Origin of the sequence: Colwellia sp. 6M3 (assembly GCF_014077595.1) — a bacterium.
In the GTDB taxonomy this organism is placed as follows: domain Bacteria; phylum Pseudomonadota; class Gammaproteobacteria; order Enterobacterales; family Alteromonadaceae; genus Cognaticolwellia.
The window spans coordinates 1-55,680 of the sequence record NZ_JACGWF010000019.1 but is presented as its reverse complement, the minus strand read 5'-3'; the positions used below and the strand labels follow the sequence as shown (position 1 = coordinate 55,680).

48 protein-coding genes and 2 pseudogenes are annotated in these 55,680 nt (G+C 38.1%); 22 read left to right on the top strand and 28 right to left on the bottom strand.

The annotated features are described in order from the left end of the window. Positions 1–328 precede the first annotated feature (328 nt). The 13 genes from lipA to leuS all read right to left on the bottom strand — a co-directional run bounded on the left by lipA (position 329) and on the right by leuS (position 13,937). Positions 329–1,297: a lipoyl synthase gene (lipA, locus tag H4J50_RS06320; RefSeq protein WP_108455167.1), complete on the bottom strand. Its 969-nt coding sequence runs from the start codon at positions 1,295–1,297 to the stop codon at positions 329–331. Continuing rightward, on the bottom strand, positions 1,287–1,949 hold the full coding sequence (lipB, locus tag H4J50_RS06315; RefSeq protein WP_108455168.1) for a lipoyl(octanoyl) transferase LipB: 663 nt from the start codon (positions 1,947–1,949) through the stop codon (positions 1,287–1,289). Before lipB ends, lipA begins: the two co-directional genes overlap by 11 nt. A gap of 72 nt (positions 1,950–2,021) precedes the next feature. After that, on the bottom strand, positions 2,022–2,285 hold the full coding sequence (gene ybeD, locus H4J50_RS06310) for a DUF493 family protein YbeD (RefSeq protein WP_108455169.1): 264 nt from the start codon (positions 2,283–2,285) through the stop codon (positions 2,022–2,024). 321 nt (positions 2,286–2,606) lie between these two features. Beyond that, positions 2,607–3,794 (bottom strand): serine hydrolase, encoded by a 1,188-nt coding sequence (locus tag H4J50_RS06305; protein ID WP_182255175.1) that lies wholly within the window; start codon positions 3,792–3,794, stop codon positions 2,607–2,609. A 175-nt stretch (positions 3,795–3,969) separates the two neighbouring features. Beyond that, positions 3,970–4,878 carry a septal ring lytic transglycosylase RlpA family protein gene (locus H4J50_RS06300; RefSeq protein ID WP_182255174.1) on the bottom strand — a complete coding sequence of 303 codons (909 nt, stop codon included), beginning with the start codon at positions 4,876–4,878 and terminating at the stop codon, positions 3,970–3,972. A 50-nt stretch (positions 4,879–4,928) separates the two neighbouring features. Continuing rightward, positions 4,929–6,044 carry a rod shape-determining protein RodA gene (rodA, locus tag H4J50_RS06295; protein WP_182255173.1) on the bottom strand — a complete coding sequence of 372 codons (1,116 nt, stop codon included), beginning with the start codon at positions 6,042–6,044 and terminating at the stop codon, positions 4,929–4,931. Continuing rightward, entirely contained in the window at positions 6,044–8,023 is a 1,980-nt protein-coding gene (gene mrdA, locus H4J50_RS06290) for a penicillin-binding protein 2 (RefSeq protein ID WP_108455172.1), read from the bottom strand. The genes rodA and mrdA overlap by 1 nt, the downstream gene beginning before the upstream one ends. 3 nt (positions 8,024–8,026) lie before the next feature. Beyond that, positions 8,027–8,497 (bottom strand): 23S rRNA (pseudouridine(1915)-N(3))-methyltransferase RlmH, encoded by a 471-nt coding sequence (gene rlmH, locus H4J50_RS06285; protein WP_182255172.1) that lies wholly within the window; start codon positions 8,495–8,497, stop codon positions 8,027–8,029. Positions 8,498–8,508: 11 nt separating this feature from the next. Next, positions 8,509–8,826 carry a ribosome silencing factor gene (gene rsfS, locus H4J50_RS06280; protein WP_108457739.1) on the bottom strand — a complete coding sequence of 106 codons (318 nt, stop codon included), beginning with the start codon at positions 8,824–8,826 and terminating at the stop codon, positions 8,509–8,511. Positions 8,827–9,005: 179 nt separating this feature from the next. Beyond that, on the bottom strand, positions 9,006–9,665 hold the full coding sequence (nadD, locus tag H4J50_RS06275; RefSeq protein WP_182255171.1) for a nicotinate-nucleotide adenylyltransferase: 660 nt from the start codon (positions 9,663–9,665) through the stop codon (positions 9,006–9,008). Then, positions 9,652–10,695: a DNA polymerase III subunit delta gene (gene holA / locus H4J50_RS06270; RefSeq protein ID WP_182255170.1), complete on the bottom strand. Its 1,044-nt coding sequence runs from the start codon at positions 10,693–10,695 to the stop codon at positions 9,652–9,654. The genes nadD and holA overlap by 14 nt, the downstream gene beginning before the upstream one ends. Before the next feature lie 9 nt (positions 10,696–10,704). After that, positions 10,705–11,211 carry an LPS assembly lipoprotein LptE gene (gene lptE / locus H4J50_RS06265; protein ID WP_108455176.1) on the bottom strand — a complete coding sequence of 169 codons (507 nt, stop codon included), beginning with the start codon at positions 11,209–11,211 and terminating at the stop codon, positions 10,705–10,707. A 134-nt stretch (positions 11,212–11,345) separates the two neighbouring features. Next, positions 11,346–13,937: a leucine--tRNA ligase gene (gene leuS / locus H4J50_RS06260; protein WP_182255169.1), complete on the bottom strand. Its 2,592-nt coding sequence runs from the start codon at positions 13,935–13,937 to the stop codon at positions 11,346–11,348. A 467-nt stretch (positions 13,938–14,404) separates the two neighbouring features. Between leuS and H4J50_RS06255 the strand changes: the two genes are divergently transcribed. The 6 genes from H4J50_RS06255 to H4J50_RS06230 all read left to right on the top strand — a co-directional run bounded on the left by H4J50_RS06255 (position 14,405) and on the right by H4J50_RS06230 (position 23,272). Further along, positions 14,405–14,890, top strand: coding sequence for a zinc ribbon-containing protein (locus tag H4J50_RS06255; RefSeq protein WP_182255168.1), 486 nt, complete (start codon positions 14,405–14,407; stop codon positions 14,888–14,890). A 175-nt stretch (positions 14,891–15,065) separates the two neighbouring features. Further along, complete coding sequence (locus H4J50_RS06250) at positions 15,066–17,456, top strand: Lon protease family protein (RefSeq protein WP_182255166.1); 2,391 nt, start codon at positions 15,066–15,068, stop codon at positions 17,454–17,456. A gap of 555 nt (positions 17,457–18,011) precedes the next feature. Next, positions 18,012–18,830: a hypothetical protein gene (locus H4J50_RS06245; protein ID WP_182255164.1), complete on the top strand. Its 819-nt coding sequence runs from the start codon at positions 18,012–18,014 to the stop codon at positions 18,828–18,830. Between the two features lie 367 nt (positions 18,831–19,197). Further along, the gene (locus H4J50_RS06240) at positions 19,198–21,000 is read left to right on the top strand and encodes a DEAD/DEAH box helicase (protein ID WP_182255162.1); all 1,803 of its coding nucleotides are present in this window, start codon (positions 19,198–19,200) and stop codon (positions 20,998–21,000) included. A gap of 537 nt (positions 21,001–21,537) precedes the next feature. Then, positions 21,538–22,581 (top strand): 4-hydroxyphenylpyruvate dioxygenase, encoded by a 1,044-nt coding sequence (gene hppD, locus H4J50_RS06235; RefSeq protein WP_182255160.1) that lies wholly within the window; start codon positions 21,538–21,540, stop codon positions 22,579–22,581. A gap of 544 nt (positions 22,582–23,125) precedes the next feature. Then, positions 23,126–23,272 carry a hypothetical protein gene (locus H4J50_RS06230; protein ID WP_182255158.1) on the top strand — a complete coding sequence of 49 codons (147 nt, stop codon included), beginning with the start codon at positions 23,126–23,128 and terminating at the stop codon, positions 23,270–23,272. A gap of 87 nt (positions 23,273–23,359) precedes the next feature. Here H4J50_RS06230 and H4J50_RS06225 read toward each other — a convergent pair whose 3' ends face one another. The 8 genes from H4J50_RS06225 to H4J50_RS06195 form a co-directional block, all read right to left on the bottom strand. Continuing rightward, positions 23,360–24,178 (bottom strand): formyltransferase family protein, encoded by an 819-nt coding sequence (locus tag H4J50_RS06225; protein WP_182255156.1) that lies wholly within the window; start codon positions 24,176–24,178, stop codon positions 23,360–23,362. Between the two features lie 149 nt (positions 24,179–24,327). Beyond that, on the bottom strand, positions 24,328–24,603 hold the full coding sequence (locus H4J50_RS19605) for a nuclear transport factor 2 family protein (protein WP_259366177.1): 276 nt from the start codon (positions 24,601–24,603) through the stop codon (positions 24,328–24,330). A gap of 66 nt (positions 24,604–24,669) precedes the next feature. Continuing rightward, entirely contained in the window at positions 24,670–24,831 is a 162-nt protein-coding gene (locus H4J50_RS19600; protein WP_259366176.1) for a hypothetical protein, read from the bottom strand. Between the two features lie 41 nt (positions 24,832–24,872). Continuing rightward, the gene (locus tag H4J50_RS06215) at positions 24,873–25,358 is read right to left on the bottom strand and encodes a DUF4440 domain-containing protein (protein WP_182255154.1); all 486 of its coding nucleotides are present in this window, start codon (positions 25,356–25,358) and stop codon (positions 24,873–24,875) included. Between the two features lie 36 nt (positions 25,359–25,394). Further along, the gene (locus H4J50_RS06210) at positions 25,395–25,928 is read right to left on the bottom strand and encodes a cytochrome c (RefSeq protein ID WP_182255153.1); all 534 of its coding nucleotides are present in this window, start codon (positions 25,926–25,928) and stop codon (positions 25,395–25,397) included. A gap of 84 nt (positions 25,929–26,012) precedes the next feature. Continuing rightward, positions 26,013–26,168: a hypothetical protein gene (locus tag H4J50_RS19595; protein WP_259366175.1), complete on the bottom strand. Its 156-nt coding sequence runs from the start codon at positions 26,166–26,168 to the stop codon at positions 26,013–26,015. Positions 26,169–26,490: 322 nt separating this feature from the next. Continuing rightward, positions 26,491–27,354, bottom strand: coding sequence for a copper resistance protein B (locus H4J50_RS06200; RefSeq protein WP_182255151.1), 864 nt, complete (start codon positions 27,352–27,354; stop codon positions 26,491–26,493). Beyond that, positions 27,351–29,156, bottom strand: coding sequence for a copper resistance system multicopper oxidase (locus H4J50_RS06195; RefSeq protein ID WP_182255149.1), 1,806 nt, complete (start codon positions 29,154–29,156; stop codon positions 27,351–27,353). Before H4J50_RS06195 ends, H4J50_RS06200 begins: the two co-directional genes overlap by 4 nt. A 311-nt stretch (positions 29,157–29,467) precedes the next feature. Between H4J50_RS06195 and H4J50_RS19590 the strand changes: the two are divergent. Further along, positions 29,468–29,677, top strand: a pseudogene (locus H4J50_RS19590) (two-component sensor histidine kinase); the annotation flags it as partial. Between the two features lie 26 nt (positions 29,678–29,703). Continuing rightward, positions 29,704–29,905 (top strand): annotated as a pseudogene (locus H4J50_RS06190) (IS3 family transposase); the annotation flags it as partial. A 169-nt stretch (positions 29,906–30,074) separates the two neighbouring features. On the opposite strand, the gene suhB reads toward H4J50_RS06190, so the two are convergent. Further along, a complete protein-coding gene (gene suhB / locus H4J50_RS06185) occupies positions 30,075–30,878 on the bottom strand; it encodes an inositol-1-monophosphatase (protein ID WP_108455183.1) in 804 nt (267 codons plus the stop codon). A gap of 399 nt (positions 30,879–31,277) precedes the next feature. Here suhB and trmJ point away from each other — a divergent pair, with 399 nt between their 5' ends. From trmJ to H4J50_RS06135, 10 genes are all read left to right on the top strand, one after another. Continuing rightward, positions 31,278–32,027 carry a tRNA (cytosine(32)/uridine(32)-2'-O)-methyltransferase TrmJ gene (gene trmJ / locus H4J50_RS06180; protein ID WP_182255147.1) on the top strand — a complete coding sequence of 250 codons (750 nt, stop codon included), beginning with the start codon at positions 31,278–31,280 and terminating at the stop codon, positions 32,025–32,027. A gap of 71 nt (positions 32,028–32,098) precedes the next feature. Then, positions 32,099–32,908 carry a serine O-acetyltransferase gene (gene cysE, locus H4J50_RS06175; protein WP_108455185.1) on the top strand — a complete coding sequence of 270 codons (810 nt, stop codon included), beginning with the start codon at positions 32,099–32,101 and terminating at the stop codon, positions 32,906–32,908. Between the two features lie 197 nt (positions 32,909–33,105). Beyond that, positions 33,106–33,615 carry a Fe-S cluster assembly transcriptional regulator IscR gene (iscR, locus tag H4J50_RS06170; RefSeq protein ID WP_182255145.1) on the top strand — a complete coding sequence of 170 codons (510 nt, stop codon included), beginning with the start codon at positions 33,106–33,108 and terminating at the stop codon, positions 33,613–33,615. A gap of 29 nt (positions 33,616–33,644) precedes the next feature. Further along, positions 33,645–34,859 (top strand): IscS subfamily cysteine desulfurase, encoded by a 1,215-nt coding sequence (locus H4J50_RS06165; protein ID WP_108455186.1) that lies wholly within the window; start codon positions 33,645–33,647, stop codon positions 34,857–34,859. An 18-nt stretch (positions 34,860–34,877) separates the two neighbouring features. Next, complete coding sequence (gene iscU, locus H4J50_RS06160) at positions 34,878–35,261, top strand: Fe-S cluster assembly scaffold IscU (protein WP_081148934.1); 384 nt, start codon at positions 34,878–34,880, stop codon at positions 35,259–35,261. Between the two features lie 14 nt (positions 35,262–35,275). After that, positions 35,276–35,599 (top strand): iron-sulfur cluster assembly protein IscA, encoded by a 324-nt coding sequence (iscA, locus tag H4J50_RS06155; RefSeq protein ID WP_108455187.1) that lies wholly within the window; start codon positions 35,276–35,278, stop codon positions 35,597–35,599. A gap of 27 nt (positions 35,600–35,626) precedes the next feature. Then, positions 35,627–36,154, top strand: a complete 528-nt coding sequence (hscB, locus tag H4J50_RS06150) for a co-chaperone HscB (RefSeq protein WP_108455188.1) — start codon at positions 35,627–35,629, stop codon at positions 36,152–36,154. 96 nt (positions 36,155–36,250) lie between these two features. Further along, on the top strand, positions 36,251–38,113 hold the full coding sequence (hscA, locus tag H4J50_RS06145) for a Fe-S protein assembly chaperone HscA (RefSeq protein ID WP_182255143.1): 1,863 nt from the start codon (positions 36,251–36,253) through the stop codon (positions 38,111–38,113). Positions 38,114–38,117: 4 nt separating this feature from the next. Continuing rightward, positions 38,118–38,456 carry an ISC system 2Fe-2S type ferredoxin gene (gene fdx / locus H4J50_RS06140; protein WP_108455190.1) on the top strand — a complete coding sequence of 113 codons (339 nt, stop codon included), beginning with the start codon at positions 38,118–38,120 and terminating at the stop codon, positions 38,454–38,456. A 461-nt stretch (positions 38,457–38,917) separates the two neighbouring features. Beyond that, entirely contained in the window at positions 38,918–41,344 is a 2,427-nt protein-coding gene (locus tag H4J50_RS06135; protein ID WP_182255141.1) for an EAL domain-containing protein, read from the top strand. A gap of 89 nt (positions 41,345–41,433) precedes the next feature. Here the strand turns inward: H4J50_RS06135 and H4J50_RS06130 are convergent, their stop codons facing one another. Genes H4J50_RS06130 through H4J50_RS06115 form a run of 4 tightly spaced genes read right to left on the bottom strand, consistent with a single transcriptional unit; the run spans position 41,434 to position 48,227 of the window. After that, on the bottom strand, positions 41,434–42,465 hold the full coding sequence (locus H4J50_RS06130) for a zinc-binding dehydrogenase (RefSeq protein WP_182255140.1): 1,032 nt from the start codon (positions 42,463–42,465) through the stop codon (positions 41,434–41,436). Positions 42,466–42,475: 10 nt separating this feature from the next. After that, a complete protein-coding gene (locus tag H4J50_RS06125; RefSeq protein ID WP_182255139.1) occupies positions 42,476–43,888 on the bottom strand; it encodes a TolC family protein in 1,413 nt (470 codons plus the stop codon). After that, complete coding sequence (locus H4J50_RS06120) at positions 43,881–47,033, bottom strand: efflux RND transporter permease subunit (protein WP_182255138.1); 3,153 nt, start codon at positions 47,031–47,033, stop codon at positions 43,881–43,883. The genes H4J50_RS06125 and H4J50_RS06120 overlap by 8 nt, the downstream gene beginning before the upstream one ends. Before the next feature lie 9 nt (positions 47,034–47,042). Then, positions 47,043–48,227 carry an efflux RND transporter periplasmic adaptor subunit gene (locus H4J50_RS06115; RefSeq protein ID WP_108455197.1) on the bottom strand — a complete coding sequence of 395 codons (1,185 nt, stop codon included), beginning with the start codon at positions 48,225–48,227 and terminating at the stop codon, positions 47,043–47,045. A 138-nt stretch (positions 48,228–48,365) separates the two neighbouring features. On the opposite strand from H4J50_RS06115, the gene H4J50_RS06110 reads away from it, so the two are divergent. Both H4J50_RS06110 and H4J50_RS06105 read left to right on the top strand, forming a co-directional pair. Further along, positions 48,366–49,310: a LysR family transcriptional regulator gene (locus H4J50_RS06110; RefSeq protein ID WP_108455198.1), complete on the top strand. Its 945-nt coding sequence runs from the start codon at positions 48,366–48,368 to the stop codon at positions 49,308–49,310. A gap of 265 nt (positions 49,311–49,575) precedes the next feature. Further along, positions 49,576–52,107, top strand: coding sequence for an acylase (locus H4J50_RS06105; protein WP_404842746.1), 2,532 nt, complete (start codon positions 49,576–49,578; stop codon positions 52,105–52,107). Between the two features lie 79 nt (positions 52,108–52,186). On the opposite strand, the gene H4J50_RS06100 is transcribed toward H4J50_RS06105, so the two are convergent. Next, on the bottom strand, positions 52,187–52,801 hold the full coding sequence (locus H4J50_RS06100) for a phospholipid-binding protein MlaC (protein ID WP_108455200.1): 615 nt from the start codon (positions 52,799–52,801) through the stop codon (positions 52,187–52,189). A gap of 147 nt (positions 52,802–52,948) precedes the next feature. Next, positions 52,949–53,533, bottom strand: a complete 585-nt coding sequence (locus H4J50_RS06095; protein ID WP_182255137.1) for a TetR/AcrR family transcriptional regulator — start codon at positions 53,531–53,533, stop codon at positions 52,949–52,951. A 697-nt stretch (positions 53,534–54,230) separates the two neighbouring features. On the opposite strand from H4J50_RS06095, the gene H4J50_RS06090 reads away from it, so the two are divergent. Both H4J50_RS06090 and H4J50_RS06085 read left to right on the top strand, forming a co-directional pair. After that, positions 54,231–55,250, top strand: a complete 1,020-nt coding sequence (locus H4J50_RS06090; protein ID WP_182255136.1) for a hypothetical protein — start codon at positions 54,231–54,233, stop codon at positions 55,248–55,250. Next, positions 55,240–55,680 (top strand): hypothetical protein (locus H4J50_RS06085; protein WP_220466109.1); only part of this gene is annotated, 441 nt, incomplete at its 3' end. The genes H4J50_RS06090 and H4J50_RS06085, both read left to right, overlap by 11 nt.

Genomic DNA, 55,680 nt, shown 5'->3' with positions numbered 1-55,680 from the left:
GGGCTAGTACCATTCGATTATCTCATGCATTGCCTTGAACAATTGAGCAAGCCAAAAATTGACATCAATTCTTTACTCCCATGGAATATAAAGCTTAGCTAAGTGCTTTCCCCAGACGTTCACAAAACAACTTTAAATAACACTTTAAGTAGCACTTTAAGTAGCACTTTAAATAGTCGCAGTTTACGGATATTTTTTACTTAGCATTGTTGGACTGAAATATAAGTACTAACTTTACTGTGAAAATATAGCAGAAACAAAAAAGCTAGAAGTTAATACTTCTAGCTTTTTTATTTTAAACAGTTTAACTGAGTTAATCGCTATACGATTATTTTACTTCTTCACCAGCGGCTTGTTTATCAGCATGATAACTTGAACGTACCAATGGACCACAAGCTGCGTGATCAAAGCCCATTTTATCTGCTTCACGTTTAAACATGTCAAAGTCATCAGGGTGAACATAACGCTCTACCGGTAAATGATGTTTACTCGGCTGTAAGTATTGGCCGATGGTTAACATAGTTACGCCATGCGCACGTAAATCTCGCATTACTTGCAAAATCTCTTCGTTAGTTTCACCTAAACCAACCATTAAGCCAGACTTAGTTGGAACAGTAGGGTTTGCTTCCCCAAATTTTTTCAACAAGTCTAAAGACCATTGGTAGTTAGCACCTGGGCGAGCTTTGGTGTATAAACGTGGAGCTGTTTCTAAGTTGTGATTGAATACGCCAGGGGGATGCGTATTTAAAATTTCTAAAGCGCGATCCATACGGCCGCGGAAATCTGGCACTAATATTTCTACTTTAGTATGTGGAGAATGCTCGGCTATTTCTGTTATACAATCAACAAATTGTTGTGCACCACCATCACGTAAGTCATCGCGATCAACTGAAGTAATAACCACGTATTTCAATTTCATATCTTTTAGCGTTAAGGCTAATTTACGTGGCTCTGCTTTGTCTGCAGCAAGAGGACGACCATGACCAACATCACAAAATGGACAGCGACGAGTACATATGTCACCTAAGATCATAAAGGTTGCTGTGCCGTGGTTAAAACATTCTGATAAATTTGGGCATGAAGCTTCTTCACAGACAGAATGCAAATCATGTTTACGCAATGCTGCTTTTATACTATCAATACGTTCTGTACTTTTTGGCAGTTTAATACGTAACCAATTTGGCTTTCTTAGCATAGTTTCACGCTCAGAAGTCACCACTTTAATTGGTATATGGGCCATTTTCTCGGCATCGCGTAATTTAGTGCCTGGGGTAATGCGTGATGATTTAGTGGTCATGTATTGTTTCCAATCCCGTTTGATAAGATAAATGCTGAGTGTCTAATAGTTCACTAAGGTGTTTAACCAGTGATTCACCCGCTTGCTCTACAGTGGCAGGGCCCTGTAAATCGATTGTTTGTATCATTTCTAAGCCTTGATATCCACAAGGGTTAATACGTAGAAATGGTGATAAGTCCATATTGACGTTGATTGCTAAACCATGAAAAGAGCAGCCTTTTCGAACTCTAAGACCTAAGGAAGCAATTTTTTTGTCGTTAACATAAACTCCTGGTGCATCTGGCTTTGCATTAGCATTAATGCCAAAGTCAGCCATTGAAGCGACAATTCCATTTTCAATGAGAGTGACTAATTGCCTAACGCCCATTTTTCTGCGGCGCAAGTTTATCATAAAGTATATAACTTGTTGACCAGGGCCATGGTAAGTAACTTGTCCACCACGATCCACTTTCACCACTGGAATATCACCAGGCATGAGCAGGTGTTCGTCTTTTCCTGCCTGTCCTTGGGTAAATACTGGAGGGTGTTCAACTAACCAAAGTTCATCGGCGGTATTTTCATCTCGATTATCGGTGAAGTTTTGCATGGCATGCCAAACATCGACATAGTCGAGGTTATTCAGTTGCCGAATAATCAAAGTGTTTTTCAAAATACATCTCTATCAATTTCATTGCGCGCATTATATCCAAATAGTAATTGGAATACACCGGACAATTAGTAGGGATTAAAGTACGTAGCGAACTTGCTCAATCGCGTTTAAGGTTTTATATATTTTTTCGATATGCTCTTTACTTGTTACCGTAACGGCTACCGCAATTGAATGGTAATTACCTTTTGAGCTTGGTTTGATTTTTGGTGAATAATCGCCCGGCGTATGTTTTTGTAACTCGCCTATCACTAGGTCTGGGAGTTCGTCACATGCGACACCCATAACTTTAAAGTTCAATACAGTGGGGAAATCTAATAATTCATCAAAATTAGTATTCATTTTTTTTCTCTTAAATCGGTAAAACAACGTTATGTTAAGTGCTTTAAAATGGCGAAAAACTTAGACAAAAGTTAATTGTATCAAGCTATTATTCGCTATTAAAATGGTCTGTATTTGTTAATTGGCGATATTTTAACACTATTTGTTACGAATGTGATCAATTGCCGCTAATTAATAGGCTATAGGTGAGGGGGATGTTATCTAATATCAATGCTTAGTGGTGATTATATTTTATAAAGTGAAGATAATAAAAGATATAAACTCAGCCGAAGCTGAGTTTATATTGATAAAATAATCGTGTACTAATGTTTTTTAATAAAATTAATCGACAAACTGAAGTTTGACATAATCCATTAATTTATTGAACATGCTGCCTTCATTGACCTCTTGTAACGTAACTAGAGGGTATTGAGCAATATCTTCACCGTCAAGTTGCAAGAATAATTTTCCTACTACTTCACCTTTTTGCAGTGGGGCAGTTAATTGCTTGTCTAATTCAAAGTTAGCTTGTAAGTTTTTTCGCTGACCCCGAGGAATTGTGATTGGAGTGTTAACCATAATGCCTAAATCAACTTCTTTACGATCACCCATCCAAACACGATTACTAACAAATTTTTCACCGGCTTTATAAGGTGTGTAAGTTTCGTAAAAACGGAAGCCATAGTTTAATAATTTTTTACTTTCTACTTTACGAGCGCGCTCACTATCTGTACCCATTACAACGCTAACCAAACGCATGTCACCTTTAGTAGCAGAGGTGACTAAGCTATAACCTGCTTGTGACGTATGACCGGTTTTTAAACCGTCAACATTCATACTTTTATCCCACAATAAGCTGTTGCGGTTATATTGTTTAATGTTGTTATAGGTAAAAGACTTTTGGCTATAAAGTTTATATTCTTCTGGAACATCACGAATAAGAGCAATAGCTAACGTTGCCATATCGCGTGCGGTAGTTTTATGCTCTTTGCTGTCTAGCCCGTGGCTATTTTCAAAAAAGCTACTATACATGCCTAACTGTTCTGCATGAGCATTCATTAATTGTGCAAATGCGCCTTCGCTACCAGCAATATGTTCAGCCATTGCAACACAAGCGTCATTACCTGATGCAACGATAATACCTTGGTTTAATAAGCTAACAGGTACTTCTGTGCCTACTTCAATAAACATTTTTGAAGATTCAGGGAAGTTTTTTGCCCAAGCTTTTTCGCTAATTCTTACTGGGTCTTCATTGCTAATGTTACCACTCGCTAACTCTTTACCAATAATGTAACTGGTCATCATCTTAGTTAAGCTGGCCGGCGCTAGCAAAATATCAGCATTGCTTTCTGCAATAACTTTACCTGTAGCGTAGTCGATTAAAATATGACCTTTAGCATTGACCTCTGGAGCTGATGGGATAATAGTTTGAGCTTGAGAAAGAGAGCAAACACTTAATAATACAGAGCCTAAAAAAGTTAATAATTTTATCTGTTTTTTAGGCGCTTGAGTAAACTTGATATGGGGCATAATTGTCCTACAGCACTATCGATTAATGGAAATTATAAATATTTAATGGAGTATAACATTTTTCGTTTTGATTTCTAATGAGCTCTAGCATCAAATTGTTACCGTTGATGATTTTGGCTTGTTATCTATACAGTTTAATGATCAAATTTATTGAAAACCATAAAGTTTAAAAGCGCTATTTTCGAATAAAAGCTTTAGGGTGACCATTGTCTTTAATCGCTAATAATAAACGCGTTAATTCATCGTTAGTTATTATCGGACCAACAAGGACTCGAAAAATTCCATTTTTTTCTTCTATTTGTGTATTCTTTTTATGTTGTTGTAATAATGCCTTTGCAATTTTAGATGCTTGAAGCTGACTTTTACTGGCAAAAACCTGTATAAATTTATTTTTAAAAGCAGGAGAAGATGACGCCTTACCCTGAACCTGCTTTATGCCTGCATGAGGAATAGTAACCACTTTTTCTTTTGGTAATGCCGTAATAACAGTATTGTCGGCAGTTAGGTGAGGGGTGTTAAGTTGCAGTTTCTCTATACCTTCAGCGCTAAAATCATTAATTGCTGTAATAGTGACATCAGCTGTGCCTGTTTTTAGCATATCGAGTTTATAAGCGGCACTATAAGACAAATCTATGATCCGACTTTGATGAAATGGGCCTCGGTCATTCACTCTCACAATAACTGACTTTGCGTTACTATTATTGGTTACTTTTAAATAGGTGGGCAGTGGTAAGTTTTTATGTGCCGCACTCATTGCGTACATGTCATAAATTTCACCGTTTGACGTTAAATGGCCATGAAATTTTTTGCCATACCACGAGGCTGTTCCTGTTTGGCTAAAGTTTTCTGCCGTTTTTAGTACTTGGTAATGTTTGCCAAATACTTGGTAATGTTTGTTGCCTCCTCGGCTATGTGTTTCTGCACGAGGCGTAGCGTTAATAAGTTCACTGGCATTAGGCGTGCGCGTTGGCGTACTATCATGCTTTTGTTGATAACGGCTATTGTTATTTTGAGTACTACAAGCAGACATTACTGTTAGAAGTAAAATTATGCAGATAAGCTGGGTTGTGTTTAATTTTTCCATAAAATATCTATCATTCTTTTAATATGCTCGTTGTCTAATAAGTGTTTCTGCTAGATATTAAATCGTCTATGCGTACTGACAGCCATTAGAATGCCAAATCCTGCCATTAATGTCACCATTGAAGTACCGCCATAGCTAACCAGTGGCAAAGGTACACCTACCACAGGTAGTAATCCCGAGACCATGCCAATATTTACAAAAATATAAACAAAGAATGTTAAGGTTAGGCTACCGGCTAAAAGCTTGGTAAACGCATGTTGAGCATTGACCGCAATCCATAAACCGCGCATAACAATCGCTAGGTATACCGTTAATAATAAGCCAACACCAATCAAGCCAAATTCTTCACTAAATACCGCGAAAATAAAATCTGTATGACGCTCAGGGAGAAACTCTAGTTGAGATTGCGTACCTTGAAGCCAGCCTTTACCGTGAATGCCTCCTGAGCCAATAGCTATTTTAGATTGAATAATGTGATAGCCAGAACCAAGTGGATCTTGCTCAGGATTTAAAAAAGTTAACACTCGCTGTTTTTGGTATGGTTTCATTAAAAACATCCATAAAACAGGCGCGAACGCTGAAGCTAAGCCAACACAAAGTCCGATCAGCTTCCAACTTGCTCCAGCAAGAAATATCACAAAAACGCCTGAGCTTGCAATCAGTAAAGAAGTGCCTAAATCAGGTTGTCTTGCAATGAGCAATGTTGGTAACAGTACTAAAGTAAAAGCAATAATAATCTTCGACATTTTAATGGGTAAATCATGTTGACTGACATACCATGCGATCATAATTGGCACGACAAGCTTCATGATTTCAGAGGGTTGAAACTTAGTTACACCAAGGTCTAGCCAACGTTGAGCTCCTTTACCGACATGACCAAAAAGTAAAACAGCCGTTAGTAACATTAAGCCGATAATAAATACTGGAACAGCCCATTTACGATAAGACAGTGGGGGGATTTGCGCGACAATAAACATCACAAAAAGTGCTAGACCTACACGTTTTGCGTGTCGGATCAAAACTGCAGTCTCTTGACCACCAGCACTATAAACAACAAATAGCCCAAGCGTCATTAATACTAAAATACCGCTTAGTAGAGGTAAGTCAATGTGTAAGCGTTGCCAAAAAGTTCGTTGGCGTTGTTGATCATGTCCGGTACTGCGCACTAGGGATTACCTGCTGTATTACTGATGTTTTGTTGATATACATTGGTATGATGGGGATGCTTTCGTTGGTCTTTACTGACAATTTCTCGATCACCAAAGTACTGATCCATAATTTGTCTAGCTACAGGACCGGCATTTGTTCCACCACCACCTTTGGCGACATTTTCTATTGCAACAGCCACCACAATTTCAGGATTTTCGTAAGGCGCAAAAGCTATAAACATGGCATTATCACGTTTGCTTTCTTTAACTTTACTGGCGTCGTATTCTTCGTCTTGTGCGATATTAGCGGTTTGTGCAGAACCTGTTTTTCCGGCGGCATCATATTTACTGCCTTTAAATGCACTATAGCCGGTAGCGCCGAATTTTTGCACCGTATTATGTAAACCATCTAAAACCACATCCCAACTTTTTTGATCTTTTAAGACAATGGGAGCTTTTTCATCAACGACATACTCGGTAATTACAGGTATATGTGAGCTTATACCTTGCTCGTCTACAGGCACTTCACTGGTAGACTTTAATAAGTGTGGTACTTTAATTTGTCCTTTGTTAACCAAGATAGATATCGCTTGAGATAACTGCAAGGGTGTAACTGACCAGTAACTTTGTCCGATACCTACTGAAAGCGTTTCTCCGGTATACCAACCTTTATTGTATCGTTCTCTTTTCCATTCAATGCTAGGCATTATGGCACGGCTTTCTTCGTGAAGATCAATCCCAGTGTAATCACCAAAACCAAATTTTCTCATCATTTGACTAATTTTGGTAATACCGAGCTTGTAGGCCAAATCATAGTAATAAATATTACAAGATTGCTCTAATGATTTAGTTAAATTAACTTTTCCATGACCCCATTTTTTCCAATCACGACGTTTAGTCTCAATGCCAGGGAGTTGATAAAAGCCAGGGTCATAAATTTCAGTTTCTGGAGTAATAACACCATCGTCTAAACCCGTAAGGGCGAGTAGTGGCTTAATTGTTGAAGCGGGCGGATAACCTTGTACCGCACGATTTAAAAGCGGTTTGTTACTCTCTGGTGCTAAAAGCTTTTTATATTTTTTACTACTAATACCATGGACAAATAAATTGCCATCAAAACTAGGGTTTGAGTACATGGCCAATACGCCACCATCTCTTGGATCAATGGCTACAATCGCACCACGCTTTCCTGAAAGCGCTCGTTTTGCGATCATTTGTAATTCAATATCTAAAGTTAAAGTAAGATCTTTTCCTGGAATGGGAGGGGTAAAATTTAACGTTCGAATGATACGACCTAAGTTGTTTATTTCAACTTCTTGATGCCCAATGGTTCCGTGCAAAATATCTTGATAATATTTTTCTAAACCAAGCTTACCTATATTACGAGTGGCAGCGTAATTTTCAGCTAAACCTTGCTTTTCAAGGGCAACAGAATCTCGACCATTAATACGCGCGACATAACCGAGCGAATGGGTTGTTAAATCAGCAAAGGGATAATATCGCTTTAAACGCGCATCAATAAAAAAACCAGGAAACTTATGCTGATTTACCGAAAACAAAGAAACCTGCTGTTCGCTCAAACGAGAATATAGCTCGATCGGTTTAAAGCGACGTTTACTTTTTACGGCTTTGAGTAGTTCGTCTTGTTTTTCTTGGCTTATATCTAATAATTGGCTAACGGCAGCAAGGCTTTGCTTAATGTCGGTTACTTGCTCTGGGATAACTTCTAAACTGTATACTGGCGTATTATCAGCTAGTAGAACACCATTTCTATCGTAGATTAAGCCTCTATTTGGCGCAACGGGTAAAAGTTTTATACGGTTAGAGTTAGAGCGTGTTTGATATTTTTGATAAGAGTTAACGCCAAGATCATAAATATTACTGAACAACAGCAAAGACATTATGATGACCGCAATGAAAGTAATAAACGTACGGCGTGCAAATAAATTGGCTTCAGCGCTATGGTTTCTAATGGCAACGCGTTTTTTTCGAGCCATTACTTATTCTCTGTGATAAGGGTGATTATTATTGATTGACCAAGCACGATAGAGGCTTTCAGCTACGATTACTCTAACCATTGGGTGTGGTAATGTCAGTGGCGATAACGACCATTTCTGCTCTGATGCTTCAATACAAGCGGGCGCTAAACCTTCTGGGCCACCAACAAGCAGAGCAACATCTCTGCTATCAACATGCCAGCGGTCAAGTTGCTTGGCAAGTTGAGGCGTAGTCCAAGGCTTACCTTCAACTTCTAATGTAACAATGCGATTACCCTTAGGAATAGCCGCTAATGTTTGCTCACCCTCTTTTTCGAGAATGCGAGCAATATCGGCATTTTTACCGCGTTTTCCAGGTGAAATTTCAACTAGATGAAAACTCATATCACGAGGGAATCTGCGACAATATTCGTTAAACCCTTGGCTAACCCAAGCGGGCATCTTATTACCAACAGCATATAAGGTAATGCGCATTGTTGTTTAGATTATTCCCATAGTTGTTCTAGTTGATAACGATCGCGGATCTCATCGGTCATTATGTGAACAACTACATCACCTAAATCAACTAAAGACCATTCACCGATATCATTACCTTCAACACCTAAGGCTTCAATACCAGCTGCGCGGCATTCAATAGTAAGTGATTGAGCAATTGAAATAACGTGACGTTTTGAGTTACCAGAGCAAACTAACATATAGTCAGTGAAACCCGATTTTTTAGATACCTCTAAAGTAACGATATCTCGGCCTTTCATGTCTTCTATTTTTTCGGTAACAAAAGTAATTAGTTCTGAACTTTGCAAAGTGGGATCTCTATAATTAGCAATAATCGGCGATAATAGCATTATTTTGTTTGTCAGTTAACCATCTAATGTTGTCGTTAGCCTCTTTTTTACTCAACAATTGATATATTTCACTAAGTCAGGAACAAAAGTCGTTATAAATAGCGTTTTTTTTGACAGTAAATAGAATTAGTTCGAACTTAGTTATAAAGCTTATGCTGCTTTATAAAGTTGAAAACCGGTTTTTCTAGGTACTGGCTACAATCTAAACCAGATTTTATTCTCGCTCTAATTTCTGTTGATGAAATATTAACTGGCTTGCTTTCATGTATAACTATTTGACCAGATTTTTGTGGCTGCAAATCGGTTAAATTAAATATCAGACGAGCGTTTAACTCTGGTGTAAGCGTGTTTTCCAGTTCCAGATGTGAATAACCTGGGCGAATATTAACGACTAAGTTGCATAAAGTTAAAATTTCTTGCCAGCAGTGCCAAGTGGTAAATGTTAATAGTGAGTCCATACCCATTATAAAATATAAACTTGTATTCGGGTGCTCAGCTTTAATTTCATTTAACGTATCGACAGTAAAAGAGGGGGTATGTCGATTAAGTTCGCGACTATCAAGCATGAAATTATCATTGTTAGCACAAATTAATGACACCATTTCAGCACGCTGTTTGGCATTGGCATGGGTGCCAAGTTTATGTGGGGGAATATGAGCAGGAATTAAAAATAATTTTTCTGCTCCAATCCACTTAGCTGTTTCTTGGCCAGGCAGAGTATGACCTAAATGAATGGGATCGAAAGTACCGCCAAGCACAGCAATAATTTTTGGCGGATTTTGCTTAGTTATACTCATAATCTAAACTAAAGTTTTGACTTAGTTCATGATGAAATAAGCTGATGAAAACATCACTGAGTAAAATAAACGCGTTAAAGTCACTGCTCGTTTTACTGAGTAAATCAACCTGCGCTAACCTTGCTAATGCTTGCTCTGCTTGCGTTAAGGTAATGTGCTTTAACGCATGCTGATATAAAGGTTTTTTCTTTTCCCATATGCGATATTGTTTAAAAATATCGTTAATACCACTGCCTTGATCCATTTGTTCTAACATGGCATAAAGTTGGCTTATTTCCTTATGCACAACCCAAATTAATTGACCAAACGCACTACCGTCGTGTTGCATTTGGTCTAAAATTTTCAAACATTTCTTTAAGTCGCCAATCAATAACGTATCGATAAGTTGAAAAGGGCTAAACTTAGCTTGTTTGATAAAAAGGTTTTCAGCTTCTTCAAAGGTAACTGTTTGTTGTGAAAACAAAATTGAAAGCTTTTGCAACTCTTGCTCAAGTGCAGGGAGGTTGCCTTCAAATAACTCTGCCATTAAATCAATGACATCAGGTGCTAAGTTAAGTTGTAAGTGCCTTGCTTGATTATTCAACCATTGTTTTAATTGCTTACCTTCAACATCATATAAAGGTACAAAACAACCTGCTGCTTCTAAAGACTTAAACCACTTTCGCTTTTGCGTTGCCGCATCCAATTTTGGACCATGGAATATAAGTTGAATATCTTGATGTAAAAGGGTGAGTAATTTTGCTACACCCTTAGCGCCATTATCGCCAATTTTACCTGAAGTAAATTCTATTTCGATAATACGTAATGGCGAAAACAAACTCATCGATAGGTACTCTTGAAAGAGTTCGTCCCAATCAAATTTATCGTCGATACTAAAGCGAATTATTTCCGCAAACCCTTGTTTTTTGCCATGCAGCTTAATTTTCTCTAAAGCATCATTTTTTTGCCATAGCTCATCACCAAATACTAACCATATTGGCTGAAAGCCTTGGTTAAGCGTTTTGTCGAGGTTACTATGGTATATACGCATGAAGTTTACCTATAGCTGAATGCTAGCCATATCACGTAAGATTTTCTTGGCAGCTTCTTGGCGCATTTCTCGTAACATTAACGATAATTCCCTACTTTTTGCCAGCGCTATGTCAGGATCATCTTGATAATCACGATTAAGCTCAAAACGGAAGTTTTGAATATCTTGCCCTGGAATTAAAATTTGATACCTAACTGTATAAATTAGTTCGTATTCAGCAACTTGCCCATTAGGGAAAACAGATAAGGTTCGTCTGTCTAAGTTGTCTTTTAACATACGCATTTGCGGGATGTCGGCGTCACTTTTTTGCACTAATTTCACATCATTAATACTTAAGTGCTGCTTAACCAAGCGTGTAAGTTCGCCATATTGGTCTACCGAGCTAAAAGCAATGGTTTGTAATTCAGGTGCTAATAAGTAATTACCGCGTAGTTGAAAACCACAACCCGTTATCATTATTAACACTAGGCAAAATGATAACAGTTTGCTAATTCGACCTATGATCAATTGCTTCATAAAGTGTTCACTTTTTAATGGATGAAAATTTTATCAGTACAGAGTAAATAAGATTAGCTATGCACTGATAAGTGGCTACAACGTAAATCATGAGTTTATTAATACTCATGATTTACTATGCGAAAAAGTATTAATTAATTAGCTACAATATTTAATAATTTACCCGGTACATAAATAACTTTACGTACGGTTTTACCATCTATAAATTTGCTAACGTTTTCATCGTTAAAACCGGTTTCTTCTACCGCTTCTTTGGTCGCATCAGCTGAAACAGTAATTTTAGCGCGTAACTTACCGTTAACTTGCACAATAATAAGCTTTTCATCTTCAATTAAAGCACTGTCGTCAACAACTGGCCAAGCGGTATTTTCAACTGGATTACCATCACCAACCATATTCCATAAATGGTGGCTTAAGTGCGGAACGATAGGCGTTAGCATTAATACCACAGCGCGAATTGCTTCGTGCATAACTACGCGGTCTTCATTGCTTTCAATGCTCGCTTTACTTAAGTGATTCATTAATTCCATTATCGCAGCAATAGCGGTATTGAAAGTGTTACGACGACCAATATCATCACTCACTTTAGCAATGGTTTTATGTAATTCACGACGCAGTAACTTTTGTGCTGCATTAAGCGTTAAACCCGCAGTACTTGGGGCGGCATTTGACACATCAGCTGCTTGTGTAAAGTCGTAAGTTAATTTCCAAACGCGCTTTAAGAAACGATGAGCGCCTTCAACACCTGAGTCAGACCATTCTAAAGTTTGCTCTGGCGGTGAAGTAAACATAATAAATAATCGTACGGTGTCAGCACCATAAAGATTAATCACTTCTTGAGGGTCAATACCGTTGTTTTTCGATTTTGACATTTTGCTCATGCCAGCAGAAATAACCGGTTTACCATCTAACTTGCTAATAGCAGAAGTAACTAGACCTTTTTCGTCACGTTCAACGTCAACATCGGTTGGTGCAATCCAATCTTGTCCACCATTATCAGCTTCACGGTAATATGTGTCAGCGAGCACCATGCCTTGGCAAAGTAGTTTCTTAAATGGTTCATCAGAGGTAACTAAACCAGCATCACGTAATAACTTATGGAAAAAGCGTGCATAAAGTAAATGTAAAATCGCGTGTTCAATACCACCGATGTATTGATCAACTGGTAACCAGTAATTGGCTTTAGCAGGATCTAACATTTGTGTATCGTCGTTTGGTGAACAGTATCGTGCGTAATACCATGATGATTCCATAAAGGTATCAAAGGTATCTGTTTCGCGGAATGCTTCTTCACCATTGTATGTGGTTTTAGCCCATTCAGGGTTATCTTTGATAGGCGAAGTTACGCCATTCATGATGACATCTTCAGGTAGTTCAACCGGTAATTGATCTGCAGGTACTGGAACTGACTCACCATTAGCAAGGTGCATCATTGGAATAGGTGTACCCCAGTAGCGTTGACGAGAAACACCCCAGTCACGTAAGCGGTAATTTACCGTTACTTTACCTTTGTTTTCACTAATTAATTTATCAGAAATAGCTTTAAAGCCATCTTCAAAACTTAAGCCATCAAATTCACCTGAATTAACTAAAACATTTTTTTCAGTAATAGCCGCTTTAGTTACGTCATCGTCTTCAGTACCGGCGATAACTTGTTTGATTTCTAAACCGTACTTAGTCGCGAATTCCCAATCACGTTGGTCATGACCTGGTACTGACATCACCGCACCTGAGCCATAATCCATTAAAACAAAGTTTGCTGCCCAAACAGGTACTATTTCACCACTGATTGGGTGAATAGCTTTTAAGCCAGTATCAACACCTTTTTTCTCCATTGTCGCCATATCAGCTTCAGTAGATTTATTGGTTTTACAGCTTTGAATAAACTCAGCAAGTTCAGTATTATTTTCTGCAGCTGCAAGGGCTAAAGGATGTTGTGCTGCTAATGCTACATAAGTTACACCCATTAAGGTATCAGGGCGGGTAGTATATATATCGAAGCTTTCTGATGAGTCAGCAACTTGGAAGGTCATTTCTACACCTTCAGAGCGACCAATCCAGTTACGTTGCATGGTTTTAACTTGTTCAGGCCAATCGGTTAATTGGTCTAAATCGTTAATTAATTCTTCTGCATAGTCAGTAATTTTGATAAACCACTGTGGAATTTCTTTACGCTCAACAAGCGCGCCTGAACGCCAACCGCGACCATCAATTACTTGTTCATTAGCAAGTACTGTTTGATCAACTGGATCCCAATTTACCGTAGCATTTTTCTTATACACTAAGCCTTTTTCATAAAGCTGAGTGAAAAACCATTGCTCCCAACGATAGTAATCTTTTTTACAAGTGGCTAATTCACGACTCCAGTCGTAACCAAATCCTAAAGACTTTAATTGGTTACGCATGTAATCAATGTTTTCGTAGGTCCATTTAGCTGGCGCAGAATTGTTTTTAATTGCAGCGTTTTCAGCAGGTAAACCAAAAGCATCCCAACCCATAGGTTGCATCACGTTTTTGCCTTGCATGCGTTGGTAACGAGAAATAACATCACCTAAACTGTAATTTCGCACGTGGCCCATGTGGAGTCGACCACTAGGATATGGAAACATTGCCAAGCAATAAAATTTTTCTTTTCCTGGTAACTCTTCAGCTTTGAAGGTGTTGTTATCAGTCCAAAATTTCTGAACATCGGCTTCTATTGATTGGGGATTGTAAATGGATTCCATTAATATTTCTCAAACACGCTTAAAATAAGTGCTTCACCCGACTTTGTTGGCAAATTTATAAAGATAAAATTTGTTATTTTAAGGTTAGGTTTTAGCGATAAAAATTATCCCGATAGGATACCTTATCTCTAGCCATTGCGACAAGTTAAAGCAGGTTAATGCTGCAGATTTTTCAACATTACCTTGGTCTAATACCCCGTTGATTAATTATTTGCGCATTTTTAATGGCTAAAATGAAAAGCTACAGCGTTATAAAATTGATAAGTGGCATAAGTGCTTATTAGATTTTATATCTAGTATTTATCCATTTTTCCTCATGAAAAAGTAGCACGATTAATGAATCGAAGGGATATAACCAAGAAAAACCACGTTTATCATTACTTTGTACTTTAATTAAGGTGGTTAATGGTGGCTTTTATCACTTTAATAATTATACTAAAAAGTGAGCATTTAATGACGGAGGCGTTATGAAACAAGAACAATCTCGTATGCAAGAGGTATATCAAAACTTACAAGAATGGCTAGGAGATACTAGCGATAATGAAGTTCGCTCAATTGTTGAGTTAATTGAACAAGCTAAAAAGATTTTAATCGCTGCCGAACAAATTCCAGAACAGCAAGTTAAGCAGTTCATCACTAACTTAAAATATGATTTAAGTGATTTTTACCAGCAGTACCAAGCCGATATTAAACATTCCATTTATTTAGATATATTGAATGAGAGTATTTGGGAAAATTTGGCACAAATTACCGACAAATCACAAGTAGAATGGTCAGAGCTTATGGATGATTTTCAACATCAAGATGGTTACCATGTTGGCGATCATGTAGGTTTTGGACAATTACAGTGTCGAGCATGTCAGCACTGTGTAACATATAGCCATGCAAATATTATTGCGGAGTGTATTGCTTGTGGTGGCAAAGACTTTAATCGCATAAGTTTAACACCCTAAAAGCAAATTTTTCAGATAGTTGTTGATATTGTTTTGCTGTTAATAGGGTTGTCGCTGTACACTGTATTTAATGAAACCGTATCTATAGCTATTTGCTAATTAGTTATCTGAATATTAAGTCAGTTCGCTAAATTTTACCCTACACGCTATTAAACTCGCACCCAAGAGATTTTCTATGACAAATGTGTCAATCAACACACGCCTTAAACCTTGCCAATTAACCGCAGATTTAACGGTTAAACAATTTGCCAATTCCACACCTACCGCTGAAATAGAGCAAGTATTTATTGGTCATGAAAGAGCTAAAGAAGCATTGGTTTTTGGCTTGTCGATGGATGCGCCCGGTTTTAATGTTTATGCCATGGGTGAGCATGGTACTGGGCGTCAAACGTTAATCAAACAAATGTTAGCGGCAACAGCAAGCAAAGAGCCCACACCAGATGAATGGTGTTACATTAACAATTTCGATGATCCTAATTCGCCACATAACCTTCATGTAAGTCCTGGTGATGGTAAGCAGTTACTTACTCGCATGAATACATTTATTGACGAGTTAATGGATTTATTTCCAGAAATATTTGATAACCCTGGCTATCAAAGACAAAAGGCTGCACTCGATCGCGATTTCAATAAAAAATATGATCAAGCTATTACTGAAGTGGAAGAGACAGCATTAAAAAGTGATGTGTTGTTGTTTGAAGAAAATGGTGAAATTGGTTTTTCACCTCTGGTTGCAGGTAAGCCGCTTAATGATAAAGAATTTGCTGAACTTAAAGAGCCAAAGCGTGCCGATTTTTATATCATATTAGCTAAATTAGAAGATTTATTATCCGAAAAGTTAATTGAACTACCACAATGGAAACGTATTTCATCTGACAAATTACGCAAGTTAAAGCATGAAACTGCCGCACAAAGCATTCAACCTTTTTTAGAAGAGCTAGAAGCTGAGTTTGTGAGTAATATTGGCGTTCAAAAATATTTAGCTAAAGTGAAAATCCATGTTGTTGATGCCGTTTTAGAACTACTCGTTGATGAAAGTAACGAAACGCCTAATGACAAAGATATGCGTAAGTTAATGGTTGAGCGCTTTTTACCTAATTTATTAGTCACTCGAAAAGCCGACGAAGGTGCACCGGTTGTTTATGAGCAAAACCCTACCTTCCAAAACCTATTTGGTCATGTTGATTTTGGTAGCTTTCAAGGTGCTAGTTATACAAGTTATCGCCTCATAAGACCGGGTGCTCTTCATAAAGCTAATGGTGGATATATATTACTTGAAGCAGATAAATTACTAACGCAACCGCTTGTATGGGCTCGCTTAAAGTTGGCGCTGAAAACCCAACAAATAACCATCGAAAATCCGCACTTAGAATATGCGCAACCCGGTGTATTTAGTCTGCAACCTGAAAAAATCCCATTAAATGTCAAAGTTATTTTACTGGGCGATCCTGAAATTTATTACACTTTGCAAGATTACGATCAAGAATTTACCGAGTTATTCAGAGTATTAGCCGACTTTGATCGCCATTTAGAGAAAAATCAGCATAACTTGAACGACTACGCCAATTTAATTCGTCAACGTGCTCATCGTAATAATTATCCTGAAGTAACAGACGAAGCGATTTTAGAATTGGTTAAATATGCCTTAAGGCGCGCAGAGCATCAGCATAAAATATCAGCCAATATCGTACAAGTTAACGACCTATTAGATGAAGCCTTTTATTTATGGAAGTTATCTGACGGTAAAAATGGTTTATGCGGTAAACATGTCACCATGGCATTAGCGGCAAAGCAGCGCAGAACAGGGCGCATGAGCGAAGCTTGGTTAGACGAAATTAAAGAACGCCAACTGCTTATTGATACTGAAGGTGAGCAAATAGGTAAAATAAATGGCCTAACGGTACTCGAAATTGGCGATAGCGTTTTTGGCACACCTGCGCGAATAACCTCAACTGTATATGCCGGTAGTCAAGGCGTTACTGATATTGAGCGAGAAGTCGACTTAGGTAGATCTATTCACTCCAAAGGCGTGTTGATTTTAACCGGTTACTTGGGCCATAAGTATGGGCAGGAATTCCCCGTGACTATCTCCGCTAATATTGCTATTGAACAATCCTATGGTCATATCGATGGTGATAGTGCTTCAATGGCTGAGCTATGTGCGTTAATTTCTGCCATCGCTAAATTACCGATAAACCAAGGTATAGCGATTACGGGGTCAATGAACCAGCATGGCGAAGTGCAATCTATTGGTGGTGTTAATGAAAAAATTGAAGGTTTTTATCGTCTCTGTCAAGACAAAGGCTTAACAGGTAAGCAAGGTGTTATTATTCCTAAAACTAATACCATTAATTTGATGTTGGCACCTGATGTTATTCAAGCGGTGGCTGATGGCAAGTTTGCTATTTATGCTGTAGAAAACATTGATCAAGCGATAGAAATTTTAATGGCACAGCCCGCAGGAAAAATGACCAGAACAGGGCGATATCCAAGAAAATCAATACACGGTATGGTGCTTAATAAATTGTCTGCATTTTCAGATCTACTTAACGGTGTTGAAGAATAGCTAACGTTAGTTATTTATTTCCCTATAAATACCATCAGATAAATAAACACGGCAAGCGTCGTGTTTATTGCTTTTTAACGATGTAGCTTATTAGAAACCATATATTACAAGCCAAGCAATTAAGTTATTGATAAATGTTTAATAGCTATGATTGCTATAACTATGATTGCTATAACTATGGTTATTATAACGCTGCTTAATATAGTTAGTGTATTTACCCTTGATTACTCAAGTCGTTTAAGACAATTGAAACGACTAATAAAGCTATAGCCGTAACAAGTCACACGCTAGTAAGTATTAGGCATAGCTTAATGCCTATAAGCTTAAATTATAGTGCTTTTCCTAAAGTATCTAATCAACAGGTAAGTACTTAATTGTTACTTACAAATTCACTAATAAATTGTTATTTTCACCAAAATATATCAATAAAGATATTGCCCTTTATTATACCCCCTTCTAAGTTGTTAATATTAATGGTATTTATTGTTTGGCGTGATTTTTGATTGTATTGTAAAACAATGATTAAAAAACGATAGTTTACAAGGAAATAACCCAATGAAATTAACCCAAGCATTATTATTTATATCAGGCGTAACCATCTTAAGTGGCTGTATTGTAGTGGCAAACCCTTCATATGCTAATTATCATAGCCAACAAGAACTGATAATAGATGCCAAAAAACTTAGCGCATTGGATATTGAAGCTGGAGCAGGCTCTTTGGTCATTGAAGGCTCTGAAGATGTGACAGAAATTACTGTAGTTGCTGATATATATACCGAAGGTCGAGATACAAACGATGTTGAATTAACTTTAACGCAATCACGTAACAGTGCGTATTTAGTGTCGAAAATTGACAGTAATGGCTTTTGGCAGGGGGATTCGCCACATATTGATATTAAAGTCATCATGCCAAGCCAGCTTATGTTAAAAATTGATGATGGCTCAGGTGCTATCTCTGTTAGCCATATTTATGCAGAAGTTGAAATAAAAGATGGATCAGGTGAGATGACTATTAACGATATTAAGAGTCACCTTAAGATCAATGACGGTTCCGGCGGCATTTACATAAGCCAAGTCACAGGTAATGTAAGTATTATTGATGGCTCTGGTGAGATAGAAGTCACTAGTGTTGGCGGTAACCTTGATATTGATGATGGTTCTGGCAGCATTTTTGTAAAGGATGTCTCGGGCAATGCCGTTTTTGAAGATGGTTCTGGCGAATTAATGGTTAGAAACATTGAGGGTTTAGTCACCATTGATGATGGCTCTGGCAGTATTGACGTGGAACAAGCAGGTGGTTTAAAAATTATCAATAGTGGCTCAGGCGGTATGCGAGTTAAAAAGGTAAAAGGCGGTTTTGAAATAGATAACTAACCTTTAATAACTTCAATCGTTTCTTCGGGTTAAAGTAGCTTTAAGTGCTTATTTTAAGCATTTGAAGCTATTTTCATGTTTAAATACGGTAAAGTTTGCATTATTACTTGTATAATTTCACTGTGTCTGTATAATGCGCGCCTCTGTGATCGTGAATCGAAATGGTTTCTAAAAGAGCCTTAGATAGTAAACGTAGATAATCACAGAATTTTAAAATGAGTGGGGTATATCCGCCCATAGACTTGCCCAGTTAACCTTTCAACGTTAACGTAATGAATGTGCCTTAAGTCTTCCTGGTGGTTTCCTCGTATATGTATGTAGGAATTTTGGCGTATAGCCAGTTTCTACCATGAGAAGACAAAATTATATGACTGATCTTAACAATGCCTCTGTAGGCTTTGACGCCCTTGGTTTGCCTGAAAACTTAGTATCTGCTGTAAAAGCACTAGGTTTTGAATCATCTACGCCAATCCAAGCGCAAACAATTCCACCTTTACTTCAAGGTAAAGACGTTCTTGGTGAAGCACAAACAGGTACAGGTAAAACTGCTGCCTTTGGTTTGCCTGCACTAGCAAAAATTGATGTGACGCTTCGTAAGCCACAATTAATGGTGCTAGCGCCAACACGTGAATTAGCAATTCAAGTAGCAGAAGCGATTGAAACTTTTGCCAAAGACATGAAAGGCTTAAAAGTTGCTACTTTATACGGTGGTCAATCTTACCAACCACAATTTCAACAACTAGAACGTGGTGCACAAGTTGTTGTTGGTACGCCTGGTCGTTTAATGGATCACTTACGTCGTAAGAGCCTTAAATTAGATAACTTATCATTTTGTGTGCTTGATGAAGCTGATGAAATGTTAAACATGGGCTTTTTAGAAGACATTGAGTGGATCCTTGAGCATCTGCCTAAAGAAACACAAATGGCGTTGTTCTCTGCAACTATGCCACCACAAATTCGCAAAGTAGCGAATCGCTTTTTGAAAAATCCTGAGCACATTAAAGTTGCTGCAGTGAAAAAAGAAAAAGCCAATATTACACAATACGCTTGGAAAGTTAGCGGCATTAATAAAATGACGGCATTAGAGCGTATTGCTGAAACTGTTGAATATGATGCAATGCTAATCTTCGTTCGTACTCGTAATGACACTATTGACGTTGCTGAGAAATTAGAACGTGCAGGTTATGCTTCTGTTGCCCTAAACGGTGATATGAACCAAGCACAGCGTGAACGTACTGTTGACCAACTTAAATCAGGTGTTTCATCAATTCTTGTAGCGACTGATGTTGTTGCTCGTGGTCTTGATATTCCGCGTCTTTCATTAGTTATTAACTATGATTTACCGGGTGACAACGAAGCTTACGTTCACCGTATAGGCCGTACAGGCCGTGCTGGTCGAAGTGGTACAGCGATTTCATTTGTTCGTCCACGTGAAATGTATTCTTTACGTCATTATGAGCGTTTAACTTCTGGCACTATTGCAATGTACGACTTACCAAATATTCAAGAAATTGGTAAAGCCCGTATTGAGCGTACTTGTACTGAGTTAGCATCTATTGTTGCTGATAAAGAATTAACAGCGATGCGTGAAATTATTGAAACAATGGCTAGTGAGTCAGAACTTTCAATGACAGATTTAGCCGCAGCGTTACTTTATCAAAAACAGTTAAAGCAACCTTTACAACCGAAAGAAGATCCTAAACCTCGTCGTGATGCACGTGAAAGAAATGATCGTGATAGCAATGGTCGCAATGATTCACGCGGTGGTCGTAATGATAGTCGTGGCGGTCGTAATGATGCTCGCGGTGGTCGTGCTGATAGTCGTAGTGAAGGTCGTGCAGAGCGCGCTCCTCGTAAAGCTAAAGTTGCCCGTTCAGATGTTGATTGGCAGACTTACCGCTTAGAAGTGGGTAAAGAGCATGGTGCACGTCCTGGCGATATCGTTGGCGCAATCGCTAATGAAATTTCATTAGACAGCAGCTACATTGGTGCTATCAACTTACATGAAAAACATAGCTTTGTGCAGTTACCTAAAGGTATGCCTGAAAAGTCTTTTACACAGTTAAAGCGTGTTCAAGTTCGTCGTCAAGCACTTGCTATTACGGTGTCAGATACGCAGCCAGCAGCTGAGCGTCCATCTCGTCCACGTAAAGAGCAACGCACTAACTAATCATTTTTGATTAGTAAAACTAAGCGTCAACTTTTTTAAAAAGGTTGGCGTTTTTTTTCATCTGCTGAATGTTGACCTATTATATTTATTCTTTTTAATTGATACCAAGTTGATTAATTAACTGCTCATTTTTAATGGTTAAAATTAATAATGACGGTGTTATAAAATTTATATGTAGAATAACTACTTACTAAATTTTTTGCCTTGTAATTATCCACTTTACCTCATGGAAAAGTAGATCACTAAATTAATCAAATTGGTATGATATAAAAACAAGGTTGACCAATAAAGTGACCATATACTGAGCTTGCTTTAGGTGGTTAACTGAGCAATTTTTTGCATCAATATATAGCTGTAAAAATAACGTTACATCTGCGTGCACTACTCGCTATAGCTTAGATCCTTGCAGCTAATAATTCATCTGATTTTAACGTAACAATAGATTTACGCTTCAAATAATACCCGTTTTTTCATTCACTTCCTCTGCGGTGATTTCACAGTAATAATCGCTCTATTGCTACAGTGAGAGAAACAATTATGAAAGAAGTAACAAACCCGCTAAATTTACGTGGTATCGAATTTATTGAATATGCATCGCCAGATTCTGACTTTATGGCTGACGCTTTCTACGGCTTTGGTTTTTCAAAAACAAAAAAATTCAAAGGCCGTGATATTGATTATTTTAATCAAAATGATATCCATTTTTTCTTAAACAATGAGCAAGCAGGATTCTCTAAAGAATTTGCTAAAAGCCATGGACCTGCTATTTGTTCAATGGGCTGGCGTGTAGAAGATGCGGATTTTGCTTTCGAGCAAGCCGTTGAACGTGGCGCTAAATCAGCTCAAAATGTTGATAAAAAATTACCTTACCCTGCTATTTTTGGTATTGGCGATAGCTTAATTTACTTTATTGAAAAGTTTGGCGCTAAAGGTTCTATTTATCAAGATGATTGTGAAGATATTGCAGAGCCGGTATTGGTAAAAGATAAAGGCTTTAAAGCTGTTGATCATTTAACTAACAACGTTTATCAAGGCACAATGGAATTTTGGGCTAACTTTTATAAGAATATATTTGGCTTCACTGACGTACGTTACTTTGATATTAAAGGTGAGAAATCAGCATTAGTATCATACGCCTTACAATCTCCGTGTGGCACTTTCTGTATTCCTATTAATGAAGGTAAAGGTACAAGCAATAACCAAATTGATGAGTATTTAGATGAATATAATGGCCCAGGTGTACAGCATTTAGCCTTTATCTCAGATGATTTATTAGGCTCTTTAGATCAATTAGACAAAAACATCATTGATACCTTAAATATCGTACCTGAATATTATGACGACGTATTTGATCGTATTCCGTGGGTTAAAGAAGACCATCAGCGTATTCGTGATCATCAAGTGTTAGTAGATAGCCAAAAAGAAAACTCATACTTGTTACAGATATTCACCAAAAATATTTTTGGACCTATCTTTATTGAGATGATCCAACGTGTTGATGACCAAGGCTTTGGCGAAGGCAACTTTACCGCTTTATTTAAGTCAATTGAACTTAACCAAATTGAACGTGGTGTGCTTTAAACACTAGTTTTTTTGAATGCCTTATAATTTGAAAGCCAGCTTATGCTGGCTTTTTTATGTTCAGGCCGAACGGTATGTCACGATCACATGGATGTGAAAGAGTGACGATGTTCAGGCCGAACGGTATGTCACGATCACATGGATGTGAAAGAGTGACGATGTTCAGGCCGTTCCCAACCATCCATGGCTTCACGTCATTAACGTCGAAGCGAGTTTGCCACAATTGCTTTAAGGTATTTTGACTGATAAATCTTCCTGTAACTAACACAATCATAAATATTGCTAGATTTTCTGGAGTTGAATAAAGCTCAGGATGGGAAAAGATGTATTCTGGCCAATCAATATTGATATTTTTCTGATATGCCCGCCACTCCTTTGGTAGCTAGTAACGTGGTTTTTGACGATGTCTTTCCCGCTTGTGTGACCGATATTTTTAACCCTAAAGGATTAAGCCAGTAAAGTATTTTTATTTTACTTGGTCATCTTTGCGTATTAAATATGCGAAATATAATCAGCATTAACGTTGAATCTGGGATGGTAAATCATGCAATGTAGCTTAGGTGCAGTATTAAAGATAAGTTGTGACTTAAAAGTAGGCGCAGGCATAGGCATCGGTTTTTATATTATTCCCACCGTTATTCGAGATAGTACAAGTGTAATTCCTGGCAATGACGCAATCTCGAATAAGTAAAGGATAACTAGTTAACGATGAGGTTAATGAATGTATTACATAATATTATGTGTTCAAATTAATGATATAACTAACAACAAAACTTCATTATACAGGCATCGCGAAGATAGACCGTTTATGTATACAGACTATCCCGTCTAATGCATTGATGGCTAATAAACTATCGTCTTCAAAAGCTACATCTCCAGGTAACGATGTATGCTGATAGTTTATGAACTCTAGATGAGATGTAATCCATAATGCGTGATCTAACTTTATAATTAAGCCTATATGGCCAAAGCACCGTTGCTGTATTTCGATTTCATTTATTGGTGCATTCCAATCCAAAACTCTCTCTGACATTTCAACTTTCGACCAATAGGAATGATTTATTTGCGGTCTAGCAGACTTGTAGTACTTACTAATGTTGTTAATAAAAATTTTCAATAACCTGGCAGATTCAAGGTGCATTTTTATCATTAACGTAGTTATGCTTTCATTGGCAGATTGAAGCACTTTAGCTTGTAAAATCATATCTCCAGAATCAAAATTATTAGAGATTTTGTGGATAGTTACTCCTGAAAATTCGGGCATTTTTATTAAATACGGTAAAGGAGTAGGGCCCCGTCCATCGGGTAATAATGTTGGATGTATATTGATGGCATATTTCACATTGGTAGTAGGCACTAAGTAAGCATATTCAGCAATTATGAATATTTCTGCCCCTAAAGAGATCAAATCATTGAGCTCACTTAACTCAGGTTTGTGTTCACAAATAGTGATATCATTTTTCTCACATAACTTATCGATAATAGATGAATCATGTGCAGAACTATTTTTATATACTCGCAATATCTGATGCTCTTCATCCAACAAATACTTTAAACACGAAGAAAATAAATTGTTTCCGAAGTAAACTACTTTCATAAGCTCTTTCTTTATTCCAAAATAGAATTTCTCGATGTATAGCGATGATTATCATCGCTATACATCTTAGCTCTATGAAAATTTTACCAAGAAACAACTAAAACCTAAGCGTTAGCTGCATAAATTATATTAAGATAAAATGCTTAAGGTTAATGTTTGTGAGCCGTTTTTGGCCGTTTGTCGCGAGTTGATGAATGGCTGTGAATAACTTTCCAAGCGCCATCGACCTTACGAAATAAAAAAGTTTGATAGCCTGTTTTATCAAATACTTTACCTGATTTTTTAACTTTCCCCTGCACCGCACTATCTGCAATAGCCCAAGCAAACTCTTTCTCACTTCCTTCAAACGTTACTTCGATATTGGAAAAGTCTAATTTTAGGTATTCCATCGCCTCTTTTTCTGGTTCAACGTGGTGATTAACCAAGCTGTCTAATCCAGGGTTTTGACCGCCAGATTCTATATATCTTGCGCCCTTAAAATCTAAAAAATTTTATCTAAAAGGCGTGCCATCACCATTTTCCCAGCCAGATTTAATACCGTCGATAATTGTAATAATTGCTTGTATGTCTTTATCACTATGCGCTTTATCATTATGAGCAATGGTAAAAAAACTGACAATAAGTAGTAATAGTGCCGTCATATATTTGTTCATATTTGTTTATCCTTTATTTATTATTGTTGTTTTATTTTTTACTAATGCGACCAGTGGATGTGTACAATTTTCCATTTACCCTCTATTTTTTGCAGGATCATGCTTTCCATACCTTCGCTGTTTATTTTTTTGCCTTTAACGTTCCCTGTTAATTTTGTTCTAGACGTAGAATAGGCAATACTACCTAACACTTTAACCTCATGCTCAAGTATTTCTATATCTATATTGGCTAAATATTTCATGTCGGCAAGCATATGATGATTGGCATACTCATCAGCAGAACGTTCAACCCGTCCACCTTCATAAATGATGACATTATCAGCTAAAAAAGACCGAGCTTCTTTTTTATTTCCTGCTTGTATTGCTTGATGAAACTGAGTAACGGCTTTGCCTGCATCCGTTGTTAATACTGACAGTACTTCATGACCTTTTGAACTCTCTGTATCACTAGCATGTGCAATTGAGTTATTGCTCAGAGTTAGTGCCATAAACGAAATCAGGCTAATAATAATTGGTATATTTTTCATTTCTTTCTCTTTTGTTTTATTGATTGCAACTAACCGTCAATCTATCGCTGTAAGTATTTGATATTGTTCTGGTGTTAACGTGTGTAGCTGTTTAATAAAAGCCACCATTGCCCAAATACGCTGATCATCATGGGTTTTACCCCACGCAGGCATGCCAGAGGCTTTAATGCCGTGCTTAATTATCCAAAAATTTCTCCGAGCTGCATCATTACCATCACCATGCTCATGGCCGATATGTTCCTCACTCGATACAGTCAAGTTAGGTGGCGCAGGGTATAAGCCTAAACTCATATCACTCTCACTCTGGCCGGGTTTCAGATGACAACTGGAACACATATATTCATAATCAGTGCCACCGGTTAGTAATAATTCAGGTGCACTTAAATCAGGTACTATGATATTTTCAGCCGCTTTGCGAATAGAGTTTTCTCTGGTTTCTGTTAATAGCCAATAGACAAAATCACTGTGCGGCTCATCGGCGGCGACATCAACAATACCGGAATACATCACAGTAGCGGCTGAGCCTATAGCTAAAGCAAAAAGTAACAATAATAATTTAATAATTTTCATACAACTCCCTTCAAGAACTGAGGTTTTAAAAGTCACTTAGCGCCCAGCTACCGGCAGAAACGCTAAGTTTTTAACTAAGATAACTTAATGATTGTGCTCATGTTCATCTTTCTTAGCGGCTTCATGCTCTACTTGCTTCATTTTGCTGTGGTCCATATCTTTCATGGCATTTTTATCAGCCTTTGACTGCAGCATACATTTTTTCATCATGGCAATTGCAACAGGATTTTTCGTATCCATTTTACTGTGATCCATTTTGCTACAATCTGCCTTTTATGCTTTTTTTACGTGCAGTGATGGATCGTGTGCTATAGCCGACATTGATAAGGTCATTGTCGGTATTAATACTAAAGCTAATTTTGTTAACGTGTTCATGGTTGACTCCTAGATTTATAAATTTTATTGGGTTTTTGTGTAGATGTCTCAAAGCAACATTACTTTTTTAACACTACATTTTCATCCAATTAATGTCCAAATTCATCAGCTAAGGTCAGCTATAGTGTTTATATGCCACCTTAGTGAATGCACTCCTATGATTGACAGATTCTGTTCTAACGATTAGTTAAAACCAAAACCTGATGCCGGCAACAAACTCTGTTTCGTTACTGCTTTGGCCGTTTAATTTTGCATAATCGGCAGTTTGACCATAGGTATTTGTCCACTCAACACCAAGGTAGGGAGCAAACTGACGAGTGAACTCATAACGGACACGAAAACCAATCGCACTGCTAGATAAGCCACTGCCAATTTCATTTTGCTCATCATCTTTACCGTAAAAGGCTACTTCCGCGCGCGGTTGCACAATCAGTTTTTGGGTAATGAGTAATTCGTACTCAGCTTGCAATGTAAATGCAGTATTGCCTCCTTCGCCTATATAGGCGGTCATATCCAGTTCAAACCAATAAGGTGCTAAACCCTGCAGACCAACGGCTAGCCATTGGCGGTTTTTGCCTTCTTTATAGTAATCGGAGCTAATGCCAAGCTGGAAATCCCAGTATGTGGCGATAGCGTGACCCCATAAAATATCGGTTTGGTTCTCTTCAAGACTCCCGCCACTGACATCACCTTCGGTTTTAATGACAAGTCGATCAAAGGTGGTGCCGTACCAAGCTTGTAGGTCAAAAACACCGGCGTCGGTTTGTTCATTGTATTCGACTCTATCACCTAAAATAGCGTAAAAACTATATTCATCAGCTAACTTTAATTGCCGTTCTTTACCTATGGCATAAGGGCCTTCGGATAAAGTAAAACCTGACGAATAAGCATGGGGATCTCGTGTACCTACCGGTGTATCTCCGTCCTGAGATTGCGCTTTTTGATTATTCATGCCAGCCATATCACTTTGCGCAAATGTTGACAAACTGATTAAAGGCAAGCTGATTACAATGGTACTAATTAACAATTTAATAGGGCTTAAATGACTCATGATACAATTACCTCTCTAAACATACCGGCATCCATATGAAACAGTAAATGGCAATGCCAAGCCCAACGACCTACATCGTGTGGTGTGGTTAAAAAGCTGATCCGCTGCGCAGGTTGAACAGGAATGGTATGACGGCGCAGTTGCACATCACCTTGCTCATTTTCTAAGTCGCTCCACATACCATGTAAGTGCATTGGGTGCGTCATCATAGTGTCATTTTGTAAAATAACACGTAAGCGCTGATTATGTTTCATGTGCACTGGGGTACTTTTACCAAACTCTAAACCATCGAAAGACCAGCTATAACGCTCCATATTGCCGGTCAAATGCAATTCTATTTCTGCGTCTGGCTCTTGTTGAGTAGTCACGCCATCTAGTGAGTGTAAATCAGCAAGAGTTAATACACGGCGACCATTATTACGCAGACCAATCCCAGGGTCGTCTAAATTACTTCTCGGCGTATCAACTCGCATGTCGACCGATGCACCGTACTCTGTATTAGCGTGGCGTACTTGCGTACTGGCAATGCTAAGTGGATTTTTAGACATGCCATGTTTACTGTGTTCCATTGCCATAGCTCCGTGCTTCATCGTGCCTTTATCCATAGCACCACCTTGCATACCTGACATTGAACCATGTTCGCCGCCATTAGCCATATTGCCCATCATATCGCCCATCGTTAACCATTCAACAGGGTCTAGTGCTGGCACAGGCGCATCTATACTATTTGCTATAGACAGTGTGCCTTTGGCATAACCTGAGCGTTCCATGCTTTGAGCAAATATGGTGTAAGCATCATTTTTTGGCTCAACAATCACATCGTAAGTTTCACCAGGGCCAAAACGAAACTCATCAACGGTGATCGGTTCAACATTTTGACCATCTGCTTGCACAACAGTTAGTTTGAGTTCCGGTATGCGCACGTCAAAAAAACTATTACTCGAGCCGTTGATAAATCTAAGCCTTATTTTCTCGCCTGCATTGAATAGGCCTCGCCAATTTGCCATCGGTGTGCTGCCATTCATCAAATATGTCAGTGTCGCGGTAGATAAATCGGAAAGATCGGTCGGGTTCATGCGGTTTTTATTCCACACTTCTCGGCGTTTTAACGCCTGCGACATGCCATTTTTTGATACGTCATTAATGAACTCAGGCACAGTCGGCTGATTAAAATTATAGGTATCACCTCGTACTTTTAATTTACGAAACACTTCCATAGGATCTTCGTCGGTCCAATCCGATAGTTGAATAACATAATCTTTATCAGCACTAATAATATCTTTTTCTCTCGGCTCTATAATTAAGGCACCATACATACCGGTCATTTCTTGAAAGCCACTATGAGAGTGATACCAATAGGTACCACTTTGTTGGAGTTTAAACTTATAGACAAAGGTTTCGCCAGGCATGATACCTTTAAAACTGATGCCGGGTACGCCATCCATTTGATAGGGTAAAATAAGGCCATGCCAATGAATTGAACTGGGTACCGCTAAATTATTAGTTACTCTAATTGTGACATCATCACCTTCTTTAAGGCGTAGAGTTGGGGCTGGGATCGAGCCATTAACCGTCGTTGCCATACGAACAACGCCAGTAAAATTTACCGGCGATTCACCGATCACGAGATCAATCACTTTGCCACTGAGTTCGGGAGCATTACCAGTAATCGTGCTGGCAGTTAACGATGGTACTGCATGAATAATACTAGGAAATGCCGCGAGAACACCACCTGCAGCAAGCCCTAGAACAAAACGTCGACGTGATACTAACACTGTTTGCTTTTTACCTTTAACGACCATTTTCTTACTCCGTTTATGCATATATACAGCAGTATAGCCGCGTTTACTGACATTGGTATTACAAAAAGATTACAATGTTGTAATCTTTACTTCTCGTTTATATTTCTGTTTATGCTTATGTTTTTGTTGTAATGAATATCGTAGAGTATTGTGTTCGGTGCATAGTTGAGGGAACTTTATACGCTTATTAGTCGCAGAAGACGAAATGAAAACGGGTAATTATTAAAACAGGGCCTGAGCGAAGCCGGCTTTCAGGTTCATTAGCACGTAATGGGCTAGATGGTAACCACTTAGCCATGACCTAATAATTTGATATGGTGCGATCTTTTAATTTAATGCTCGATAGATTGCAAAATGGATTCTTACGTTTATCAATTATTTCCTCCGATATCGCCCATGCACTTATAACACCTTTAACCAATATTATTACTCAAAGTCAGGTTGGATTATCTAGACCAAGAAAACTAGAAGAATATCAGAGGGTACTATTTTCCAACTTAGAGAAACTAGATAGACTAACCTAAATGGTAATTGATATGTTGTGGTTAGTGCGGTTGCAGAAAATTTCTTCGGCAGTTTAAAGCAATAACGTGTTCACATGAGAAACTATGAAACACGTTATGATGCTCAGCAATATATTGAATTACATAACTATGTGGTTCAATAGCCATAGGCTTCATTCTTATTTAGATTATCAAAGTCCAAATAGTTTTGAGTCAGCAGGTAAAGAATTAAAAATGGTTGCTTAACTAGGGTGACTGAATTTGGTTGTCCAGGTCATCTAGGTGCTTTGCTATGTAGGACTATGATGTATATAAATTACTTAGCGATGTCGTATTAGCTGAGAAAGTAGTTTTTTCAGATATAAAAAAAGCGCCAGAAGGCGCTTTTAAAATGAATGCTTAAGCTAAGTATTCATTATTTGCTTAGTGCTTCACCTAAGTGAGGGCGAATATCTTTTAATATTTCTTTTGCTAAACGCGGGCTACTAGCAACAATGTTGCCTGAGTTACTGTGATTATGGCCACCAACAAAGTCAGTTACTAAACCACCAGCTTCAATTACCATTAACTCACCGGCTGCGGTATCCCATGGCTTTAAGCCAATCTCGAAATAACCGTCAACTCGACCTGCAGCAACATAAGCTAAATCAAGTGCAGCAGAGCCAGCACGACGCATATCTGATGTTTTACCGAAAAGTGTTTTAAACATTTCTAAATAAGCATTGGTATGTTGCTTATGCTTAAAAGGGAAACCTGTCGCTAAAATAGAACCGTTAAGATCTTTAGATTGTTTTACGCGAATACGGAAACCGTTTAATTGAGCACCTTTACCGCGACTTGCCGTAAATAGTTCACCACGGATAGGATCGTAGATCACTGATTGATCTAATTTACCTTTAACTTTTAAAGCGATTGATACGGCAAAGTGTGGAATACCTTTAACGAAATTTGACGTTCCGTCTAGTGGATCAATAATCCACTGGTAATCATTGTCTTTACCTTCAATTACGCCACACTCTTCACCAATAATCGTGTGATTTGGGTAAGATTTTTGAATTGTTTCAACAATAGCTAGTTCAGCACTTATATCAACATTAGTAACAATATCGTTAGTACCCTTAGATTCAATTTCAATCTTATCTACTTGTTCAAAAGCGCGCAGAATTACTTTGCCCGCAGCACGCGCAGAGCGCACGGCAATATTTAGCATCGGATGCATTATCGACTACCCTATATGTTGTAAAATGTCATAAACAGCTATGTAAAAGAACGAGGTTAATTTTAGCAAGCCATACAGTGATGAACCCCTAAAATTAAGCGCGCGAATTATAGCAAACTAATAATCAATTTGCGATACCCTTCTTTATTAATAACTAATAGAACTTACTTATCTTAAATAAAGTTATAGCGTATCAATTCAAACTTAGCTGTCTTTAATTTATCTATATAAGCGAAAGAGCTAAGCCATATTGATAAACACTAATTAACAAATATAAAAGGCGTGATTTTTTCGCAGTACAAGTATAAGGTTCTGTGTTAACATTATCGGCAATTTTAGCCATCTAGATAGGCAACATTATATTTAAATTGTTGTCTTCGAATTAAGTAAGTGTAAATAATGTCAGATTCTTTATTAAACAAAGTACGCATAGTCCTCGTTAATACCTCAGATTGTCGTAATATCGGTTCCGCAGCTCGCGCTATGAAAACAATGGGCTTAACAGATCTCGTTTTAGTTGATCCTATTGAAATGCCCAACGGTCAAGCACAAGCTTTAGCCGCTGGAGCAACTGATGTGTTAAAAGGCGCCAGAGTTGTATCGACGTTAGAAGAAGCCATTGATGATTGTGGTTTAGTGGTGGGTACTAGTGCTCGCTCGCGCACATTACCTTGGCCTATGCTAGAGCCTCGCGGATGCGGTGAAAAACTGATCACCGAAGCACAAGAATATCCAGTTGCTTTGGTATTTGGTCGTGAAAGTAGTGGTTTAACCAATGAAGAACTGCAGTTATGTCATTTTCATGTTCAAATTCCAGCGAACCCAGAATACAGTTCATTGAATTTAGCTATGGCGGTACAAACATTAAGTTATGAAGTACGCACAAGCTTTTTGATTCATGAACAAGAAGCGTTCACGCAGGCTGACAACGAAGAATATCCGCTCGTTGATGAAACTGAGCGCTTTTATCAACACTTTGAAAATGCATTAAAAGACACTGGCTTTATTGTACCAAGCCATCCTGGTTTGGTGATGACAAAGTTACGTCGTTTGTTTAATCGTGCTAGACCAGATGTCAAAGAATTGAAAATGATGCGTGGTATTTTAGCTTCAGTTGAACGAGCTGCTAAAAATGACAACAAAGGTTAATGTTAGCCATAAATAGTGACTCAACTATTTATCTAATTATGGCTTTCAAATAAAGAATTAAGGAACGTAGAATGTTTGACCGCATGAAAGAAGACATCAATAGTGTATTTGATCGAGATCCTGCAGCGCGCAATGTCTTTGAAGTTTTAACAAACTACCCGGGTTTGCATGCGGTTTGGTTTCACCGTTTGAGCCATAGTTTGTGGAAAAACAACTGGAAATGGTTAGGGCGATCATTGTCAACATTTTCACGTTGGTTAACTGGCATCGAAATTCATCCCGGAGCAACTATTGGTCGTCGCTTTTTTATTGATCATGGCATGGGCGTAGTTATTGGAGGCACTGCAGAAATTGGTGACGACGTTACTTTATATCAAGGTGTTACTTTAGGTGGTACAAGTTGGAAAGAAGGCAAACGCCATCCAACTTTAATGGACAATGTTGTTATTGGTGCAGGTGCTAAAATATTAGGCCCCATTACTATCGGCAAGCACGGCAAAGTTGGATCAAACTCTGTTGTAGTAAAAGATGTGCCTGAAAATGCAACTGCGGTTGGCATACCTGCTCGAATTGTTAATTCAAACAAGAATAAAGGCGACGCGGAAAAGCGTGAAAAAGTAGCTAAAAAATATGGCTTTGATGCTTATGCTGTTGCTACAGATAACCCTGATCCTGTTGCTAAGGCAATTGGTCGTTTACTTGACCATATGCACTTAATGGACAATAAAATTTCTTCTTTATGTCGAGAGGTTAACCAGTTAGGTGGTGAAGTTTGTCAAGAAGATCTACCTGAATTAAAGGTTGGTGAGTTTGACGAAGATGAAAAAGCTGCTGCTAAACGCAGAGAAGGCATTAAAGAGTCTTTTGACCCAACCATATAGCTTTTAGATATAAAGCGTTTTTATAAGTCACAAAGACAAAATAGTTAAGCATTATGCTGTTAATACCCACCAATATTGTCCTTTTTATTGACTAATTATTAAAGCCGCGTAAAATACCTGAGTAAATCACTCGGGTATTTAGTTGACTATTTTATAGGGATATGTAAAATTGCGCAGCAAATTGATAGGAGTATTAAATGAAATTGACGTCTAAAGGCCGATATGCGGTAACAGCGATGCTTGATGTGGCTATACATGCCGTAACAGGACCTGTGCCATTGGCTGATATTTCAGAACGCCAAGGCATTTCATTATCATACTTAGAACAACTTTTTTCACGCCTAAGAAAGTACGGACTTGTAAATAGTGTTCGTGGCCCAGGTGGTGGTTATCGTTTAGGTCAATGTTCAGCACAAATTACCGTTGCCGATGTTATCAACGCTGTTGATGAAAGTATCAATGCCACCAAATGTGGCGGTACAGGTAATTGTCAAGATGGACAACAATGCTTAACGCATTACTTATGGACTGATTTAAGCGATAGAATTGAAGATTTTTTAAAAAGCATTTCACTTGCCGAGCTCGTCGAGCAACGAAATGTTAAAATTGTGTCACAACGACAAGATGAAGCCGCAGCGAAAGCGCGCAAATCACCCTCGTTAGAGACCTTAATTACCACTCGCAATATTATGAATGACTGGCATTAATGGCTAGTACAATTGGAGATTATTAATCAATGAAGCTTCCTATTTATTTTGATTATTCAGCGACCACACCAGTAGACAAGCGTGTAGCTGAAAAAATGATGCAATATATGACAACTGATGGTTTTTACGGAAACCCAGCATCACGCTCACACAAATTCGGCTGGCAAGCAGAAGAAGCGGTTGATATCGCTCGTAATCAAATTGCTGACTTGATCAACGCTGATCCACGTGAAATTGTTATTACTTCTGGTGCAACAGAGTCGAATAACCTTGGTATTAAAGGTGCCGCTAAGTTTTATAGCAAAAAAGGTAAGCACATTATTACCTGTAAAACTGAGCATAAAGCTGTACTAGACACTTGTCGTGAACTTGAACGTCAAGGTTTTGAGGTAACGTACCTTGACCCAGAAAGTAATGGTTTAATTGATTTAAACAAATTAAACGATGCAATGCGTGATGACACAGTATTAGTGAGCATTATGCATGTGAATAACGAAATTGGTGTTATTCAAGACATTGCTGAAATTGGCGAAATGTGTCGTGCTCGTAAAATTATATTCCATGTTGATGCAGCGCAAAGTGCTGGTAAAATCAACATAGACTTACAACATTTAAAAGTTGACCTTATGTCTTTCTCGGCTCATAAAATTTATGGTCCTAAAGGTATTGGTGCACTTTATGTTCGTCGTAAGCCTCGTATTCGCCTTGAAGCGCAAATGCACGGTGGCGGTCATGAGCGTGGTATGCGCTCTGGTACCCTAGCGACACACCAAATTGTTGGTATGGGTGAAGCATTTAGAATTGCCAAAGAAGAATTAGCACAAGACGAAGCACATGTAATTACAATGCGTGATCGTTTATGGGCTGGTTTGAACGATATGGAACAAGTTTTTATTAACGGCGATGCAGACAAACGCTACCCGGGTAACTTAAACGTTAGCTTTAACTTTGTTGAAGGCGAATCGTTAATTATGGCGCTTAAAGACTTAGCTGTATCTTCAGGTTCAGCTTGTACATCAGCAAGTTTAGAGCCGTCATACGTACTGCGAGCTTTAGGGCTTAATGATGAAATGGCACATAGCTCAATTCGTTTTAGCTTTGGTCGTTTCACTACAGAAGAAGAAATTGACTACGCCATTGACCTGATTAAAAAGGCAATTGGCCATTTACGTGACATGTCACCGCTTTGGGAAATGTTCAAAGACGGTATCGATTTAGACTCAATAGAGTGGGCTGCTCACTAGAGCACTAGGAGAAATAACATGGCTTATAGCGAAAAAGTAATTGATCATTATGAAAATCCACGCAACGTTGGTTCATTAGATAAAAACGATCCACAAGTTGCTACAGGTATGGTTGGCGCACCCGCGTGTGGTGATGTTATGAAACTACAACTTAAAATTTCTGCAGACGGTATTATCGAAGATGCGAAATTTAAAACTTACGGTTGTGGTTCTGCAATTGCATCAAGCTCATTAGTAACAGAATGGGTTAAAGGTAAATCAATTGATGAAGCTGGCGAAATTAAAAACACCGCTATTGCTGAAGAACTTGCATTACCGCCAGTAAAAATTCACTGTTCAATCCTAGCGGAAGACGCAATTAAAGCGGCAATCGAAGATTACCGTAGTAAGCAAAAAGCTTAAGCTGGAGATAAACTATGAGTGTAACGATGACACCTGCTGCATCTGACAGGGTAAAGTCGTTTATCGAAAACCGAGGCAAGGGCCTTGGTTTACGATTAGGTATTAAAACAACAGGTTGTTCTGGTTTAGCTTATGTACTTGAATTTGTAGATGATCTAAATGAAGACGACACGCTGTTTTCCATCAATGACTGTAATATCATTATTGATGGTAAAAGCTTGGTTTACCTTGATGGTATCGAACTTGATTTTGTTAAAGAAGGTTTGAACGAAGGCTTTAAATTCACCAACCCAAACGCTAAAGGCGAATGTGGCTGTGGTGAAAGTTTTAATGTTTAGTGAACGACTAACTTCACTGGAGTGGTTTTGAATTATTTTGAATTATTTGGTTTAGATATTCAGTTCAATATTGATTTGGCTAAACTTTCAACACTTTATCAAACATTACAAAAAAAAGTGCATCCTGACCGTTTTGCTCATGCATCTAGCCAAGAGCAAATGTTAGCCGTTAAGAAATCAACGCTGATTAACGATGCCTATCAAACACTGAAAAAACCGCTAAAACGTGCGCAATACTTATTAGAATTGCGCGGTGTTAGCATGCCTAGCGAGCAAGCTTCATTTGGTGATGTGAGCTTTTTAATGCATCAAATGGAATTGCGTGAAATGCTAGATGACGTTAAACAAGCTGATGATATAGATGCAGCCGTGTTTAACGCTTCACAAGTGTTTGAAACAGAATATCAGCAGCTGTTTACTCAGTTGCAAACGCAATTGGCAGATAACACAACAGAGTCAAACAGTTCAGCATGCGATAATTTAAGAAAACTTAAATTTTATCAAAAACTGCATGTTGAACTCGAAAAACTCGAAGAGTTGTTGTTAGACGACTAAGTTATAAAATTAAGACGTTAATAGCGACATTACTGTATAAAACGATGTCGCTATTAATAAAAAATCCGTAAAACTATTACCTAACGAGCTTTTACAATGGCATTATTACAAATCGCTGAACCTGGGCAAAGTACCGTTCCTCATGAACATCGACTCGCCGCTGGCATTGACCTCGGTACCACAAATTCATTAATTGCTAGCGTAAAAAGTGGCTTGGCTGAAACTATTGTTGATGCTCATGGCCTCGACATTTTACCTTCTGTAGTAAGCTACCAAAGCAATAACATTCTTGTCGGCAACGACGCGAAGGCCTTTGCTGTAAGTGACCCTGAAAATACCATTGTATCGGCAAAGCGTTTAATCGGCCGTTCTAAAACAGACATTAACAACAAATATGCATCGCTGCCTTATTCCTTTACGGGTGATGAAAACCACCCGTCAATTGTGACACGAACGGGTGATGTTAATCCTGTGCAAGTGTCGGCTGAAATTCTTAAAACTCTGGTAAAGCGTGCAGAAGCTTCCTTAGGTGGCGAACTTACTGGTGTGGTGATCACGGTACCAGCATATTTTGATGACGCACAACGTCATAGCACGAAAGACGCGGCAAAATTAGCCGGCGTTAACGTACTACGTTTACTTAACGAACCAACAGCCGCAGCGGTTGCTTATGGTTTAGACAGTGGACAAGAAGGCGTTGTAGCGGTTTATGATTTAGGTGGTGGTACGTTTGATATTTCAATATTGCGCTTAAATAAAGGTGTATTTGAAGTATTAGCAACCGGTGGCGATTCTGCACTTGGTGGCGATGACTTTGATGGCATATTAGTTGAACATCTTATAGCACAAGCTGGTTTAGTTCGCCCACTGACTACTTCTATGGAACGACAACTAACACAACAAGCGTGTTTGGCTAAAGAACAATTATCAAACACTGAGAGTGTTGATGTTTCATTAGCCCTTGCCGACAACAAAACATGGACAGGTAAAGTTACGCGTAGTGACTTTGAACAACTTATTGCTCCTTTAGTGAAAAAAACACTACGTGCTTGCCGACGTGCAGTAAAAGATGCTGAACTTGTGATTGAAGATGTTATAGAAGTTGTCATGGTTGGCGGTTCTACACGTGTTCCTTTAGTTCGCATCGAAGTTGAAAACTTCTTCAAACGACAGCCTTTAACCTCAATTGACCCTGATAAAGTTGTTGCGTTAGGCGCCGCTATTCAAGCAGATATATTGGCGGGTAATAAACCTGACAGCGACATTTTATTACTTGATGTTATCCCTTTGTCATTAGGTTTAGAAACCATGGGCGGCCTAGTTGAGAAAGTTATTTCACGCAATACCACCATCCCTGTCGCTAAAGCTCAAGAATTTACTACTTTCAAAGATGGCCAAACAGCCATGGCAGTCCATGTATTACAAGGTGAACGAGAGCTTGTTGAAGACTGTCGTTCTTTAGCACGCTTTGAGCTAAGAGGTATACCTGCTATGACCGCAGGTGCTGCACATATTCGCGTTACTTTTAAAGTAGACGCAGATGGCTTGCTAGAAGTTTCTGCAATGGAAAAATCAACAGGTGTTGAGTCAGGCATTACCGTTAAACCAAGCTTTGGTTTAGAAGCTGATGAAATTACGACGATGTTAAAAGACTCAATGGAAAATGCAGAACAAGATATTCAGGCACGTATGCTTAAAGAGCAACAAGTTGAAGCATCACGTGTTATAGAGTCAGTTAAAGCAGCACTTAGCGCTGATAGTGCATTACTTGAAAATGACGAGATAAACGTCATTAATAATGCTATTACTGCACTCGATAAAATAAGCCAAACAGGTAATGCCGATGAAATCGAAGCGGCGTTAGACACATTAAATAATAGTACCGCCATATTTGCTGAGCGTAGAATGGATTCATCTATCAAAACAGCACTATCTGGCCATTCAGTAGACGAGGTTTAGTTACATGCCACAGATTATATTTTTACCGAACGAAGAACTATGTCCAGATGGGGCAGTTGTTCAAGCCGAAAAAGGCGAGAGCGTATTAAACGTAGCACTGAGAAATGATATTGGTGTTGAACATGCTTGTGAAAAAGTTTGTGCGTGTACTACATGTCATATGATTATTCGCGAAGGCTTTGACTCAATTGCTGAGGGCGACGAACTTGAAGATGACATGCTTGATAAAGCATGGGGATTAGAGCCTGAATCACGTTTAAGCTGCCAGGCGTTAGTTGGTGATGAAGACCTAGTCGTCGAAATTCCTAAATATACTGTGAATATGGTGTCTGAAAATCACTAGTTGATTTAGCTACATCGATTTATATAAAAGGGTAATAACAGCAATGTTATTACCCTTTTTTTTCTGGGAAATAGTCATAAAAATCTATTTTTGAGCGCAATAAAAAGTGAAAGGTAAAGCCACTTAATCTTGTCTGTCTAGTCAAGTATTGTTTGCAATTTAAGTGATGACATAATAAGTTACGATGGACTTATTAAAGTTGAGAGATGAAAAATAAATATTTTTCAATAGTTTTAACTAAGTAAGAAAGTCTTATTGCATTAGCCTGTTACTGTAAATTAATTAACGTCTATTTTTATACTGCTATTGCTCAATAGACTTCCGATTATAATTTTGCTCTAATTAAAAATAATAAAAATAATAAAAATAATAAAAATAATAAAAATAATAAAAATAATAAAAAATCACACATCCAATTTTCAGCTTGATGAGGTGGTATTTAACTATTGGGCATCAATATTTTGTCAGAACTATCTAAATCACAAACGATTAAAAGTTTAACTATTACGAATCAGTTTGCTACTGATATTTTGTTATTAAACACCCCGAATGAAGTTTGGCAATATTTAGCCGAAAATATTGTTGAAAAGCTAGGCTTTGATGATGCTGTAATTTATACCTTAGATGCAGGCGCTAAGACCTTAAGTCGCATGTCTGGCTTTAAAAAAAGCACCTTTCTGGATAATGATAAAATCACCAATACTCGACTCAGTGACACCTCTGCCAACTTAATGGTTATACCTTTTAATCAAGGGGTTATTGGAAAAGTAGCCGCAACAAAACAACCCATATTAGTTAAAGATACACGAAAGTTTGATGGCTACATACAAGATGGAGAAACTACGCTTTCAGAGCTAGCGGTGCCAATATTATTTAAAGAACAATTACTTGGTGTTATTGATACCGAACATGCCCGAGCCGATTTTTATACTGAATATCACCTAAAAACACTCACCGCACTAGCCTCTATTGCGGCAATGAAAATATCTCAAATTATCAGAGTTGATGGTTTGGAAGAGATTATTGAAAATTTAGAGTATGCCAATAAAATTCAAGATGCCTTATTCGAAATTGCTGAACTTACCTTTAAAACCAAAACAATGGGTGAATTTTATCGGCATTTACATCAATGCATTGGTCGTCTAACTTTTGCAAAAAATTTCTTTGTGGCCTTACTTAAAGATAATGGAAAAACTATTGAGTTTCCTTATGCTGTTGACGAATTTGACCAAGATATTGTCGATGAATTTGACCAAGGGAAGATATTTGCAAAAGTTGCTATTGATCCGAATAACTTAAGTATTACAGGTTATACACTTTCAAAAGACAAACCTTTTTTACTTTATGAAAAAGACATTCAGATAATGCTCGACAGCAAAGAGCTTTATATTCTCGGCAGTATTCCAAAAGCTTGGTTAGGTGTGCCTTTTGGCAAGGGAGATAATAAAGGGATTGTAGTTGTGCAAAGCTACAGCACTGACTTTTTATTTCAAGAAAAGGATAAACAGCTTTTATCCTTTGTTGCAAAACACATTAATAATGCGATTGAAAGAATGGAAGCTCAACAAAAACTTCAATTTTTAGCGTTGCATGACTCTCTAACCGACTTACCTAACAGGTCGTTATTTAAAGACCGCATTCAACATGCATTTTTACATTGTAAAAATAACCGTCACGACAATATTGCCATACTGTTTATAGACGTAGACAGGTTCAAACAAATTAATGACACGTATGGACACCATGTTGGCGATAAACTGCTTATTGCTATCGTAAAGGTTATAAAAAACGGTTTAAGAAATACCGATACATTAGCGCGATTGGGTGGTGATGAGTTTGCTATATTGCTCGATGGCAAAATTGATCATGAGACAATATGTCGCATTACTGAGAACATTATTAATGCTATGGCAGCCGCATTTAATATCGACGGTTTGAATATTTCAAGTAGCTTAAGTATTGGTATCGCAACATATAATCATGCCAGTAAAAATGCGGATCAATTATTAATTGATGCTGATCACGCTATGTATCAGGCCAAGTTAAAAGGTCGAAATCAATATGTGTTTTTTGAAGCACTTGAAGAACAAAATAAATCAACCAATGTGAAGCTCGAATATGACTTTGATCGTGCCATTAAAAATCAAGAGTTTATTGGTCAATACCAACCATTAATTGACTTTGAAACAGGTGAAGTCATTGGTGCTGAAATTTTGGTTCGCTGGCAGCACCCTAAATTAGGGCTTTTGTTTCCGGATGTATTTATTTCGACTTTAGAAAAGTCAGGGCAAATAGTTCAGCTAGACCTTTATATGCTGAAGTTGGCAATTTGTAATTTAAACCTTTGGGCTGACTGGTTACCCACAACGTTTAAGCTAAATGTTAATGTTTCAACAACAGGCTTTGCTTCTCAAGAATTTATAACTTATTTACAAGAACAACATCAATTATCTGAAAATATAACCGGTCGACTTTGTGTAGAAATTACCGAAGAAAGCTTAATTTTAAACGTTGATGCAGTTAAAGAGCATTTAGAGATATTAAAAAGTTTAAATATCCTAGTCGCTTTAGATGATTTTGGTACTGGTTATTCGTCACTCAGTTACTTACATCAATTTTCTTTAGATTATTTAAAAATAGACAAAAGTTTTGTAGATGACTTAAATGAAGTCAGCAATAAAGTCTTGATTTTAGATGCTGTAGTAAACCTAGCGAAAGCGTTAAATATAAAAACTACTGCTGAAGGTATCGAAACGCTTGAACAATATAAAAAGCTGAAAGAAATAGGCTGCGATTTAGGGCAAGGTTACCATATTGCTAAACCATTGCTTGATGCAGAGTTTAAACACTTCTTCTTAAATAGAGTGAAAAAACGCTATATTGCCTAATAAAAAAGAGTAATAACATTTCAGTGTTATTACCCTTCTAAGATGCTGTGATAAGGTAAATTAAATTAGGCTCTTCAGAAAAAGTAACGTCAAAGATTACCTATTTTAACCACTTGTTTACCGGTGAATCCGCCAGCTAATTGCTTATGTAATGCAACAGAAACCTGTTCGGCTGTAAATTCGATTAAACTAACTTTTGGCACAACTAAATCGTTTTTCGATAAGTTATCAAGTAGAACATTACTCATAAAACTCATGCGCTGTTGTGCGCATAAGCTATTGGCTAACCAAGCACCAGCAAGTGATACAATACTTATATTAGGTGCTTTTCTAAACAGTAATTCATCTTCAAAAGTAGGCAAAGGTTTTAAACAAGCAATACGACCACAAAAACGCATTAATTCGATATTACGAACGGTAGTCTCACCACCAACAGAATCTAATACGGCGTCAAAACCTTGCGGACCTAACTCTCGACGAATTTTCTGACAAAGATTGTTATCTTTATAATCAAAAACCACGTCAGCACCTAACGATTTTACTAACTTATGATTACACTTCGCTGCTGTGGTAAATACATCAGCACCTCGCTGCTTAGCGAATTGAATGGCAAATTGGCCAACTGCACCGGCACCTGCCTCAATGAGTAAAGTATCACCTTCTGTAATTTGTAACTTGTCGAGTGATATTAATGCGGTCATTCCAGCACAAGGCAGTGTTGCCGCGTGTTCAGGTTTTATGCTGTCAGGTACTACCGATACTGCATAGTTTGGCACTTTGGCGTACTCGCTTAGTACACCATGATCGCCCATGCTGGCATGCCACATAACACGTGCACCAATATTCGGGTAAATACCCTTTGGCGCGTTAATTACAATGCCAACCGCATCTAAACCAAGCACATGTGGGTATTGCCAATGACAAAACCCAGTTTTTGCGTATTGTGCATCTAAAGGGTTTAGACCAACATACTCCACTTTTATTAACAGTTCGTTATCACTACATTCAGGCACATTAAGCTCAATGTTTTCTAATCGAATTTGTGCGTTTGCTTCGGCTAAAACAATGGCCCGCATAGTATTAGAGGAAGTGATTTCGGGTAAAATATCAGTATTTGGCATCTAATTAACTCTACATATTATTGTTGCTAATTGCATAGCTCCATTGCCCATTAAATGACTGGTAGGCATTCACTTTAGCAAGCAAGGCTGAAATGGTTAAATCAACAGCATTTTCTTGAGCTATTAAAACATCCTGACGCGCATCTAACAACTCTAAGTAAGGTATTTGACCTTCTTCATACATGGCGTTTGCTTGTAAAAATGCTTTATTAGCAAAGCTATATCGCTGATCGGCAAAGCGCTTTTGCTGGTCTTGATTTACCAATAATTGTAATGCAAGTTCACTTTCACTAAGCGCCTTTAACACCACTTGTTGGTAATCGCTATATGCGGCTTCACTTAAAAACTGCTGTGCGTCACGCTGAGCTAAAAGCGCAGGATAACTGAGTATTGACCACTGTAGTGTTGGCGCTATTTGCCATTGCTGTTGTGTATTGCTCAGGCCTGTACTATCAATACTTAATATCCCACTAAAAGCACTTAAACTGATGTCGGGTAGCAATGCTTTACTTGCTGACACACTTAAGCTGTTAGCTTGGCTAAAATCATATAGAGCACGGCTAATGTCGGGTCTAAGGGCTATAGCATTATTTGGTTCGCTAAGTGTTACGTTAAACTCATGGGTTAAAATCGCTTGCTCATCAGCTAAAACTACATCTTGCACTAAGCGACCAGTTAATACAGCTAAGGTCGATAAATCGCGATATTTAGCGTATTGAATCGCGGGTATTAAGGCTTGTTGTTGTCGCAATTGAGCCATAGTTCGGTTTAAATCAAGCTCGTTCGCAACGCCTTCATCCACCCGTGCTTGAAGTACATCAATGCCTTGCGTTAGCGCATCAATTTGCAAGGCAATTATGTTTTGTTTTTCAACATTACCTTGATAACTCACGAAGCCTTTTACTACAGACGAAACCACTTCAATTTGTAATAAACGTACTTGTTCAGCTTGGCTCATGGTTGATGCATTTGCAGCATCAACCAACGCAGTAATTCGTCCAAATAAATCTAACTGCCAATCAAGCGCTAAACTAGCACTTGATTGACGATCAAAAGTAGAAACCACATCGCTGCGTGTAGCTCCTATAGCAACACCACCTTGCGGTAAGTATTGCGCTTTTTGTTCACCTAATCGTGCTAAGGCACTTTTAAGTGTTAATTGGCTAGTTTTTAAATCGTAGTTATTTGCTAAAGAGTCGACTACAAGCTGGTTCAACTGTGTTGAATCAAGCTTTTGCCACCAATTAATTTCATTTTCACCGCTTAACTCGCTAGCAATATTGGCTTTAGTGATTAACTTACTTACTTGGCTTTGCTCATCAGCAATGTCAATTTTGTTGGCACAGCCTGATAAAAACGCAACGGCTAAAATTGCACTGACCGTAAAACCTTTTACAGGTCTCATTTTTCTTAATTTAGTCATGAGAAATCTCTTGAGTTTTTTCTTTTTTACTTGTTACTAACATATAAAAAACGGGGGTAAATAATAAGCCAAACACAGTGACACCAATCATCCCTGAAAATACAGCGTTACCCATAGCATGACGCATTTCTGCACCGGCACCTGTGGCCAACACTAATGGCACAACACCAGCAGTAAAGGCAATTGAGGTCATTAAGATTGGGCGTAAACGCATACGACAGGCCTCAAGTATGGCGTCTAAGTGCGATAAGCCGTTGTCGTGCCTATCTTTAGCGAACTCGACCATTAATATGGCGTTTTTGGAGGCTAAAGCCACCAGCACTATTAACGCTATTTGGGTAAATATATTATTGTCTGAGCCGACAAACCAAACCCCCAATAATGCTGAGAAAATAGTCATAGGCACGATTAATATAATTGCCAATGGCAAGCGCAAGCTTTCGTATTGAGCAGCAAGCACCATAAACACTAGTAAAACAACTAATGGGAATATATAAACCATGGTGTTACCGGCAAGTACTTGCTGATATGTTACTTCTGTCCATTCATACTCAATACCAGCAGGTAGCGTGTCGGCAAGTACTTTCTCAATGGCGAGTTGAGCTTGATCGGAGCTATAACCAGGCGCTGGACTGCCGTTAAGTTCAGCACTTGGGTAACCGTTGTAATGCATTACACGATCAGGCCCAATAGCAGGTGTTACTGTTAATATCGAACCTAATGGCACCATGTTACCGTTACGGTTACGTACTTTTAGATTTAAAATTTGTTCTGGATCTTGTCTAAAGTCAGCATCAGCTTGGGCATTAACTTGGTAAGTACGACCAAACAAGTTGAAGTCATTTACATACACTGAGCCTAAGTAAATCTGCAAGGCGTCAAATACTTCATTTAATGGAATACCTTGAATAAGCGCTTGCTCGCGATCAATATCGATATCCATTTGAGGTACTTGAATACGAAAACTTGAGTAGAGTCCCATTAATGCAGGATCTTTTTGCGCTTTACCAATAACGGCTTGTAAGCTATTAAATAAGGCTTCGAAGCCTTTGTTAGCTCTATCTTCAATTTGCAGTTTAAAGCCGCCCGTAGTCCCTAAACCTTGAATTGGCGGTGGTGGGAATACCGCAACAAATGCTTCATCAATGGCTGCAAAACGTTGGTTTAATTGTGCCGCTATTGCTTGAGCCGACAGGCTTGGATCATTTCGCTTGTCAAAACTATCAAGTGGCGTAAATACAATACCGCTGTTAGGACTGTTGGTAAATCCGTTAACTGATAAACCAGGGAAGGCTACTGTGTGCGCTACGCCGGGAACATCTAAAGCCATTCGCTGCATTTCTGCCAATACCGCTTCGGTTCTGTCCAGGCTGGCTGCATCAGGTAACTGGGCAATCGCGACTAAGTATTGTTTATCTTGTTGAGGAATAAAGCCACCAGGTACAGTATCAAACAACTTAATCGTACCGCCAACTAAAGCAAAGTAAGCCACCATAACAACAACAGTCATACGGATAAGTTTTTGGACTAATTTTTCGTACCCTTTAGCACCACGATTAAATACGCGGTTAAATGGTGTAAACAACCAACGGCCAAATAACTTATTGAGTAAGCGAGTGAAAGCATCTGGTTTTGCATCATGGGGTTTTAATAATAATGCCGCTAACGCCGGTGATAGTGTTAGTGAATTAAAGGCTGAAATAATAGTCGAAATAGTGATTGTTAATGCAAATTGCTTATAGAATTGTCCTGATAAGCCAGTGATAAAAGCAGTTGGAATAAATACCGCACTCAAGACTAAAGCAATAGCAATAATTGGCCCTGTAACTTCACTCATGGCAACGCGGGTTGCTTCAAGTGGAGATAAACCTTTTTCGATATTTCGTTCAACATTTTCTACTACAACAATAGCATCATCTACCACAATACCAATGGCAAGTACTAAGCCAAATAGTGACAAAGTATTTATCGATACACCTAGCCATTGCATAACAGCAAAGGTACCAATTAATGAAATAGGTACAGCAATTAATGGAATAATAGATGCACGCCATGTTTGTAAAAACACAATAACCACAATAACCACAAGCGCAATTGCTTCTAATAGTGTGGTAATTACCGCGTCAATAGAGCCACGTACGAATACGGTTGGATCATAAACAATGTCGTATTCAACGCCAGTAGGAAAATCTTTTGCTAAACGCGCCATAGTTTCACGTACTTGATCAGAAAGCTCTATAGCGTTTGAACCAGGACGTTGGAAAATAGGCATAGCTAAAGCGGGTTGGTTATCAAGTTCAGCTCTTAGTGAGTATGAGTCTTGACCTAATTCAACACGTGCAACATCAGATAAGCGGGTTATTTGACCTTGCTCACCGACTTTAATAATAACTTGTTCAAATTCTTCAATACTACTTAAACGACCTTTAACATTTAATAATATTTGAAATTGATTATCGTTCGAAATAGGTTGTGCACCTAAACTACCCGCAGCAACTTGCTGGTTTTGAGCACGTAATGCTGTAACGACATCAGTAGCCGTAAGCCCACGTGATGCAAGAACATCGGGATTTAACCAAACGCGCATTGCGTATTTGCCGCCACCAAATAAACGAATGTCGCCTACGCCGGGTAAACGAGCAATTTCATCTTTAATGTTTAAATCAGCATAGTTAGATAAATACGCGGTATCGTGCGTTTTTTCTGGTGAATATAAATGTACTACCATGGTTAAGTCGGGTGATGACTTCTCAGCCACTACACCAAGGCGCTGTACTTCTTCAGGCAAACGCGGCAATGCACTGTTTACACGGTTTTGTACTTGCACTTGAGCACGGTCTAAATCGGTACCTAATGCAAAGGTAACTGTTAAAGTCATGCGACCATCACTGGTACCTTGTGAAAACATATATAGCATGTTTTCAGTGCCGTTAATCTCTTGCTCAAGCGGTGTTGCAACTGTTTGAGCAATAACCGTTGGGTTTGCACCAGGGTAACTCGCTGTGACTACAACGGTTGGAGGCACAACTTCAGGGTATTCACTTATCGGTAGTTGAAATAATGAAATACCACCACCGATCAAAATGATGAGCGATAGTACTGCCGCAAAAATGGGGCGTTGAATAAAAAAGTGAGAAAAATTCATGTTCAGCTCTTAGTATTTAGCTACAAGGCTTACATCGTCAATTGATGACAAAGTAAATGCGATATCGGTTGTATCAATAGTGACAGTTGTTGGGTTAATAGGCATGCCAGGACCAACACGAGCGGGGCCGTTAACAGCGATAATGTCGCCTTTGTTTAAACCTGAAGTAATAGCGCGCAACTTTCCATATCGTTCACCTATTTCAACTAGCTTGTACTCTAAAATGTTGTTTTCACCAACGGTAAGTACAAAGCGATTTTTTAAGTCTGTGCCAATAGCACGTTCAGGAATAAGAATTTGTTTCGTAATCTCGTTAGCCGCAAGTTTAATTCGCGCAAATGAGCCAGCTCGTAATTGGTCATTAACTTCATTATGTTGACCTTCAAAAATGGCGCGCACACGTAAGGTGCCTGTTGAGGAATTAATACGATTATCAATAAAGTTGATGTGGCCTTCATGTCTGAAATTTTTCTGTCCTACTTTTTGCATAACAACTTGTTGCTTACTATCAGCTGTAACATCAGCAAATGAACTATTCCAAGTGCGTTCATCGATATCAAAATAGGCATACATTTCATTATTTGAAACGATTGACGTTAATATGCTTTGTCCTGCAAGCACGTTGTTACCACGGGTGATATTCGCACGTGAAATAACCCCATTAATTGGTGATCGAATAGCAGTAAACTCTAAATCAAGTTCAGCTGAAGTTAACTGTGCTTGTAGCGCCGCCAACTGAGCTTCACGTTGATGTAAAGTTGAAGTTCTAGCTTGTGCTTGTTCAGTTGAAATAGCTTTTCGTTCGGTTAATCGTACTGCACGTTTAGCTTCACTTTGCGCTTGATCTAAGGCTGCATTTGCACTAAGAATTTGAGCTTCTAAACTAGCAACTACAGCAGCAAAAGGACGATCGTCAAGTTGAAATAATAAGTCACCTTGCTTTACATTATCGCCTTCTTTAAAAGCAATACGGTCAATAACACCTGAAACGCGCGGCATTAATGCTACTTCTTCAGGAGACTCTAAACGACTCGTGTAAACATGCCAATTTTGTACTGGCTCAACTAATACTTCAGCTACATCGATAGGCTGTAGTGGTTGTGATGCTGTTTTTTGCATTGGTTCTTCAGAGCATGCTGCTAAAACTAAACTGATGGAAATAACGCTTGCGGCAATAAATATTTTTTTGCTCATGGTGTTTCTCTTTTGGTCAAAATGACGGTGCATAAATTAATAGTGAGATTTTACGCAATATATACGTGCAAAAAAAGCATAGTTTTTTAATTTCATTAGTGCGAAAATGGCATCAATAAAATAGATTTAGGAAAAATAATGGATACAACCAGCCGGTTATTGATGTTACTTGATGTCGTTGAACTGGGGTCGTTCGCAAGTGCAGCAGATCACAGAAACATTGACCGTTCAGTTATTTCGAAGCAAATTAGTCGATTAGAAGATGACTTAGGTGTACGGTTGTTAAATAGAACAACACGCTCTTTTTCATTAACAGCAGCTGGCGCAGAAATGATCAAAAAATCTCGTGAACTGCGAGACTTGTTAGGGCAAACCGTAAGATTAGCTGAAAATTATCATCAAGAGCCGCAAGGGGTCTTAAAAATAACCTCGTCTACCATTATTGCTAAGCGTTACTTACAGCCGGTGATCAATGACTTTCAAAAACGTTTTCCGCAGGTTGAAGTTGAGTTACGTTTAGAAGATCGTGTTATGGATATTGTAGCCGAAGGTTTTGATTTGGCCTTTCGTGTCGGCGAGCCGAAAGACTCAACGTTAATTGCTAGAAAAATTGCCCGTAATAGGCTTGTTATATTGGCCTCTCCTGAGTTTATTAATACTTATGGTATGCCTAAAAATATTGATGAACTCGCGCTTTTGCCAGCGGCAACATATAACAGTAATTCTTTAAGAGTTACCAGTATTAACTATATAGATAAAAACGGTCAGACCAGAGAAAAAACCATAAAAAGTGTTTTTCGTGCTAATGACGGCGAGGTTTTATTATTAAAAGCACTTTCAGGCACCGCCTTTGTGGTGTTGCCCGCGTTTATTTTAGAACAGGAGGCTATTGACGGAAAGTTAGTGCCACTGCTGCCTGATATAAAATTATCTGATTTCAGTGCAATGTATGCTATTTATCCACATAGAGATCTGCCGGTAAGAACACGGTTATTTTTTGACGCCGTTCGAGAGCACATCGGTAAAGATATACCCATTTGGGAAAATAAAATTCCAAATTTTGACCAGATATACCAAGGTTAAATCACATTTAGTTTTTCTGACGAGTAAATAGGCGATAAAAAGTTAAGAAAAACCATATGGGTATCGTGCTATTACTGCGACTGTTGGAGGCTGCAAATTAACCCATAGATCCTTTTTATTTCGATTAAGTCCTAAACTCAAGTTATAAATTTTTATTGAATGTCATCGATTAATAATTGTTTGAGATTGATGGTTTATTGTGCAAGTATGACTAGGTAAGTACAGTTTTACGTATGATAAAAATAAGAGAATTTAAAGGGAGTTTATTTTGAATTATTCAATAAAAAATACAATAAAACCTATTTCAATCATAGGTCTACTTTCAGTTTTATCAGCATGTGGGGGTGGCGAACATACCTATATTGGTGCGCCAGAGCCTGTAACCCCAACACCCATTACACCACCAGCAGTTGTAACACCCGTACCTTCATTTGATGATGACGGGGTGCTAACGGCTAATATTCGTTGGACCGATTATGGTGTGCCGCATATTAAAGCTGATAATTTAGAAAGTATGTCTTACGGTGTGGGATATGCGTTCGCAAAAGATAATATCTGCATACTGGCCGATCAAATTTTGAAGTATAACTCTCAACGCGCAAAATATTACGGTCCTGATATAGTGCCGGCCTCGGGAGACTCAGCGCATTTAATTAATGACTTTGGTTTTTTAACCATGGGCATAAGAGCGCATGCAGAACAAAATATCAATTCACTTTCAGCTAATAGCCAAGCATTACTATCGGGTTATGCACAAGGTTATAATAAGTATCTAGCGGATACTGGCGTTGCTAACATAGATGCGTCATGTGCCAATATGCCTTGGATACAACCGATAACTAATATTGATATGTTGACCTATTCACTAGGAATTGCCTTGTTACCCGGCGCAGCTAATTTTCTTGGGCCTATGTTTTTAGCCGCTCCTCCAGGAGAAAGTTTTGCACCTTATCCACAAAGTGTTGGCGTTGATAGTTATGTCGTTAACTCAAAACCAGTGATTACACTTCCTGAAAAAAATCCTAGTGATTTAGGTTCGAATGGGTGGGGATTAGGTAAAGATAAAACAGAAAACGGTAAGGGTATGGTATTAGCTAATCCACACTTTCCACATACCGGTAACTTACGTTTTTGGCAGTTTCATATAACTATTCCTGATCATTTAAACGTTATGGGTGGCTCGCTTACTGGTGTGCCTGGGGTTGTAAATATTGGTTTTAATGAAAATGTTGCATGGACTCACACCTTTTCATCAGCAGAGCATTTTGTGATTTATCAGTTAACTTTAAATCCTGGTGATCCTGCTCAAATGTCACAAGTTATCGACGGAACAAATCGTTTAATAACAGCTAAAGAAATCGTTATTGATGTTGCTGTTGCGCCGGGTCAAACCATTAAACTGGCTAAAATGACTTATGCTACTCACCATGGTCCGATGGTTGTGGTGCCTGGTAATTTTGAATGGGGTCCAGGTGGTAATGCTTTTGCTATAAAAGACGCTAATTTAGGTAATGTTGATATTATCGATCATTGGTTGGCTATGAATTTAGCTGGCAATATCGATGAGTTTAAACAAGCTTTTAAAGACTTCGATGGCGTTATTTTTAATAATACAATGTCGGCCGATAGTGAGGGTAATGTTTTCTATATTGATGATTCAACCGTACCGCACTTAACCGCTACAGCAATTAATGAAATGACCACGAACCCACTTCTTGTTGGAGCTAAGCAAGCGGCAGGGTTTACTATATTACCTGGGTTTTTATCTGCGTTTGATTTTGATCGAGCAGTGCCTTATGAAAATGCACCAAAATATTCAGGCACTGATTATGTTCAAAACTCAAATGACAGTTTTTGGCTAACTAACCTAGATTCGCCTATTACAGGTGTTTCACCTTTATATGGACCCGTTGACAACCAGCAATCGCTTCGCTCACGCATGGCGCATAAATTATTAGCTGATAGTGCTGGCAGTGATGGCTTATTTAACCCTGTGGAGGTTGAGCAAGCCTTACTAAATAATCGTAATTATCTTGCTGAAAATATACTGACAGAGCTTTTAGCTATATGCCAAGCGCAAGGTAGCACTGCGGTTTCAGTTGGCAGTGAAAGTGTCGATATTAGTGCTGGTTGTGCCGCTCTCGCTTTGTGGGATGGCAGCATGAATAAAGAGAGGAGTTCAGCGCATTTGTTTAGAGAGTTTGCTTTTCAGTTTAACAAAAACCCGCAATGGCGTAATAATTTCACGACCGATAACGTCACTTCAACGCCTAGTGGCTTAGCAAGCAACAACACAACATTAGAGCAGTTTGCCCAAGCAATTTTGAATGTTGAGTCAGCAGGTTTAGCGCTAGATGCAACCTTAGGTACAGTACAGTTTGTTGAACGCAGCTTACCCGATGGCAGTGCTTCAGGGGTTAAAATACCTTGGGCTGGTGCACACAATATTGAAGGCGGTTTTAATGTGTTTAGTACTCGCACAGGTAATGATGGATCTTTAGTTCCTCGACACGTTTACCCTGCACAAAATAGTGACTCTATTTTAAGTGCAGAAGGTAAAGGCTATCATATTAATTACGGAAGTAGCTGGATGACAGTAGTAAACTTTACTGATGAAGGCCCTGTAGCGAGAGGTTTATTAAGTTATTCACAATCGTCAGAATATGGCAGTGACCATAACCTAGATCAAAGCTTACTATATTCACAACAACCGCAACTTAGGCCATTACGTTTTACTGAAGCTGATATTGAAGCAAATAAAGTAACGGAAATGACGATTAGCTCTGCTCCACAGTAATAAGATTAAGTAACTTACAAAAAAGCCCGTATAACTTAGAAGTTATACGGGCTTTTTTTTAGCAATAATTTGTTTGGTATTAACTTGCGATTGAAGCAAGTTCTAAAGTAACTTGATCTAAACCTAAATCAGATATTCTACGATTTACTTCAGCTTGCTTACTGCTAATTAATGAGATGCCTTCAACTATCATATCGTAAGCTTTCCACTCTTGTGACTGAGTGTCTTTACGCATTTGAAAAGTGATATTAATATCTGGCTTACCGGTATCGATGATTTTAACATCCACAGAAGCCGACTTTGCATTATCTTTTAACTTACCCTCTGGCTCAAACAATACTTTTTGATTGCTGTATTGCATTAAAGCATTGGCGTAAGTACGAACTAAATATGAGCGCATGGCAGAAATAAAATTTACACGTTGCTCTTTGGTTGTATTTTTTAAGTGTTTACCTAAAATTTTAAATGCCGCATATTGGTAATCAACTGATGGCATTAATTCTTCTTCAACGATATCTCGCATTAAATCAGGGAATTTTTTTAAAGCATCTTGTTTATTGGCAATTTTCGTAAACAGATTATTACCTGTTACTTCTATTACTTGATAAGGAGAGACTACTTGTGCAGTCTCAGCTGCGGTACTGGCTTGTACAAAATTAGTGAATAATACAATCAGTAATAAGAGCTTTTTCATGATGGTCCTTGGTAGTGCTGTTAATGTAAAGTGAATCAGAATTGTTGCTATTATACATACCGACCGCTCGGTCGGAAATAGCTTTTTGGATTAAGATAGTCGATAAAGTGTTAAGAATTGTTATTTCAGGATGAAATTTTTTTGTAACTAGCGTTTTAACTGTCGTATGTAACGACAAAGTTCTTTAATGACTTTGTCAAACAGCTCTTTATTTAATGAGCTTTTACTTAAACTTGAAGAGCCATGATAGGTAGAAACGATGAAGTAGGCTACTTGGCTATAATCAAGATTTGGTTGCAGGTGTCGGCTAACACGCGATAAGTTTGTCGCAATTAATAAATTCAACTGTTTTTGAACTGCAAGTATACGAATGCGAAAACCTTCATCTACACCAGACATCTCCTGACATAGGTTATTTAAAGGGCAACCGCAAACTAGTTCGTCACAAATCATGGTTTTTGAAATTGCGCTAAAAAACTCACACAAGCCTTCTATTGGATCCTCTGCTTCTACTGGAGGTTGCCAAAGTTCGAGAAAAGCAGGGGCGTAAACTTCTTCAAAAACGGCATAGCCCAGCTCCATTTTATTAGCAAAATGATGATATAAAGCCCCTTTAGATATTTCACAGCGCGCTAAAATACAAGATAAACTAGTCGCAGTAAAACCCTTTTTATGGATTTCATCAGCACTGACTTCTAATATTTTTTGACGAGTTTGCTCTGAGTCTCTCATGGGATTACCTTAAGCACCTTAGTAATATAATAGTGTAAGTTTAACCGACCGCAAGGTCGGTTGCAAAGCAAAATTATGAAGAGGTACACAAATAAATGATCATTCCAATATAGAGCTAGAACGTTTCTAATGAAGCTGGATCGAATTTTGGTACATATATGAAGCCGAAAGCCTTGTGTGGCATTTGATACAAAGATATTCACCATTATATTGTCAGGAATTGCATCTGTATTAATTAAAGAGATGCACTCTTTTGAATGGTTCATCTAACTATGTAAAGTGCATTCTCTGTAATCAAAAGTTAATAATTTTCTGAATATTATTGTGGCCGTTATTCACGATACTGATAATGTTAATGTTATTACCATTCTGACAAAAGGCATTATTCTCAACTAGTATGACCAAATTGTAGAAAAAGACGGAGAAAGATTCGTTGATTTTGTGGCTTCGAATTGACCTTTATCCACCACTGATTAAAATCTTAAACCATCCTCCAACGCTATTAACCACTAAATAGCTAAAAAACTCCAACGGTGAGAGCTAACCCCTGAAATATTTCCATGTTAAATGATTGAAATCAATAAAACTGTAAGGAAAAACAGTTGCTTAGTTCGTTACGCTCAGCCAAAATGAACCAATCAATTATTGGGTTAAGTCTATAAAAAGAATAAATACTCAACTGAACGGAAGCAATAAGATGTCATATATATTTACAAAAACGGAACAAAATAACTTAAAGGCATCTGTATTCGAAACAAAATCCCTTCTATACCTTGCAACTCAAAGCCCTAAGTATAAAAAAATTAGTGTACTAACGATTGATTGTTTTAATGACGTTTCTGGAATGTGTGATGAAGAGAATTTATGGGATGTTCAAGCGAAGAATGAACAATCACTAACCCCACGAAAAATAGGAAAGTACCTAATAACACTGTATGAGAACTACAGGTCTGATTTTAAGCCATTTTTTCAGGAATTTGTGTTCTTTATGCCTCGCTTAAAAACGGATTACATTGAGGATTCATCATTAACAAGCTACAACATTTGTAACTTTAAAGAGGTTCACAAGCAAAGAGTACTTGAGGGGCTTATATCTAAGGCGGCATTAGCGACCGACAGTGACCTAAGCGATTTTTTTGAACATGTTTTGTTTGTAGAAGATCGCTCAGAAGAAAAAATGTATGTGAAAGGGCTAATGAGATTCCAGTCTTCAAAGCTCAACGATGATAACTTTTATAAAGCAATTTTTACCGAAATAAGAGACAGACAAACAGCATTAAAAAATTCTGAAATAGAAAATATTAAAATTAGAAGACCAAATGACGTTCTCAACTTAAATAGGAGTCTAACAACAGAGCAATTACAAGTATTTGTATTAAACCGATTTGTTGGAGGCGATATTTTTAGTAGTCATAGAAAATGCCCTATAAGTTATATTAGATTCACTCGTAAGTTTGATGACGATGAAGCAGAAGATCATATATATGAGCAAAATGCAGCATTAAGTAGAGCATTTTTTGACAAAAATAATCAAAAATATTTTTGGAAATTATTTGAAGAAATTTTTAAGGAGTTTTTCAAAAGTAAGACTCAAAGTGTTTCAGATATAACGAGTAATATTCGTAGCAATTTAATTAATAATGTTGAGCACATGAATATTGACTCTACGCGATTTTTGGTAGCAATGGTTAAGGATGGACTAGTAAATGATAATTAAGAAGTTTGCATTTGGTAATGAAAATGAAGCATTTGTTGAAGAGCGATTTGGCTCGAATCTAAATATTATTTTTAGCAACGATAATAATAAAGGTAAAACCCTTGTTCTACAGGGCATAATGTTTGCCATTGGCAATGAGGCAATTTTTCCTGCGGGATTTGATCAATCAAAATACTATTTCTTTGTGAGTTTTGAACTCAATAATAAGAGTTTTGAAGTACTTAGAAAGAATGATTTCTTTTGTATCTCGCTAGACAATGAAATGCATATTATAGAATCAGTATCCGATTTTAAGTATTTCTTTGATAGAAAAATCTACAAGCTACCAGAAATTGTACATAGAAGTTTTCCTAAGCTTGTAGATCTCAATTTGTTTTATCAGTTATTTTTTGTAGGGCAAGATAAAAGAGACACCTCAACTATTTTTAAC

Excerpts from the sequence above, each read along its gene's own strand:
- lipA (WP_108455167.1), bottom strand. The coding sequence starts at position 1,297 with ATGACCACTAAATCATCACGCATTACCCCAGGCACTAAATTACGCGAT.
- ybeD (WP_108455169.1), bottom strand. The coding sequence starts at position 2,285 with ATGAATACTAATTTTGATGAATTATTAGATTTCCCCACTGTATTGAAC.
- H4J50_RS06305 (WP_182255175.1), bottom strand. The coding sequence starts at position 3,794 with ATGCCCCATATCAAGTTTACTCAAGCGCCTAAAAAACAGATAAAATTA.
- H4J50_RS06300 (WP_182255174.1), bottom strand. The coding sequence starts at position 4,878 with ATGGAAAAATTAAACACAACCCAGCTTATCTGCATAATTTTACTTCTA.
- mrdA (WP_108455172.1), bottom strand. The coding sequence starts at position 8,023 with ATGGCTCGAAAAAAACGCGTTGCCATTAGAAACCATAGCGCTGAAGCC.
- rlmH (WP_182255172.1), bottom strand. The coding sequence starts at position 8,497 with ATGCGCATTACCTTATATGCTGTTGGTAATAAGATGCCCGCTTGGGTT.
- nadD (WP_182255171.1), bottom strand. The coding sequence starts at position 9,665 with ATGAGTATAACTAAGCAAAATCCGCCAAAAATTATTGCTGTGCTTGGC.
- holA (WP_182255170.1), bottom strand. The coding sequence starts at position 10,695 with ATGCGTATATACCATAGTAACCTCGACAAAACGCTTAACCAAGGCTTT.
- lptE (WP_108455176.1), bottom strand. The coding sequence starts at position 11,211 with ATGAAGCAATTGATCATAGGTCGAATTAGCAAACTGTTATCATTTTGC.
- leuS (WP_182255169.1), bottom strand. The coding sequence starts at position 13,937 with ATGGAATCCATTTACAATCCCCAATCAATAGAAGCCGATGTTCAGAAA.
- H4J50_RS06255 (WP_182255168.1), top strand. The coding sequence starts at position 14,405 with ATGAAACAAGAACAATCTCGTATGCAAGAGGTATATCAAAACTTACAA.
- H4J50_RS06250 (WP_182255166.1), top strand. The coding sequence starts at position 15,066 with ATGACAAATGTGTCAATCAACACACGCCTTAAACCTTGCCAATTAACC.
- H4J50_RS06245 (WP_182255164.1), top strand. The coding sequence starts at position 18,012 with ATGAAATTAACCCAAGCATTATTATTTATATCAGGCGTAACCATCTTA.
- H4J50_RS06240 (WP_182255162.1), top strand. The coding sequence starts at position 19,198 with ATGACTGATCTTAACAATGCCTCTGTAGGCTTTGACGCCCTTGGTTTG.
- hppD (WP_182255160.1), top strand. The coding sequence starts at position 21,538 with ATGAAAGAAGTAACAAACCCGCTAAATTTACGTGGTATCGAATTTATT.
- H4J50_RS06230 (WP_182255158.1), top strand. The coding sequence starts at position 23,126 with ATGCAATGTAGCTTAGGTGCAGTATTAAAGATAAGTTGTGACTTAAAA.
- H4J50_RS06225 (WP_182255156.1), bottom strand. The coding sequence starts at position 24,178 with ATGAAAGTAGTTTACTTCGGAAACAATTTATTTTCTTCGTGTTTAAAG.
- H4J50_RS19600 (WP_259366176.1), bottom strand. The coding sequence starts at position 24,831 with ATGAACAAATATATGACGGCACTATTACTACTTATTGTCAGTTTTTTT.
- H4J50_RS06215 (WP_182255154.1), bottom strand. The coding sequence starts at position 25,358 with ATGAAAAATATACCAATTATTATTAGCCTGATTTCGTTTATGGCACTA.
- H4J50_RS06210 (WP_182255153.1), bottom strand. The coding sequence starts at position 25,928 with ATGAAAATTATTAAATTATTATTGTTACTTTTTGCTTTAGCTATAGGC.
- H4J50_RS19595 (WP_259366175.1), bottom strand. The coding sequence starts at position 26,168 with ATGGATACGAAAAATCCTGTTGCAATTGCCATGATGAAAAAATGTATG.
- H4J50_RS06200 (WP_182255151.1), bottom strand. The coding sequence starts at position 27,354 with ATGAGTCATTTAAGCCCTATTAAATTGTTAATTAGTACCATTGTAATC.
- H4J50_RS06195 (WP_182255149.1), bottom strand. The coding sequence starts at position 29,156 with ATGGTCGTTAAAGGTAAAAAGCAAACAGTGTTAGTATCACGTCGACGT.
- suhB (WP_108455183.1), bottom strand. The coding sequence starts at position 30,878 with ATGCATCCGATGCTAAATATTGCCGTGCGCTCTGCGCGTGCTGCGGGC.
- trmJ (WP_182255147.1), top strand. The coding sequence starts at position 31,278 with ATGTCAGATTCTTTATTAAACAAAGTACGCATAGTCCTCGTTAATACC.
- cysE (WP_108455185.1), top strand. The coding sequence starts at position 32,099 with ATGTTTGACCGCATGAAAGAAGACATCAATAGTGTATTTGATCGAGAT.
- iscR (WP_182255145.1), top strand. The coding sequence starts at position 33,106 with ATGAAATTGACGTCTAAAGGCCGATATGCGGTAACAGCGATGCTTGAT.
- H4J50_RS06165 (WP_108455186.1), top strand. The coding sequence starts at position 33,645 with ATGAAGCTTCCTATTTATTTTGATTATTCAGCGACCACACCAGTAGAC.
- iscU (WP_081148934.1), top strand. The coding sequence starts at position 34,878 with ATGGCTTATAGCGAAAAAGTAATTGATCATTATGAAAATCCACGCAAC.
- iscA (WP_108455187.1), top strand. The coding sequence starts at position 35,276 with ATGAGTGTAACGATGACACCTGCTGCATCTGACAGGGTAAAGTCGTTT.
- hscA (WP_182255143.1), top strand. The coding sequence starts at position 36,251 with ATGGCATTATTACAAATCGCTGAACCTGGGCAAAGTACCGTTCCTCAT.
- fdx (WP_108455190.1), top strand. The coding sequence starts at position 38,118 with ATGCCACAGATTATATTTTTACCGAACGAAGAACTATGTCCAGATGGG.
- H4J50_RS06130 (WP_182255140.1), bottom strand. The coding sequence starts at position 42,465 with ATGCCAAATACTGATATTTTACCCGAAATCACTTCCTCTAATACTATG.
- H4J50_RS06125 (WP_182255139.1), bottom strand. The coding sequence starts at position 43,888 with ATGACTAAATTAAGAAAAATGAGACCTGTAAAAGGTTTTACGGTCAGT.
- H4J50_RS06120 (WP_182255138.1), bottom strand. The coding sequence starts at position 47,033 with ATGAATTTTTCTCACTTTTTTATTCAACGCCCCATTTTTGCGGCAGTA.
- H4J50_RS06115 (WP_108455197.1), bottom strand. The coding sequence starts at position 48,227 with ATGAGCAAAAAAATATTTATTGCCGCAAGCGTTATTTCCATCAGTTTA.
- H4J50_RS06110 (WP_108455198.1), top strand. The coding sequence starts at position 48,366 with ATGGATACAACCAGCCGGTTATTGATGTTACTTGATGTCGTTGAACTG.
- H4J50_RS06100 (WP_108455200.1), bottom strand. The coding sequence starts at position 52,801 with ATGAAAAAGCTCTTATTACTGATTGTATTATTCACTAATTTTGTACAA.
- H4J50_RS06095 (WP_182255137.1), bottom strand. The coding sequence starts at position 53,533 with ATGAGAGACTCAGAGCAAACTCGTCAAAAAATATTAGAAGTCAGTGCT.
- H4J50_RS06090 (WP_182255136.1), top strand. The coding sequence starts at position 54,231 with ATGTCATATATATTTACAAAAACGGAACAAAATAACTTAAAGGCATCT.